This window comes from Streptomyces sp. NPDC034084 (assembly GCF_055575535.1).
The window spans coordinates 347,716-404,749 of the sequence record NZ_JBVISK010000001.1 but is presented as its reverse complement, the minus strand read 5'-3'; the positions used below and the strand labels follow the sequence as shown (position 1 = coordinate 404,749).

General features: G+C 71.7%; 52 protein-coding genes and 1 riboswitch (2 of these 53 running past the window's edge). Of the genes, 34 read left to right on the top strand and 18 right to left on the bottom strand.

Annotated elements, in window-relative coordinates:
• The 3 genes from ACZ51I_RS01850 to ACZ51I_RS01840 form a co-directional block, all read right to left on the bottom strand.
• Positions 1-278: the 5' portion of a S1C family serine protease gene (locus tag ACZ51I_RS01850; RefSeq protein WP_468870845.1), read on the bottom strand. The gene continues 793 nt to the left of window position 1, outside the view; only the first 278 of its 1,071 coding nucleotides appear in the window; it begins with the start codon at positions 276-278; the stop codon falls past the left edge of the window.
• Positions 279-363: 85 nt separating this feature from the next.
• Positions 364-1,140, bottom strand: a complete 777-nt coding sequence (locus ACZ51I_RS01845) for a class I SAM-dependent methyltransferase (RefSeq protein ID WP_468870844.1) — start codon at positions 1,138-1,140, stop codon at positions 364-366.
• Between the two features lie 65 nt (positions 1,141-1,205).
• Positions 1,206-1,811: a DUF3043 domain-containing protein gene (locus ACZ51I_RS01840; protein WP_468870843.1), complete on the bottom strand. Its 606-nt coding sequence runs from the start codon at positions 1,809-1,811 to the stop codon at positions 1,206-1,208.
• A gap of 272 nt (positions 1,812-2,083) precedes the next feature.
• Here ACZ51I_RS01840 and ACZ51I_RS01835 point away from each other — a divergent pair, with 272 nt between their 5' ends.
• The 5 genes from ACZ51I_RS01835 (at position 2,084) to ACZ51I_RS01815 (ending at position 9,040) form a co-directional block, all read left to right on the top strand.
• The gene (locus tag ACZ51I_RS01835; protein WP_468870842.1) at positions 2,084-2,878 is read left to right on the top strand and encodes a PspA/IM30 family protein; all 795 of its coding nucleotides are present in this window, start codon (positions 2,084-2,086) and stop codon (positions 2,876-2,878) included.
• A 19-nt stretch (positions 2,879-2,897) separates the two neighbouring features.
• Positions 2,898-3,176: a PspA-associated protein PspAA gene (gene pspAA, locus ACZ51I_RS01830; protein WP_468870841.1), complete on the top strand. Its 279-nt coding sequence runs from the start codon at positions 2,898-2,900 to the stop codon at positions 3,174-3,176.
• A 595-nt stretch (positions 3,177-3,771) separates the two neighbouring features.
• Positions 3,772-5,046 (top strand): sensor histidine kinase, encoded by a 1,275-nt coding sequence (locus ACZ51I_RS01825; protein ID WP_468870840.1) that lies wholly within the window; start codon positions 3,772-3,774, stop codon positions 5,044-5,046.
• Positions 5,043-5,732 carry a response regulator gene (locus ACZ51I_RS01820; protein WP_468870838.1) on the top strand — a complete coding sequence of 230 codons (690 nt, stop codon included), beginning with the start codon at positions 5,043-5,045 and terminating at the stop codon, positions 5,730-5,732. Before ACZ51I_RS01825 ends, ACZ51I_RS01820 begins: the two co-directional genes overlap by 4 nt.
• Positions 5,733-5,908: 176 nt before the next feature.
• Positions 5,909-9,040, top strand: coding sequence for an efflux RND transporter permease subunit (locus tag ACZ51I_RS01815; protein ID WP_468870837.1), 3,132 nt, complete (start codon positions 5,909-5,911; stop codon positions 9,038-9,040).
• Positions 9,041-9,113: 73 nt separating this feature from the next.
• On the opposite strand, the gene nadA is transcribed toward ACZ51I_RS01815, so the two are convergent.
• On the bottom strand, positions 9,114-10,292 hold the full coding sequence (nadA, locus tag ACZ51I_RS01810; RefSeq protein ID WP_468870836.1) for a quinolinate synthase NadA: 1,179 nt from the start codon (positions 10,290-10,292) through the stop codon (positions 9,114-9,116).
• A gap of 236 nt (positions 10,293-10,528) precedes the next feature.
• Between nadA and ACZ51I_RS01805 the strand changes: the two genes are divergently transcribed.
• A complete protein-coding gene (locus ACZ51I_RS01805) occupies positions 10,529-10,885 on the top strand; it encodes a HesB/IscA family protein (protein ID WP_015033024.1) in 357 nt (118 codons plus the stop codon).
• A gap of 73 nt (positions 10,886-10,958) precedes the next feature.
• Here ACZ51I_RS01805 and ACZ51I_RS01800 read toward each other — a convergent pair whose 3' ends face one another.
• Positions 10,959-12,404, bottom strand: a complete 1,446-nt coding sequence (locus ACZ51I_RS01800; RefSeq protein WP_468870835.1) for a hypothetical protein — start codon at positions 12,402-12,404, stop codon at positions 10,959-10,961.
• Positions 12,405-12,471: 67 nt separating this feature from the next.
• Positions 12,472-12,678: a hypothetical protein gene (locus tag ACZ51I_RS01795; RefSeq protein WP_468870834.1), complete on the bottom strand. Its 207-nt coding sequence runs from the start codon at positions 12,676-12,678 to the stop codon at positions 12,472-12,474.
• Between the two features lie 177 nt (positions 12,679-12,855).
• On the opposite strand from ACZ51I_RS01795, the gene ACZ51I_RS01790 reads away from it, so the two are divergent.
• Positions 12,856-13,830 (top strand): carbohydrate kinase family protein, encoded by a 975-nt coding sequence (locus ACZ51I_RS01790; protein ID WP_468870833.1) that lies wholly within the window; start codon positions 12,856-12,858, stop codon positions 13,828-13,830.
• A 436-nt stretch (positions 13,831-14,266) separates the two neighbouring features.
• Here the strand turns inward: ACZ51I_RS01790 and ACZ51I_RS01785 are convergent, their stop codons facing one another.
• A complete protein-coding gene (locus tag ACZ51I_RS01785) occupies positions 14,267-15,652 on the bottom strand; it encodes an aminotransferase class V-fold PLP-dependent enzyme (protein WP_468870832.1) in 1,386 nt (461 codons plus the stop codon).
• Between the two features lie 313 nt (positions 15,653-15,965).
• Here ACZ51I_RS01785 and ctaC point away from each other — a divergent pair, with 313 nt between their 5' ends.
• The 4 genes from ctaC to ACZ51I_RS01765 all read left to right on the top strand — a co-directional run bounded on the left by ctaC (position 15,966) and on the right by ACZ51I_RS01765 (position 20,436).
• Complete coding sequence (ctaC, locus tag ACZ51I_RS01780; protein ID WP_468870831.1) at positions 15,966-16,931, top strand: aa3-type cytochrome oxidase subunit II; 966 nt, start codon at positions 15,966-15,968, stop codon at positions 16,929-16,931.
• Entirely contained in the window at positions 16,928-18,664 is a 1,737-nt protein-coding gene (ctaD, locus tag ACZ51I_RS01775) for an aa3-type cytochrome oxidase subunit I (RefSeq protein WP_468870830.1), read from the top strand. The genes ctaC and ctaD overlap by 4 nt, the downstream gene beginning before the upstream one ends.
• Positions 18,661-19,059 (top strand): cytochrome c oxidase subunit 4, encoded by a 399-nt coding sequence (locus ACZ51I_RS01770; protein WP_367827832.1) that lies wholly within the window; start codon positions 18,661-18,663, stop codon positions 19,057-19,059. The genes ctaD and ACZ51I_RS01770 overlap by 4 nt, the downstream gene beginning before the upstream one ends.
• 123 nt (positions 19,060-19,182) lie before the next feature.
• On the top strand, positions 19,183-20,436 hold the full coding sequence (locus tag ACZ51I_RS01765; RefSeq protein ID WP_468870827.1) for a L,D-transpeptidase: 1,254 nt from the start codon (positions 19,183-19,185) through the stop codon (positions 20,434-20,436).
• A 23-nt stretch (positions 20,437-20,459) separates the two neighbouring features.
• Here the strand turns inward: ACZ51I_RS01765 and ACZ51I_RS01760 are convergent, their stop codons facing one another.
• The gene (locus ACZ51I_RS01760) at positions 20,460-20,861 is read right to left on the bottom strand and encodes a DNA-binding transcriptional response regulator (protein WP_351180481.1); all 402 of its coding nucleotides are present in this window, start codon (positions 20,859-20,861) and stop codon (positions 20,460-20,462) included.
• 202 nt (positions 20,862-21,063) lie between these two features.
• On the opposite strand from ACZ51I_RS01760, the gene ctaE reads away from it, so the two are divergent.
• From ctaE to ACZ51I_RS01730, 6 genes are all read left to right on the top strand, one after another.
• Positions 21,064-21,684 carry an aa3-type cytochrome oxidase subunit III gene (ctaE, locus tag ACZ51I_RS01755; protein ID WP_468870825.1) on the top strand — a complete coding sequence of 207 codons (621 nt, stop codon included), beginning with the start codon at positions 21,064-21,066 and terminating at the stop codon, positions 21,682-21,684.
• 74 nt (positions 21,685-21,758) lie between these two features.
• Positions 21,759-22,568 carry a cytochrome bc1 complex diheme cytochrome c subunit gene (gene qcrC, locus ACZ51I_RS01750; protein ID WP_468870824.1) on the top strand — a complete coding sequence of 270 codons (810 nt, stop codon included), beginning with the start codon at positions 21,759-21,761 and terminating at the stop codon, positions 22,566-22,568.
• Positions 22,565-23,617, top strand: a complete 1,053-nt coding sequence (gene qcrA / locus ACZ51I_RS01745; protein ID WP_468870823.1) for a cytochrome bc1 complex Rieske iron-sulfur subunit — start codon at positions 22,565-22,567, stop codon at positions 23,615-23,617. The genes qcrC and qcrA overlap by 4 nt, the downstream gene beginning before the upstream one ends.
• Complete coding sequence (gene qcrB, locus ACZ51I_RS01740) at positions 23,614-25,239, top strand: cytochrome bc1 complex cytochrome b subunit (protein ID WP_468870822.1); 1,626 nt, start codon at positions 23,614-23,616, stop codon at positions 25,237-25,239. Before qcrA ends, qcrB begins: the two co-directional genes overlap by 4 nt.
• A 135-nt stretch (positions 25,240-25,374) precedes the next feature.
• Positions 25,375-26,439, top strand: a complete 1,065-nt coding sequence (trpD, locus tag ACZ51I_RS01735) for an anthranilate phosphoribosyltransferase (protein WP_468870820.1) — start codon at positions 25,375-25,377, stop codon at positions 26,437-26,439.
• A 79-nt stretch (positions 26,440-26,518) separates the two neighbouring features.
• A riboswitch (SAM riboswitch) is annotated at positions 26,519-26,635 on the top strand.
• Positions 26,636-26,843: 208 nt separating this feature from the next.
• Positions 26,844-28,268: an aminotransferase class V-fold PLP-dependent enzyme gene (locus ACZ51I_RS01730; protein WP_468870819.1), complete on the top strand. Its 1,425-nt coding sequence runs from the start codon at positions 26,844-26,846 to the stop codon at positions 28,266-28,268.
• A gap of 71 nt (positions 28,269-28,339) precedes the next feature.
• Here the strand turns inward: ACZ51I_RS01730 and ACZ51I_RS01725 are convergent, their stop codons facing one another.
• Positions 28,340-28,621 carry an Lrp/AsnC family transcriptional regulator gene (locus ACZ51I_RS01725; protein WP_017238849.1) on the bottom strand — a complete coding sequence of 94 codons (282 nt, stop codon included), beginning with the start codon at positions 28,619-28,621 and terminating at the stop codon, positions 28,340-28,342.
• Complete coding sequence (locus tag ACZ51I_RS01720; protein ID WP_468870818.1) at positions 28,618-29,352, bottom strand: rhomboid family intramembrane serine protease; 735 nt, start codon at positions 29,350-29,352, stop codon at positions 28,618-28,620. The genes ACZ51I_RS01725 and ACZ51I_RS01720 overlap by 4 nt, the downstream gene beginning before the upstream one ends.
• A gap of 159 nt (positions 29,353-29,511) precedes the next feature.
• Between ACZ51I_RS01720 and ACZ51I_RS01715 the strand changes: the two genes are divergently transcribed.
• The 5 genes from ACZ51I_RS01715 to ACZ51I_RS01695 all read left to right on the top strand — a co-directional run bounded on the left by ACZ51I_RS01715 (position 29,512) and on the right by ACZ51I_RS01695 (position 34,919).
• The gene (locus ACZ51I_RS01715) at positions 29,512-29,754 is read left to right on the top strand and encodes a hypothetical protein (protein WP_468870816.1); all 243 of its coding nucleotides are present in this window, start codon (positions 29,512-29,514) and stop codon (positions 29,752-29,754) included.
• Positions 29,755-29,787: 33 nt separating this feature from the next.
• Positions 29,788-31,152, top strand: a complete 1,365-nt coding sequence (locus ACZ51I_RS01710) for an NYN domain-containing protein (protein ID WP_468870815.1) — start codon at positions 29,788-29,790, stop codon at positions 31,150-31,152.
• A gap of 256 nt (positions 31,153-31,408) precedes the next feature.
• Positions 31,409-32,443, top strand: a complete 1,035-nt coding sequence (locus ACZ51I_RS01705) for a C40 family peptidase (RefSeq protein WP_468870813.1) — start codon at positions 31,409-31,411, stop codon at positions 32,441-32,443.
• Positions 32,444-32,636: 193 nt separating this feature from the next.
• The gene (locus tag ACZ51I_RS01700; RefSeq protein ID WP_468870812.1) at positions 32,637-33,668 is read left to right on the top strand and encodes a C40 family peptidase; all 1,032 of its coding nucleotides are present in this window, start codon (positions 32,637-32,639) and stop codon (positions 33,666-33,668) included.
• A gap of 36 nt (positions 33,669-33,704) precedes the next feature.
• Positions 33,705-34,919, top strand: a complete 1,215-nt coding sequence (locus ACZ51I_RS01695; protein ID WP_468870811.1) for a hypothetical protein — start codon at positions 33,705-33,707, stop codon at positions 34,917-34,919.
• 42 nt (positions 34,920-34,961) lie between these two features.
• Here the strand turns inward: ACZ51I_RS01695 and ACZ51I_RS01690 are convergent, their stop codons facing one another.
• Positions 34,962-35,498 carry a PadR family transcriptional regulator gene (locus tag ACZ51I_RS01690; protein WP_468870810.1) on the bottom strand — a complete coding sequence of 179 codons (537 nt, stop codon included), beginning with the start codon at positions 35,496-35,498 and terminating at the stop codon, positions 34,962-34,964.
• 101 nt (positions 35,499-35,599) lie between these two features.
• Here ACZ51I_RS01690 and ACZ51I_RS01685 point away from each other — a divergent pair, with 101 nt between their 5' ends.
• On the top strand, positions 35,600-36,937 hold the full coding sequence (locus ACZ51I_RS01685) for an MATE family efflux transporter (RefSeq protein ID WP_468870809.1): 1,338 nt from the start codon (positions 35,600-35,602) through the stop codon (positions 36,935-36,937).
• Here the strand turns inward: ACZ51I_RS01685 and ACZ51I_RS01680 are convergent.
• Positions 36,898-38,175: a glycosyltransferase 87 family protein gene (locus tag ACZ51I_RS01680; RefSeq protein WP_468870808.1), complete on the bottom strand. Its 1,278-nt coding sequence runs from the start codon at positions 38,173-38,175 to the stop codon at positions 36,898-36,900. The two genes, ACZ51I_RS01685 and ACZ51I_RS01680, sit on opposite strands and share 40 nt — an antisense overlap.
• Positions 38,176-38,260: 85 nt before the next feature.
• Here ACZ51I_RS01680 and ACZ51I_RS01675 point away from each other — a divergent pair, with 85 nt between their 5' ends.
• Positions 38,261-39,403 carry a glycosyltransferase family 4 protein gene (locus ACZ51I_RS01675; RefSeq protein WP_468870807.1) on the top strand — a complete coding sequence of 381 codons (1,143 nt, stop codon included), beginning with the start codon at positions 38,261-38,263 and terminating at the stop codon, positions 39,401-39,403.
• A 67-nt stretch (positions 39,404-39,470) separates the two neighbouring features.
• Here the strand turns inward: ACZ51I_RS01675 and ACZ51I_RS01670 are convergent, their stop codons facing one another.
• Positions 39,471-41,267: an AMP-dependent synthetase/ligase gene (locus tag ACZ51I_RS01670; protein ID WP_468870806.1), complete on the bottom strand. Its 1,797-nt coding sequence runs from the start codon at positions 41,265-41,267 to the stop codon at positions 39,471-39,473.
• 255 nt (positions 41,268-41,522) lie between these two features.
• On the opposite strand from ACZ51I_RS01670, the gene ACZ51I_RS01665 reads away from it, so the two are divergent.
• The 6 genes from ACZ51I_RS01665 (at position 41,523) to ACZ51I_RS01640 (ending at position 46,374) form a co-directional block, all read left to right on the top strand.
• Positions 41,523-42,290 (top strand): metallophosphoesterase family protein, encoded by a 768-nt coding sequence (locus tag ACZ51I_RS01665; protein WP_468870804.1) that lies wholly within the window; start codon positions 41,523-41,525, stop codon positions 42,288-42,290.
• 87 nt (positions 42,291-42,377) lie between these two features.
• Entirely contained in the window at positions 42,378-42,821 is a 444-nt protein-coding gene (locus tag ACZ51I_RS01660) for an SRPBCC family protein (RefSeq protein WP_468870803.1), read from the top strand.
• Between the two features lie 66 nt (positions 42,822-42,887).
• Positions 42,888-44,030, top strand: a complete 1,143-nt coding sequence (locus tag ACZ51I_RS01655) for an ArsA family ATPase (protein ID WP_468870801.1) — start codon at positions 42,888-42,890, stop codon at positions 44,028-44,030.
• A 43-nt stretch (positions 44,031-44,073) separates the two neighbouring features.
• Complete coding sequence (locus tag ACZ51I_RS01650; protein ID WP_468870800.1) at positions 44,074-44,547, top strand: DUF5304 domain-containing protein; 474 nt, start codon at positions 44,074-44,076, stop codon at positions 44,545-44,547.
• A gap of 66 nt (positions 44,548-44,613) precedes the next feature.
• Entirely contained in the window at positions 44,614-45,555 is a 942-nt protein-coding gene (locus ACZ51I_RS01645; protein ID WP_468870799.1) for an ROK family glucokinase, read from the top strand.
• Positions 45,556-45,630: 75 nt separating this feature from the next.
• Positions 45,631-46,374, top strand: a complete 744-nt coding sequence (locus ACZ51I_RS01640; protein WP_468870798.1) for an endonuclease/exonuclease/phosphatase family protein — start codon at positions 45,631-45,633, stop codon at positions 46,372-46,374.
• A gap of 6 nt (positions 46,375-46,380) precedes the next feature.
• On the opposite strand, the gene ACZ51I_RS01635 is transcribed toward ACZ51I_RS01640, so the two are convergent.
• Both ACZ51I_RS01635 and ACZ51I_RS01630 read right to left on the bottom strand, forming a co-directional pair.
• Complete coding sequence (locus ACZ51I_RS01635; protein WP_468870797.1) at positions 46,381-47,046, bottom strand: hypothetical protein; 666 nt, start codon at positions 47,044-47,046, stop codon at positions 46,381-46,383.
• Positions 47,039-47,821: an alpha/beta hydrolase gene (locus ACZ51I_RS01630; RefSeq protein ID WP_468870796.1), complete on the bottom strand. Its 783-nt coding sequence runs from the start codon at positions 47,819-47,821 to the stop codon at positions 47,039-47,041. Before ACZ51I_RS01630 ends, ACZ51I_RS01635 begins: the two co-directional genes overlap by 8 nt.
• Positions 47,822-47,998: 177 nt before the next feature.
• On the opposite strand from ACZ51I_RS01630, the gene ACZ51I_RS01625 reads away from it, so the two are divergent.
• From ACZ51I_RS01625 to ACZ51I_RS01615, 3 genes are read left to right on the top strand one after another with little or no spacing between them, the layout of a single operon-like run.
• Positions 47,999-48,745 carry a lysophospholipid acyltransferase family protein gene (locus ACZ51I_RS01625; RefSeq protein WP_468870795.1) on the top strand — a complete coding sequence of 249 codons (747 nt, stop codon included), beginning with the start codon at positions 47,999-48,001 and terminating at the stop codon, positions 48,743-48,745.
• 29 nt (positions 48,746-48,774) lie between these two features.
• Positions 48,775-49,995, top strand: a complete 1,221-nt coding sequence (gene macS / locus ACZ51I_RS01620) for a MacS family sensor histidine kinase (protein WP_468870793.1) — start codon at positions 48,775-48,777, stop codon at positions 49,993-49,995.
• Between the two features lie 20 nt (positions 49,996-50,015).
• A complete protein-coding gene (locus ACZ51I_RS01615) occupies positions 50,016-50,663 on the top strand; it encodes a response regulator (RefSeq protein ID WP_468871669.1) in 648 nt (215 codons plus the stop codon).
• Between the two features lie 72 nt (positions 50,664-50,735).
• On the opposite strand, the gene ACZ51I_RS01610 is transcribed toward ACZ51I_RS01615, so the two are convergent.
• From ACZ51I_RS01610 to ACZ51I_RS01600, 3 genes are all read right to left on the bottom strand, one after another.
• On the bottom strand, positions 50,736-52,604 hold the full coding sequence (locus ACZ51I_RS01610) for an anthranilate synthase family protein (protein WP_468870792.1): 1,869 nt from the start codon (positions 52,602-52,604) through the stop codon (positions 50,736-50,738).
• A gap of 104 nt (positions 52,605-52,708) precedes the next feature.
• A complete protein-coding gene (locus ACZ51I_RS01605) occupies positions 52,709-52,768 on the bottom strand; it encodes a trp operon leader peptide (protein ID WP_361695931.1) in 60 nt (19 codons plus the stop codon).
• Positions 52,769-52,858: 90 nt separating this feature from the next.
• The gene (locus ACZ51I_RS01600; RefSeq protein WP_468870790.1) at positions 52,859-55,648 is read right to left on the bottom strand and encodes an N-acetylmuramoyl-L-alanine amidase; all 2,790 of its coding nucleotides are present in this window, start codon (positions 55,646-55,648) and stop codon (positions 52,859-52,861) included.
• A gap of 152 nt (positions 55,649-55,800) precedes the next feature.
• On the opposite strand from ACZ51I_RS01600, the gene ACZ51I_RS01595 reads away from it, so the two are divergent.
• A protein-coding gene (locus ACZ51I_RS01595; RefSeq protein WP_468870788.1) for a class II 3-deoxy-7-phosphoheptulonate synthase crosses the window boundary here: on the top strand, positions 55,801-57,034 show its 5' portion. Its footprint extends 119 nt past the window's final position; only the first 1,234 of its 1,353 coding nucleotides appear in the window; the start codon lies at positions 55,801-55,803; the stop codon falls past the right edge of the window.

The window sequence follows — 57,034 nt, the reverse complement described above, 5'->3', positions numbered from 1 at the left end:
GCGTTGGTGACGATGTGCCCCTTGCCGTCGTAGACGACCCCGGAGCCGAGGCTGTCGGCCGCGTCGATCTGCACGACCGACGGCAGGACGTTCTTGATGACGGCCCGGTAGTCGTCCTGGAGCTCGTGCGGCGCGAGCGCCGCCGCCTGCGTGGAGCGCTCCGGGGCGGACGCGTCCCCGTCGGAGGGGGAGGAGCAGGCGCCGGCAAGGGCGATGCCGCAGGCCCCGGTGGTGAGGGAGAGAAGGAGACGACGGGCACGGGCAGGGGAGACGTCCATGCCCGGAGTATCCGATTCCGCCTCGTCCGGGGCCCGGCGAGCGCACCCGATCAGGGGTGCCGGGCCCCGTACCGGAGAAGCCCGGCTAGCCCCGTACCCCGCAGAGGTGCAGCAGCGCCGCGATCCGCCGGTACGGCTCCGTGCGACCCGCCCGGTCCTCGGCGGCGAGCAGCCGGTCCAGTTCCTCGGCGGCCGGCAGGCCCGCGTCGGCGGGGACGTCGTCCGTGAAGACCCGCACCCCGTACCAGGCGTGCAACGGCGCCGCGATGCCCGCGAGCGTCGAGGTGAGCGCGTCCAGCCGGTCGGCCCGCACCTTCACACCGTTGTCGTCCGTGTAGACGTCCGAGTCGAAGGCCGCGAGCGCCCCCGACCAGTCCCCGGCGAGCCCCGGCCGCATGGACAGGGCTTCCGCGTTCCGTACCACCAGGGACAGCAGGCCGCCGGGGGCCAGCATCCGGGCGAGGCCCGCGAGCAGCGCGTCGGGCTCGTCCGCGTACATGAGCACGCCGTGGCACAGGACCACGTCGAAGCTGCCGGGCAGGAAATGGACGCCGGTCTCGCGCCCGTCGCCCTCGACCAGCCGGACCCGCTCGCGGATCCCGGCCGGTTCCGTCGCCAGCGACTCACGGGCCGCCTTGAGGAGCTCAGGATCGGCCTCCAGGCCGGTCACGGTGTGTCCGGCGCGGGCGAGGCGCAGGGCCTGGGTGCCCTGTCCCATGCCCGCGTCGAGGATCCGCAGCCGCTGTCCGACCGGGTAGCGGCTGGTTATCTGCTCGTCGAGCTGACGGGCGACGATCTCCTGCCGGATGGTGTCGCGTAGCCCCCCGTGAGCGGAGGGCCAGTGGGCGACGACGGGCAGCACGGGTCCGCCCGACTCCGATACGGCCTCGTCGAACGCGCGCCCTTCGAGCTCCGAGCTGTCGGCGCTCAGGGCCGCTCCCCGCGCTTGACCTGCGGCTTCGGCAGACGCAGTCGGCGCATCTGCAGGGTGCGCATCAGGCCGTAGGCGATGGCACCGCGCTTCGGCTCGTTCGGGAATCGCTCGTTCAGCTGCTTCCGCAGGCGGATCCAGATACCGATCGAGTCGAGGACGATCAGGATGATCACGCCCAGCCAGAGCAGCAGGGAGATGTTCTGCAGCCCCCGGTTGGCGTTGCCGAACAGCGACAGCACGAGGATCACCACGGCCATCGGCAGGAAGAACTCGGCGATCGCGAACCGCGAGTCGACGAAGTCACGCACGAAGCGGCGGACCGGACCCTTGTCGCGGACGGGCAGATAACGCTCGTCGCCGTTGGCCAGCGCCTCGCGCTGCCGGGCCAGGTCCGAGCGGCGTGCCTCGCGCTGGCGCTTGGCGGCCTCCTTGCGGTCGGTCGGCACCGTCACGGCGCGCCGGCGCTGGGTCTGCGCCTCGCTCCGCTTCGGAGTCGGGCGGCCCTTGGGGGCCTGGGGGTCGCGGGGCTGCTTGGTGGAGAGGTCCGCCGTCACCTTGTCGGTGGGGGCCTTCTCGTCCTTCGAACGGCTACGGAACACAAAACCCAAGGGTACGGGGTGGTGGGCATGAACCCGATGCCGGGCGGGAACGATCCGCTAACGGACTGCGTCTTGAGGCGTACGTACGCAGGACGGCCGCGGTTTCCCCGAGATCCATCTACTCCCTGCGCGGGAGGGAACACCGCACGCAGTCGTCCTTGGGGAGGAGCGCATCCCGCTCCGAACAGTGCGGTAATGGAGACAGGGCCCGTACTGTGGATCCTGTTGAAGAGCTGGAGCCGAAGTCCGTCAGAAGGGGGCGCGCGAAGCCCATGAGCGGTGTCATGAAGCGTATGGGGATGATCTTCCGCGCGAAGGCGAACAAGGCCCTTGACCGGGCCGAGGATCCGCGCGAGACGCTCGATTACTCCTACCAGAAGCAGCTGGAGCTGCTGCAGAAGGTGCGGCGCGGCGTCGCCGACGTCGCCACCTCCCGCAAGCGGCTCGAACTCCAGCTGAACCAGCTGCAGGGCCAGTCCGCCAAGCTGGAGGACCAGGGCCGCAAGGCGCTGGCGCTCGGCCGCGAGGACCTGGCGCGCGAGGCGCTGTCCCGGCGGGCCGCGCTCCAGCAGCAGGTCAGTGACCTGGAGGTGCAGCACCAGACGCTGCAGGGCGAGGAGGAGAAGCTCACCCTCGCCGCCCAGCGGCTCCAGGCCAAGGTGGACGCCTTCCGCACCAAGAAGGAGACCATCAAGGCCACGTACACGGCGGCCCAGGCACAGACCCGGATCGCCGAGTCCTTCTCCGGCATCTCGGAGGAGATGAGCGACGTCGGCCTGGCGATCCAGCGGGCCGAGGACAAGACCGCCCAGCTCCAGGCGCGCGCCGGCGCGATCGACGAGCTGCTCGCCTCGGGCGCCCTGGACGACCAGTCCGGGCTCGCGAAGGACGACATCCAGGCGGAGCTGGACCGGCTCTCCGGCGGCACGGACGTCGAGCTGGAGCTCCAGCGGATGAAGGCCGAACTGGCCGGCGGCCCCTCGGCGCAGCAGCAGGCCATCGAGGGCGGTGGCGCGGCGGCGCCGCAGGACCGCGCTCAGCAGTCCCACCCGCGCTTCGAGAAGTAGGCGACAGACAGGACGCGTCATGATCGTACGGATCATGGGGGAGGGCCAGTGGAAGCTGGCCGACAGCCACTTCGTCGAGCTGAACAGGCTGGACGACGAGCTGCTCGCGGAGCTGGAGTCGGGGGACGAGGACGGGTTCCGGCGCACGCTCGGCGCCCTCCTCGACGCCGTCAGGCGCCTGGGCGAGCCGCTGGCGGACGCCACGCTCGAACCCTCGGAGCTGATCCTGCCGGCGTCGGGGGCGAGCCTTGACGAGGTCCGCGCCATGCTCTCCGACGACGGCCTCATCCCCGGCTGACCCCCGCCGCCCGCGCGGCCCGCACCCGCCGTGGCGGCCGCGCCCGCACCCGCCAGGGCCACCGCCCGTGGACCGCTGGGCCTGGGCCGGCGCCCCGTGTCGGCCCGCGCCCGCAGACCGGTGGCCCGCCCGCGCCCGTGCCGGGCTGCGCCTGCCAGGGCGTCGCCCCCGGCCCCCGCGCGTGCGGCACGTGCCCGCGAGGTGCCCCGTCCACCCCCGTGTGGGCAGGCGTCCCGCAGCGCGGGACGGGTGGGCACACGGGACGGCGCCCCTTGCCGGGCCCAGGCTTCCGGACCTGGACCCGCACCCGGCGTGCGGCGCGCCGCTGTGGGTTGTGCCCACCCTCCCCCGAGCTCTCGGCTTCGCTCGAGCAGGGGACCCCCATCCCCGTGCGGAACGCCTGCCCACACCCCGGTCCGGCGATCGAGGGCGCACGCCAGCACCGGGCGGAGCCGCACAACCCGGCCCGGCGAAGGCCCACCCCGCCACCGGACGCAGCCCCACGACCGGGCCCGGCCGAGGGCGCACCCCCCACCGGCCCGAGGACCACCGGGCCCTGCCGCGCCCCCCGCGACGGCACGTACCGTTGTCCCTCGTGACCCCCACCGGCGCCGCCCCCGGCACCCCCACCGGCCCCGCCCCCGGCACCCCCTACTCCCGCCTGCGCCACTGGTTCCGCGCCCACCCCCTCGCCTTCGACGCGACGATCGCCGCCGGCGCGCTCGTCTGCATGGTCGCCGGGTCGTTCACCGACCCGCACGGCAGCCCCGACGGGCCGACCTTCGGGGACCACGTGCCCGACGTGTGGAGCGTGTTGATCATGATCGCGGGGGCCGTCGCCCTCGTGCCGCGCCGCCGCCACCCCTTCGCCGTGCTCGCGTTCACCGTGACGATCAGCCTCGTCGAACTGATCGACGACGACCGCCCCGCCCCGATCGCGATGGCCGCCGTCGTCGCGCTCTACACGGTCGCCTCCCGCACCGACCGCCCCACCACCTGGCGCGTCGGCCTCGCCACGATGGCGGTGCTCACCGCCGCGGCCATGGCCTTCGGGCCGACCCCCTGGTACGCGCAGGAGAACCTGGGCGTCTTCGCCTGGACCGGGATGGCGGCGGCCGCCGGGGACGCCGTCCGCAGCCGCCGGGCCTTCGTCGACGCCATCCGGGAGCGGGCCGAGCGCGCCGAGCGGACCCGGGAGGAGGAGGCCGGGCGGCGGGTCGCCGAGGAGCGGCTGCGGATCGCCCGCGACCTCCACGACGTCGTCGCCCACCACATCGCCCTCGTGAACGTGCAGGCCGGGGTCGCCGCCCACGTCATGGACAAGCGCCCCGACCAGGCCAAGGAGGCCCTCGCGCACGTCCGCGAGGCCAGCCGCTCCGCCCTGGACGAGCTGCGCGCCACCGTCGGCCTGCTGCGCCAGTCGGGCGACCCCGAGGCCCCCACCGAGCCGGCCCCGGGCCTCGCCGTCCTGGACGGGCTGCTCGACAGCTTCCGCAAGGCCGGGCTCCCCGTCGCCCTGGCCCGCCCCGACGAGGGCCTGACGCTTCCCGCGACCGTCGACCTCGCCGCGTACCGGATCGTGCAGGAGGCGCTGACCAACGTCCGCAAGCACGCGGGACCGGACGCGAAGGCCGAGGTGAGCGTCGTCCGGGTGGGCCGTACGGTCGAGATCACCGTCCTCGACGACGGCACCCCGCAGATCCCCCCGCCCGACGCGTCCGGCGGCCACGGACTGCTCGGCATGCGCGAGCGGGTCGGCGCGCTCGGCGGAACCCTCACCGCCGCCCCCCGCTACGGTGGCGGCTTCCGCGTACAGGCGATACTGCCGGTGACGTCCCGCACGGGGAGGGACGGGGAGGGCACCACATGACGATCCGGGTACTGCTCGCCGACGACCAGGCCCTGCTCCGCAGTGCCTTCAAGGTCCTGGTGGACTCCGAACCCGACATGGAGGTCGTCGGGGAGGCGCCGGACGGCGAGGGCGCGGTCGCGCTCGCCCGCTCCACGCGGCCCGACGTCGTCCTCATGGACATCCGCATGCCGGGCACCGACGGTCTCGCCGCCACCCGGATGATCACGGCCGATCCCGAACTCGCCGACGTACGGATCGTCATGCTGACGACCTTCGAGGTCGACGAGTACGTCGTGCAGTCGCTGCGCGCCGGCGCCTCCGGTTTCCTCGGCAAGGGGGCCGAACCGGAGGAGCTCCTCGGCGCGATCCGGATCGCCCACGCCGGGGAGGCGCTGCTCTCCCCGGCCGCCACCAAAGGGCTGATCGCCACCTTCCTCGCCCAGGGCCCCGGCGCGGACCCGGCGGGCTCGGCAGGCGGCGCCCGCACCGAGCGGCTCACCGCGCTCACCGCCCGGGAACGCGAGGTGCTCGTCCTCGTCGCGGGCGGCCTGTCCAACGACGAGATCGCCGAACGGCTCGACGTCAGCCCGCTCACCGTGAAGACGCACGTCAACCGGACCATGGCCAAGCTCGGCGCCCGCGACCGGGCCCAGCTGGTGGTCACGGCGTACGAGTCCGGTCTCGTACGCCCCCGGGTGGAGTGAGCGCGTACTCCAGACGCGGTATGCGCGGGATAAGGATCTGGACCCGGGGGCCGAGGACTTCCGGCCCCGGATGGCGGATCGTATGGACGGGGGCACCTCCGGCGGACCCAGCGGGTCCCGGCCGGGGACTCGGCTGCTCCCGCCTGTCGACGAGTACGCCACAGAAGAGAGACCCCATGTCCTGGCTGTCCAGATTCAGCCTCGCGCAACGGGCCCTGATCGGGCTGATGTCCATCATCGCGATCGTGTTCGGGGCGATCGCGATCCCGCAGCTGAAGCAGCAGCTGCTGCCCTCGATCGAGCTCCCCATGGTCTCGGTCCTCGCCCCGTACCAGGGCGCCTCTCCCGATGTGGTCGAGAAGCAGGTCGTCGAGCCGCTGGAGGACAACCTCAAGGCCGTCGACGGCCTCAAGTCGGTCACCTCCACGGCCTCCGAGGGCATGGCAGTCGTCATGGCCTCGTTCGACTACGGCGACGAGTCGACGAAGCAGCTCGTCGCGGACGTCCAGCAGGCCGTGAACCGCGCCCGCGCCCAACTGCCCGACACGGTCGACCCGCAGGTGATCGCCGGTTCGACGGACGACATGCCGACCGTCGTCCTCGCCGCCGCGTCGGACAAGGACCCGCAGGCGCTGGCCGACCAGCTGCAGCGGACCGTCGTGCCCGCCCTCGAGGACATCGCGGGCGTCGGCCAGGTCTCCGTCAGCGGCGTCCAGGACCTCCAGGTCTCCGTCACCCCGGACCAGCGCAAGCTCGCCGCGGCCGGCCTCAGCACCATGAAGCTCGCCGAGGCCCTGCGCTCCGGTGGCGCCACGATGCCGGCCGGCGCCTTCTCGGAGGCCGGCAAGAACCGCACGATCCAGGTCGGTGGCGGCTACACCTCCCTGCGGCAGATCGAGGACCTGCGCATCCCGGCGGCCGTCCCCGGCAAGGGCAAGGCGGTCCGCCTCGGCGATGTCGCCACCGTGAGGCAGGAGGAGTCGCCGCGCACCTCCCTCACCCGTACGAACGGCAAGCCCAGCCTCGCCGTCTTCGCCACCATGGACAAGGACGGCAGCGCCGTCGCGATCTCCGACGCCGTCGAGGAGAAGCTGCCCGAGCTGCGCCGCGACCTCGGCGCCGGCGCCGAGCTGACCGTGGTCTCCGACCAGGGCCCGGCCGTCGCCAAGGCCGTCTCGGGCCTGACCACGGAGGGCGCGCTCGGCCTCGTCATGGCCGTCCTGGTGATCCTGGTCTTCCTCGCGTCGCTCCGCTCGACCCTGGTGACCGCGGTCTCCATCCCGCTCTCGGTCGTCCTCGCCCTCATCGTGCTGTGGACCCGTGACCTCTCGCTCAACATGCTGACGCTCGGCGCGCTCACCATCGCCATCGGCCGGGTCGTCGACGACTCGATCGTGGTCCTGGAGAACATCAAGCGGCACCTGGGCTACGGCGAGGAGCGCCAGACCGCGATCCTCACCGCGGTCCGCGAGGTGGCGGGCGCCGTCACCTCCTCGACGCTCACGACCGTCGCCGTGTTCCTGCCGATCGGTCTGGTCGGCGGCATCGTCGGCGAGATGTTCGGCTCCTTCTCGCTGACGGTGACGGCGGCCCTGCTCGCCTCGCTGCTGGTCTCCCTGACCGTGGTCCCCGTCCTGTCGTACTGGTTCCTGCGCGCCCCCAAGGGCACCTCGCAGGACCCGGACGAGGCCCGCCGCCTCGCGGAGGAGAAGGAGGAGAAGAGCCGTCTGCAGCGTCTGTACGTACCGGTCCTCCGGTTCGCGACCCGGCGCCGGTTCACCAGCCTCGGCATCGCCCTCGTCGTCCTGGCCGGCACCGTCGGCATGGGCGGGCTCCTGAAGACGAACTTCTTCGACCCGGGCGACCAGGAGGTCCTCAGCATCCAGCAGGAGCTGGCGCCCGGCACCAGCCTGGACGCCTCCGACAAGGCCGCGAAGAAGATCGAGAAAGTCCTCGCGGAGACCGAGGGCGTCAAGGACTACCAGGTCACCGTCGGCTCCTCCGGCTTCATGGCCGCCTTCGGCGGCGGCACCGGCTCCCACCAGGCCTCGTACAAGGTGAGCCTGGACGACTCCGCCTCGTACGAGAAGACCCGCGACGCCATCGAGAAGGGCCTCGGCGCACTCGACGGGGTCGGCGACACCACCATCGCCGCGGGCGACGGCTTCGGCTCCCAGGACCTGAGCGTGGTCGTCAAGGCCGCCGACGCCGAGGTCCTCGAGAAGGCCTCCGAGCAGGTCCGGACCGCCGTCGCCGGGCTCAAGGACGTCACCGACGTCCAGAGCGACCTCTCGCAGTCCGTCCCGCGGATCTCCGTGAAGGCGAAGGCCAAGGCCGCCGACGCCGGCTTCGACACCACCTCGCTCGGCGCGGTCGTCGCCCAGGCCGTCCGGGGCACCCCGGCCGCCAAGGCGATCCTCGACGACAGCGAGCGGGACGTCCTGATCACCTCGGCCCACCCGGCCACCACCCTGGCGGAGCTCAGGGCGCTGCCGCTCGGCCCGGTGAAGCTGGGCGACATCGCCACCGTCGAGCTGGTCCCGGGGCCGGTCTCGATGACCCGGATCGACGGCGCGCGCGCCGCGACGATCACGGCGAAGCCCGTCGGTGACAACACCGGTGCGGTGGGCGCCGCCCTCCAGTCGAAGCTCAAGGGCCTCGACCTGCCGGAGGGCGCCACCGCCACGGTCGGCGGCGTCACGGCGGACCAGTCCGACGCCTTCCTCAACCTGTTCCTGGCGATGCTCGCGGCCGTCGCGATCGTCTTCATGCTCCTGGTGGCGACCTTCCGGTCGCTGATCCAGCCGCTGATCCTGCTGGTCTCGATCCCGTTCGCGGCGACCGGCGCGATCGGTCTGCTCGTGATCACCGGCACGGCGATGGGCGTCCCGGCGATGATCGGCATGCTGATGCTCATCGGCATCGTCGTCACCAACGCGATCGTCCTGATCGACCTGATCAACCAGTACCGGGCACAGGGCCTGGGCGTGGTCGAAGCGGTGGTCGAGGGCGGCCGGCACCGGCTCCGCCCCATCCTGATGACCGCCCTGGCGACGATCTTCGCGCTGCTGCCGATGGCCCTCGGCATCACCGGCGAGGGCGGCTTCATCGCCCAGCCGCTGGCCGTGGTGGTGATCGGCGGTCTGATCACCTCGACGCTGCTGACCCTGCTCCTCGTCCCGACGCTGTACGCGATGGTGGAGCTCCGCAAGGAGCGCCGCGCGCGGAAGAAGGCGGCGAAGAAGGCGGCGAAGGCCGGCGGCCGGGCGGAGGTCCCGTCGCAGGCCAAGGAGCCGACCACGGTCTGATCCGTACGGCATGCGGAAGGGGCGCCCCATGAGCTCATGGGGCGCCCCTTCCGGCGTACGAACGGGAGAACCGTTACGGCAGCGCCAGCATCCGCTCCAGGGCGAGCTTGGCGAAGCTCTCGGTCTCCTTGTCGACCTGGATCTGGTTGACGAGGTTGCCCTCGGCCAGGGACTCCAGGGTCCACACGAGGTGGGGGAGGTCGATGCGGTTCATCGTCGAGCAGAAGCAGACCGTCTTGTCGAGGAAGACGATCTCCTTGCCCTGGTCGGCGAATCGGTTCGCCAGCCGCCGGACGAGGTTCAGCTCCGTGCCGATGGCCCACTTGGAACCGGCCGGGGCCGCCTCCAGGGTGTTGATGATGTACTCCGTCGAGCCCGCGTAGTCCGCGGCGGCGACGACCTCGTGCCGGCACTCGGGGTGGACGAGCACGTTCACGCCCGGGATGCGCTCGCGCACGTCGTTCACCGAGTCGAGCGAGAAGCGGCCGTGCACGGAGCAGTGGCCCCGCCAGAGGATCATCTTGGCGGCGCGCAGCTCCTCGACGGTGAGACCGCCGTTGGGCTTGTGCGGGTTGTAGAGCACGCAGTCGTCCAGGGACATGCCCATGTCGCGGACGGCCGTGTTCCGGCCCAGGTGCTGGTCCGGCAGGAACAGCACCTTCTCACCCTGCTCGAAGGCCCAGTTCAGGGCCCGCTCGGCGTTGGACGAGGTGCAGATCGTGCCCCCGTGCTTGCCGGTGAAGGCCTTGATGTCGGCCGAGGAGTTCATGTACGAGACGGGCACGACCTGCTCGGCGATGCCGGCCTCGGTCAGCACGTCCCAGCACTCGGCGACCTGCTCGGCGGTGGCCATGTCGGCCATCGAGCAGCCGGCCGCGAGGTCGGGCAGGACGACCTTCTGGTCGTCGCCGGTGAGGATGTCGGCGGACTCCGCCATGAAGTGCACACCGCAGAAGACGATGTACTCGGCCTCCGGCTTGGCGGCGGCGTCGCGCGCGAGCTTGAAGGAGTCACCGGTCACGTCGGCGAACTGGATCACCTCGTCGCGCTGGTAGTGGTGGCCGAGCACGAAGACCTTGTCCCCGAGCTTCTCCTTCGCGGCGCGGGCACGCTCCACGAGGTCCGGGTCGGAGGGCGACGGCAGATCGCCAGGACACTCCACGCCGCGCTCGCTCTTCGGGTCGGCCTCGCGACCGAGCAGCAGCAGGGCGAGTGGCGTCGGCTGGACGTCGAGGGGCTGGGCGGTGGTCACGACACGCACCCTTTCTTCGGAGAACCTTTTCGTCGAAATGACGCTATCTATCATAACCGCTTCACGTCACGTTGACGATGTCCATAGTGTCGATGTGACGAATTCGCCGTCCGCGCTCCTGGACAGGGTGTGCGAGCATGAAAGAGGGAAGACCCCACTCGGCCCGGAATGAATCCGGGGCACCGTCGGTTGCAACCGTCGGCAAGCAGTCTCCGTACACACCGGGAGAGAAGCAGATGTCCGTATCGGACGAGAAGACCACTGTCAGCGACGGCATCCTCCTGTCCGACGCCGCCGCGGCCAAGGTCAAGGCCCTCCTCGACCAGGAAGGCCGCGAGGACCTGGCTCTGCGCGTCGCCGTTCAGCCCGGTGGCTGCTCCGGCCTGCGTTACCAGCTGTTCTTCGACGAGCGCTCGCTCGACGGCGACGTCGTGAAGGACTTCGACGGCGTCAAGGTCGTCACCGACCGCATGAGCGCCCCGTACCTGGGCGGCGCGTCGATCGACTTCGTCGACACGATCGAGAAGCAGGGCTTCACCATCGACAACCCCAACGCCACGGGCTCCTGCGCCTGCGGCGACTCGTTCAGCTAAGTCTGTACGTAGGTGAGGGCGGCGGCTCCGGGACTGTTCCGGGGCCGCCGCCCTCACGCGTACCGTCCCCGCCTCAGCGGCGCGGCACGTCCTGACCGCTCGCCGCGTCCACCACGGGCCGGTCGCCCAGCGGGGCCTCCAGGGTCACCGGGAGCGTGATCTCCTTGGCGATCATGATGCAGGCCCGGCCCGGGTCGGACTTCTCGTCGATCCGCACGGTCACCTTCTCCGGGGTCTCCACGGCCTTGGCGGTGTACGTGCTGCACGCCCCGCCCCAGAAGGTGACCGTCAGCTTCCGGCCGTCCTCGGCCGACCGGTACGACTCGATCTGGCGCGCCGGCGCCGTGCCCGCGTCCGGAGGCGAGGGCTTCGCCGGGGGAGCCAGGTACTCGGGGGCCACCGCCGTCTCGACCACCGTGTACGGAGCCGCGTCCACCGGGTCCGCCGTGAACAGCCAGGCGGGTACGAGCAGCCGCTCACCGGCCACGTCCTGGGCGGCCAGGCCGAACACCGCGCCCGTCACCGGGACCTCGGCCGACGCAGCCGCGTCCGCGGTGGACCGGCAGGGCGCCGCCGGCTCGTCCTTGCCGTTCCCGTCGACTCCCGCTTTGGCCGGCGGGTCGGTCGCGCAGCCGCCGATGCCGACCGGGCCCGTGCCCTTCGCGCCCTCGTTCAGCTCCGCGAGCGCCTTCTCCGCCCCGACCACCGGGTACGTGTCGCCCTTCACCGTGTTCTTGAGCATCCCGCTCCCGCCGACCGCCCGGCCGTCCGGACCGATGTGCAGCCCCGTGGACCAGCCGTAGGTCGGCAGCCCGCCCACCACCGGATCGGCGTTGACCACCCGCACCGAACCGTCCATCACCTGGGTGGCGGTCACCTTGGCGTCGTCCTGGCCGAGCGCCTTCAGGACGGGGGCGGCCGCCGCCTTCGCCGCGGCCTCGCTCAGCGGCGTACGGCCCCCCGTCGGGGGCTTCGCCTCGCCCGGCGGCGGGCACGCCGACCCCTTGAGGCAGCTGTCTCCGACCGGGCCGCCGTCGTACCAGGAGTACGTCCAGTTCCCGGGCGCCTTCCGGGCCACGTCCAGGCGCGGCCCGCGGCCGTCCTTCTCGGGCCCGATCGTCCAGACCTCGCCGACCAGCGCGGGCCTGCCCTCGATCCCGAGCGCTTCGGCCAGCCTGGTCACCTCCGTCGAGGTGACCAGGCCCTCGGGCCGGTGGACCGCGGCCGAGGAGGGCCCTTGGGGGAGTGGGCCCTTGGCTTTGTAGACCGTCCCGCCCGGGTCCGGTTCACCGGGCGCGATCCCGTTGCCGCCTCCCGTACCGCCGCTGCCGTCTTCCAGGCGCAGGGGCGGAGGCGTCCCGGCCGCGTCGGCGGCCTTGCCGGCCACCGTCGCGGGCGTGGCGTCACCGGACGCCGTGGCGGCCAGATACACGCCACCGCCTCCGGCGAGCACCACACCCGCCGCCACCGCGGCCGCCAGGACGTTCCGTCGCTTCCGTACGTTCTCCGTACCGCTCACCGTCAACGCTCCCTCGTCTCGACCGGACGCCGATGGGACGGAGCGGACGCGCGGACGGTTCCGTCCGTCAGCCGCCGTACTCGGCCGTGGCGTCGATCAGCCGGGCCGAGGCCGCCGGGACGACGACCCCGTGGATCGACGCGGGGGAGACCGGCAGGGGGTCCGGGCCGGCCGGAGTCACCCAGTGAGGGGCCATCCGGGCGCCGTCCCCGCGCAGCTGGGCGAGGCTCAACTCGGACTCGTGTCGCTCGCGAGGAGCGGGATACGTGGTCATGGGCGCACCGTATGCACCGCACGGCTCCGGGGAAAAGACCTACTCTGGGGTAGTTTCCACTGGTCGGCAGGACACCCCCCACCCGGTAGCGTGAACTGTCGCCCGCCCGTCTCCCACCACCACCCTTCGTTCGAGCGCCTCGCGCGCCCCCACCGCATTCCGCAGGAGCACCCCGCCGTGCGTATCGCAGTCACCGGCTCCATCGCCACCGACCACCTCATGACCTTCCCCGGCCGGTTCGCCGACCAGCTGGTGGCCGACCAGCTCCACACGGTGTCCCTCTCCTTCCTCGTCGACAACCTCGACGTGCGCCGGGGAGGCGTGGCCGCCAACATCTGCTTCGGCATGGGACAGCTCGGCAGCCGTCCCGTCCTGGTCGGCGCGGCCGGCTTCGACTTCGACGAGTACCGCGCCTGGCTCGACCGGCACGGCGTCGACACCGACTCGGTGCGCATCTCGGAGGTCCTGCACACCGCCCGCTTCGTCTGCACCACGGACAAGGACCACAACCAGATCGGCTCGTTCTACACGGGTGCGATGAGCGAGGCCCGGCTGATCGAGCTCAAGGCCGTCGCCGACCGTGTGGGCGGCCTCGACCTGGTCCTCATCGGCGCCGACGACCCCGAGGCGATGCTCCGCCACACGGAGGAGTGCCGGAGCCGGTCCATCCCCTTCGCCGCCGACTTCTCGCAGCAGATCGCGCGCATGGACGGCGAGGAGATCCGTACGCTCCTCGACGGCGCGACCTACCTCTTCTCGAACGAGTACGAGAAGGGCCTCATCGAGTCCAAGACCGGCTGGACCGAGGCGGAGATCCTCTCCCGCGTCGGCCACCGCGTCACGACGCTCGGCTCGCGCGGCGTCCGCATCGAGCGGGTCGGCGACACGCCCATCGAGGTCGGCTGCCCCGAGGAGACGGCCAAGGTCGACCCGACCGGCGTCGGCGACGCCTTCCGCGCGGGGTTCCTCACGGGCCTGTCCTGGGGCGTCGGGCTGGAGCGGGCCGCACAGGTCGGGTGCATGCTGGCGACGCTGGTGATCGAGACGCTGGGGACGCAGGAGTACACGCTGCGGCGGGCGAACTTCATGGAGCGCTTCACGAAGGCGTACGGCGACGAGGCCGCCACGGAGGTCCAGTCCCACCTCCGCTGAGCCCCTCCCCGCGGGGCCTCCGTCGTGGGCCTGCGCCCCGCCGTCGTGGGCGGTCGTCCCGCTGGGGCGCTGCCCGCCCGCCCGGGACGGTGCCCACCCCCGTTGTGGGCAGGCGTTCCGCAGGGGCGGAACGGGTGGGCACAACGGAACGATGCCCCTTGCCGGGCCCAGGCTCCCGCGCCCCCTGCCCCGCACCGCAGCGGCGGCGCACCGGGGGTGCGGGTCCGGGCGTGGAAGGCGGAGGCGCCGCCCTGGGCGCCGTCCCGTGTGCCCACCCGTCCCGCCCTGCGGGACGATTGCCCACACGGGCGGGTGGGCGCCGCCCAGCACAGGCACGGGCCTCACCCGCGCGCGACGCGGCCCCACACGAGGGGGCGCGGGCGCTACCAGGGGCGGGGGCGTCGCCCCGCACGGCGGGCGGGATACGGGGTGTGGCCTACGACACCCGGCGCACCACGTACGCCGTGCCGCCTCCCGCCGACCGCTCCGCCCCCACGTACTCCTGCCCCCGCATCTCGCACCACGCCGGGATGTCCAGGCGCGCCGCCTCGTCGTCCGACAGGACCGTCACCGTGCCGCCCACCGGGACGGAGTCGAAGACCTTCGCCAGTTCGATGACCGGGATCGGGCAGCGCTTGCCCAGGGAGTCCACGACGAGGGAGCCCGAGGGCGCCGGGGCGGACGGTACGGCTCCGGGGGCCCCGAGCCGCTCACGTACCCCCGCCACCACCCCCGGCAGCAGGGCGAGGAAGCGGTCCACGTCCTCCTCCGAGGTGCCCGTGGGCAGGGACACCCGGACGTTCCCCTCGCTCAGGACCCCCATCGCCCGCAGCACATGGCTGGGCGTCAGCGTCGAACTCGTACACGACGAACCGGACGAAACGGAGAAACCCTCCCGGTCCAGCTCCGCCAGCAGCGTCTCGCCGTCGACGTACAGGCAGGAGAAGGTGACGAGGTGGGGGAGCCGGCGCACCGGGTCGCCCACCACCTCCACGTCCGGCACCAGCTCCGGCACCCGCGCCCGGATCCGGTCCACCAGGGCCCGCAGCCGGGCCCCTTCGGCGGCCGCCTCCGCGCGGACCGCCCGCAGCGAGGCCGCCGCCGCCACGATCGCCGGCAGGTTCTCGAAGCCCGGCGCCCGGCCCGACTCCCGCTCGTCGGCGGGGCCTTGCGGCGCGAACCGGACCCCCTTCCGTACGGCGAGCAGCCCGACCCCCGCCGAACCTCCCCACTTGTGCGCGCTCGCCGCGAGCAGCGACCAGCCGCCGTCCACCGGCCCCCAGGCGAGGGACTGGGCCGCGTCCACCAGGAGCGGCACCCCGGCATCCCGGCACGCCTCCGCCACCTCGGCCACCGGCTGCACCGTGCCCACCTCGTGGTTGGCCGACTGGAGGCACGCCAGGGCCGTGTCGGAGGCGAGGGCCGCCGCGAAGGCGTCCGCGTCCACCGCCCCCGAGCGGTCCACCGGCACCTCGGCCACCGTGCCGCCGGCCGCCGCGTGCGCCTCGCCCGCGTGCAGGACGGAGGAGTGTTCGACCGCGGAGACCACCAGCCCGTTCCCGACACGCCGACGCCCCGCGAGCGCTCCGTAGATTCCGGCGTGAACCGCGCGTGTCCCCGAAGGAGTGAACACCAGCTCGTCCGGGCGGCACCCCACGGCCTCCGCGGCGGCCTCCCGGGCGGCGTCGAGCAGCAGCCGGGCCCGCCGCCCCTCCCGGTACAGCCGGGCCGGGTCGGCCCAGCCCTCGTCCAGGGAGGCGAGCAGCGCCTGACGGGCGACGGGGTGCAGCGGAGCGGCGGACGCGGCGTCGAAGTACGGCATCCGCCCACGGTAGAGCCTGGGCCGGGGACGTTCTCCGCACGCCCGCGATGAGCCCTCGTCAGAAGCGGGTCCCGGCAGGCCGTCAGACGGCCGAACGGGCGTGCCGTACCCCCCTGCGGAACCCCGGAGTCCACCCCTTCGGGGACTCGGACGGCGCGTTGGGCACCCTCCCCGCGCGACCCCAAATAGCGTCCAGTAGGGTTTGGTCCGCATAAACATCCAAACCCCTGCCCGCGGCCGGGGCGGCGACCGACCAGCGAGACGGACGGCCGTGGCCGACCACTGCGGGCCGAGACTCTCGGGAAGGCGCTACGTGAGTCCCAACGGCTCCGACCGCTCGTCGCGGCGCCCGATGCGGCGGAAGCTGCCGCAGGTGCTGACTGCGGGCCTGATCCTGGCGACAGCCACGGGCTGCTCGTACAACTGGGAAGACTTCCCTCGCCTTGGCATGCCCACCCCCGTCACGGAAGAGGCGCCTCGGGTCCTCTCCCTGTGGCAGGGCTCCTGGGCCGCCGCGCTGGCCACGGGTATTTTGGTGTGGGGCCTGATCCTCTGGGCCACCATCTTCCACCGGCGCAGCCGGACCAAGGTCGAGGTACCTCCGCAGACCCGTTACAACATGCCCATCGAGGCGCTGTACACGGTCACCCCGCTCATCATCGTCTCGGTGCTCTTCTACTTCACCGCGCGTGACGAGTCCAAGCTCCTCGAGCTCACTCCGAAGCCCGCCCACACCATCAACGTGGTCGGCTACCAGTGGAGCTGGGGCTTCAACTACATCGAGAACGTGCCCGGGGTGACGGGCGACGCGAAGAAGGACAAGAACCTCGCGACGCTTCCGGACCGGTACAAGGTCCAGCTGCCGGACAACGCCGGCGGTGTCTACGACTACGGCATCCCGGGCACCCGGAACCCGCAGACCGGCAACCCGGGCCCGACCCTGTGGCTGCCCAAGGGTGAGAAGGTCCGGTTCGTCCTGACCTCCCGTGACGTCATCCACTCCTTCTGGGTGCTCCCCTTCCTCATGAAGCAGGACGTCATCCCGGGTCACCCGAACGCCTTCGAGGTCACTCCGACCCGTGAGGGCACGTTCCGTGGCAAGTGCGCCGAGCTCTGCGGCGTCGACCACTCCCGGATGCTCTTCAACGTCAAGGTGGTCTCTCCGGAGCGCTACCAGCAGCACCTGAAGGAGCTGGCCGAGAAGGGCCAGACCGGCTACATCCCGTCTGGCATCGAGCAGACGGACCCGGCCAGGAACGCGGAGAAGAAGCAACTGTGAGCATCCCCAACGAAACCCAGGGTGCCGCCGCAGCTGAGGACTCTTACGAGAACGAGCTGCCCGTACGGCGCAAGCAGCCCGGCAACGTGGTCATCAAGTGGCTGACCACCACTGACCACAAGACGATCGGGACGATGTACCTGGTCACGTCGTTCGCGTTCTTCTGCATCGGCGGTCTCATGGCGCTCTTCATGCGCGCCGAGCTGGCCCGTCCGGGTACGCAGATCATGTCGAACGAGCAGTTCAACCAGGCGTTCACGATGCACGGCACGATCATGCTGCTGATGTTCGCGACGCCGCTGTTCGCCGGATTCGCGAACTGGATCATGCCGCTGCAGATCGGCGCGCCCGACGTGGCGTTCCCGCGGCTGAACATGTTCGCGTACTGGCTGTACCTCTTCGGCTCGATCATCGCGGTGGCCGGCTTCCTCACCCCGCAGGGTGCGGCCGACTTCGGCTGGTTCGCCTACTCCCCGCTGTCGGACGCCGTCCGCTCGCCGGGTGTCGGCGCCGACATGTGGATCATGGGTCTGGCCTTCTCCGGCTTCGGCACGATCCTCGGTTCGGTCAACTTCATCACCACGATCATCTGCATGCGCGCCCCGGGCATGACGATGTTCCGCATGCCGATCTTCACCTGGAACGTGCTGCTGACCGGTGTCCTGGTCCTGCTCGCCTTCCCGGTCCTGGCGGCCGCGCTGTTCGCCCTGGAGGCGGACCGCAAGTTCGGTGCCCACGTCTTCGACGCGGCCAACGGCGGAGCACTGCTCTGGCAGCACCTCTTCTGGTTCTTCGGACACCCAGAGGTGTACATCATCGCCTTGCCCTTCTTCGGCATCATCTCCGAGGTCATCCCGGTCTTCAGCCGTAAGCCGATGTTCGGCTACATCGGTCTGGTGGCCGCGACCATCGCGATCGCCGGTCTGTCCGTGACCGTGTGGGCGCACCACATGTACGTCACCGGTGGCGTGCTCCTCCCGTTCTTCTCCTTCATGACGTTCCTCATCGCCGTACCGACCGGCGTGAAGTTCTTCAACTGGATCGGAACGATGTGGAAGGGCTCGCTGTCCTTCGAGACCCCGATGCTCTGGGCCGTCGGCTTCCTGATCACCTTCACCTTCGGTGGTCTGACCGGCGTCATCCTGGCCTCGCCCCCGATGGACTTCCACATCTCCGACTCGTACTTCGTGGTGGCGCACTTCCACTACGTCGTCTTCGGCACCGTGGTCTTCGCGATGTTCTCCGGCTTCCACTTCTGGTGGCCGAAGTTCACCGGCAAGATGCTCGACGAGCGCCTCGGCAAGATCACGTTCTGGACGCTGTTCATCGGCTTCCACGGCACGTTCCTGGTGCAGCACTGGCTCGGTGCCGAGGGCATGCCGCGTCGTTACGCGGACTACCTCGAAGCCGACGGCTTCACCGCCCTGAACACGATCTCGACGATCTCCTCGTTCCTGCTCGGTCTGTCGATCCTGCCGTTCCTCTACAACGTCTGGAAGACCGCCAAGTACGGCAAGAAGATCGAGGTCGACGACCCGTGGGGCTACGGCCGTTCGCTCGAGTGGGCGACGTCCTGCCCGCCGCCGCGGCACAACTTCCTCACCCTGCCGCGGATCCGTTCGGAATCCCCGGCGTTCGACCTGCACCACCCTGAGATCGCCGCTCTCGACCAGCTCGAGAACAAGCCGCACGAGGCCGCGGCCCTCACGGGCAGCAAGGAGGCCGGCAAGTGAAGATCCAGGGCAAGATGTTCATCTGGCTGAGCGTCTTCATCCTTGCCATGGCGATCCTGTACGGCGTCTGGTCCAAGGAGCCGGTCGGTACGACGGCGCTCTTCCTGGCCTTCGGTCTGTCCATCATGATCGGCTACTACCTGGCCTTCACGGCCAAGCGTGTCGACGCGATGGCGCAGGACGACAAGGAGGCCGACGTCGCGGACGAGGCCGGTGAGGTGGGCTTCTTCGCCCCCCACAGCTGGCAGCCGCTCTCGCTGGCCGTCGGTGGCGCGCTCGCCTTCCTCGGCGTCGCGATGGGCTGGTGGATCCTGTACTTCTCCGCCCCGCTGATCCTCGTCGGCCTGTTCGGCTGGGTCTTCGAGTTCTACCGCGGCGAGAACCAGAACCAGTAGAGGTACCCCGCTCCGCACCGGAGCACACCGAGGGGCCCGGACACTTCGTCACCGAAGTGCCCGGGCCCCTCTTTTGCAGCACTCGGCGCGCTGGGCGCGAGGATTGTCCTTAGCGTGAAGTCCATGAACGACACGCCGCGCATTCGGACTGTTCTGAGCTGCACTCTTCTGGTCGTCACCGTCACCGCGGGCGCCACCGCGTGCTCGGGCTCCGAGGGCCACCCGCTGTCGGAGAGGGCCTACGACGCGGCGGACCAGCTCGCGGTCAGCGCCCCCGCCGACGGCGCCAAGGCGGACCCCGAGAAGCCGCTGGAGATCACCTCCAAGGACGAGGACGGCCGGATCACCGACGTCACCGCCACCGATGCCTCGGGGCACCACCTCGCTGGCGAACTCACCGCGGACGGCCGACGCTGGCGCTCCACGGCCTCCCTGGCCGCCGGCGCCCGCTACACGGTCCGGGTGGCCACCGAGGACGAGGACGGCGCTCCAGGCGCCCGTACGTTCACTTTCGAGACGGCTCCGGCCAAACGGGCCCTCACCGCCACCTTCGGGCCGGAGGCGGGCACGTACGGCGTCGGACAGCCCATCACGGCGGAGCTCAGCCTCCCCGTCAAGGACCGCAAGGCCCGCGCCGTCGTGGAACGGGCCCTCAAGGTCCGCTCGACACCCGCCGTCGAGGGCGCCTGGTACTGGGTGGACGACAAGAAACTGCACTTCCGTCCGAAGGAGTACTGGCCCGCCGGGGCGCTCGTCACGGTCACCGGCCACCTGGACGGCCTCAAGGTCGGCGACAAGCTCTACGGCGGCGCGTCCAAGCCGCTGAAGCTCACCATCGGCGACCGGATCGAGGCCGTCGCGGACGCCGGGTCGCACTACATGACGGTGAAGCGCAACGGAGAAGTGATCAACACCATTCCGGTGACCACCGGCAAGCCCGGCTTCTCCACCCGCAACGGCATCAAGGTCGTGCTCGGCAAGGAGTACTACGTCCGGATGCGGGGCACCAGCATCGGCATCGCGGAGGGCAGCTCCGACTCGTACGACCTGCCCGTGTACTACGCCACCCGCGTCACCTGGAGCGGCGAGTACGTGCACGCGGCGCCCTGGTCCGTGGGCTCGCAGGGCGTCGAGAACGTCAGCCACGGCTGTGTCGGCATGTCGACGGGGAACGCGGCCTGGTTCTACGAGACCGTCCGCCCCGGAGACGTCGTCCGTGTCGTCAACAGCTCGGGCGACACGATGGACACCTTCGGCAACGGCTTCGGCGACTGGAACATGCCGTGGGACAAGTGGCGTACGGGCAGCGCGCTGGTGGAGACCGCCGGAAACCCGGTGGCCCCCACCGAGAAGGCCCGTCTGAGGCCCTCGATCTGACCAGGGCGCGCGCCCTGACCGGCTCAGGCGTCGATCGAGAGGCGCGAGCGCAGCAGGGCCGCCAGGGACGCCGCGAACTCCACCGGTTCCACCGGGAGGGTGACCGCGGCGTCCGCGCGGCTCCAGGTGGCCAGCCAGGCGTCCTGCGGGCGCCCGATCAGCAGCAGCACCGGCGGGCAGCGGAAGACCTCGTCCTTGATCTGCCGGCAGACACCCATGCCGCCGGCGGGCACCGCCTCGCCGTCGAGCACGCACACGTCGATCCCGCCCTCGTCCAAGCGCTTCAGGACCGCGGGCAGCGTCGCGCACTCCACGAACTCGACCGGGGGAACGTCGGTCGCGGGCCTGCGCCCCGCCGCGAGCCGCACCTGCGCGCGGGTGTTCGCGTCGTCGCTGTAGACCAGGACCGTGGCACTCGACTGCATCGTTCCTCCGTGGGGAAGTCCGTGGGAAGGTCGTCGATCGATGCGCCGGATGCTACTCCGGTCCACACCCCGTCAACACCCGTCCGGCACCTGTTCGAACGGCGCTCAGAGGCCCCGGCACTGGGCCGTTCGGGCTGGACACACCCCCCTGACACTCCGAACGGCACCCCCCGGAGTGAGGGCGGGATAAGCGACCGACATAATGTCGGTCGTGGCGACAGTAACGACAGTAGAAACAGGGCACGCGCACCCGTCGGTCAATCGACCGAACCTCACCAGCGTCGGAACCATCATCTGGTTGAGCTCCGAGCTGATGTTCTTCGCGGCCCTCTTCGCGATGTACTTCACCCTGCGATCGGTGACGGGTGCCGAGTTCTGGGCAGAAAAGGCCTCGGCCCTGAACTTCCCGTTCTCGGCGACCAACACCACGATCCTGGTGCTCTCCTCACTCACCTGCCAGCTCGGCGTCTTCGCCGCGGAGCGGGGCGATGTGAAGAAGCTCCGGACGTGGTTCATCATCACGTTCGTGATGGGTGCGATCTTCATCGGCGGCCAGGTCTTCGAGTACACCCAGCTGGTCAAGGAGGACGGCCTCTCGCTGTCCTCGGACCCGTACGGCTCGGTGTTCTACCTGACCACCGGCTTCCACGGCCTGCACGTGACAGGCGGTCTCATCGCCTTCCTGCTGGTCCTCGGCCGGACGTACGCCGCCAAGAGGTTCACCCACGAGCAGGCAACCGCCGCCATCGTCGTGTCCTACTACTGGCACTTCGTCGATGTCGTCTGGATCGGCCTCTTCGCCACGATCTACATGATCAAGTAATCGGCGCCGCCTCCACGGCGGACCGAGACATCCAGCAAGCATCGACGCAGAAGATCCTGACACCGGGGTAATCCGTGAAAAAGCTCTCCGCACGACGACGCCATCCGCTGGCGGCGGTCGTCGTCCTACTTCTCGCGCTGGCGGCCACGGGGGGGCTGTACGCCGCGTTCGCGCCCGCGGGCACGGCGAAGGCCGATGAAACCGCCCAGTCCCTCGCCATCGAGGAGGGCAAGAAGCTCTACTCCGTCGGCTGCGCCAGCTGCCACGGAACCGGCGGTCAGGGCACCACTGACGGCCCGTCCCTCGTGGGCGTCGGTTCGGCCGCGGTCGACTTCCAGGTCGGCACGGGCCGCATGCCGGCCCAGCAGCCGGGCGCCCAGGTCCCGAAGAAGAAGGTCATCTACTCGCAGGCTGAGATCGATCAGCTCGCGGCCTACGTGGCCTCTCTCGGTGCCGGCGCGATCACGCCGACCGAGGGCCAGTACAGCCCCGACGGTGCCGACGTCGCCAAGGGTGGCGAGCTGTTCCGCACCAACTGTGCCCAGTGCCACAACTTCACCGGTGAGGGCGGCGCGCTGACCTACGGCAAGTACGCCCCGAGCCTCGAAGGCGTGAGCCCGAAGCACCTCTACGAGGCCATGCAGACCGGCCCGCAGAACATGCCCTCCTTCCCGGACACGACCATGCCGGAGAAGGAGAAGAAGGACATCATCGCGTACGTCCAGGCCGTCAACAGCGACAAGGCCGACAATCCGGGCGGTTTCAAGCTCGGTGGCCTCGGCCCCGTCAGCGAGGGCCTGTTCGCCTGGGTCTTCGGTCTGGGTGCGCTGATCGCAGTTGCCATCTGGGTCGCGGCCCACACCGCTAAGGCCAAGAAGTCATGAGTAGCCAAGAGATTCCAGAAGAGACCCTGCCGGCAGGGCAGGACACCGCGCACGGCGCGGTGAAGGTCGCCGACGACCCGTTCGCCGACCCGGGCCTCCCGCCCCACAAGCCCCGCATCCAGGACATCGACGAGCGGGCCGCCCGTCGGTCCGAGCGCGCGGTCGCCTTCATGTTCACGCTGTCGATGCTGGCGACCGTCGCCTTCATCGCCTCGTACGTGATCTTCCCGGTCGACGAGATCGTGTACATCTGGCCCTTCGGCCGGGTGTCCGCGCTCAACTTCGCCCTGGGTCTGACCCTCGGTGCCGCCCTCTTCTTCATCGGCGCGGGCGCGGTCCACTGGGCCCGCACCCTGATGTCCGACGTCGAGGTCGCCGACGAGCGTCACCCGATGGCGGCGTCGCCCGAGGTCAAGGCGAAGGTCATGGCGGACTTCGCGGCCGGTGCCGCGGAGTCGGGCATGGGCCGCCGCAAGCTCATCCGCAACACGATGTTCGGCGCGCTGTCGCTCGTACCGCTCTCCGGCATCGTCCTGCTGCGTGACATGGGCCCGCTGCCCGAGAAGAAGCTCCGGACCACCATGTGGGCCAAGGGGCTCCAGCTCATCAACATGAACACGCACGAGCCGCTGCGTCCCGAGGACGTCGCGGTCGGCTCGCTGACCTTCGCGATGCCCGAGGGCCTCTCGGAGCACGACGAGCACTTCCAGACCCAGATCGCCAAGGCCGCCCTGATGATCGTCCGGATCCAGCCGGAGGACATCAAGGACAAGCGCGAGCTCGAGTGGTCGCACGAGGGCATCGTCGCGTTCTCGAAGATCTGCACCCACGTCGGTTGTCCGATCTCCCTGTACGAGCAGCAGACGCACCACGTGCTCTGCCCGTGCCACCAGTCCACCTTCGATCTGTCCGACGGCGCCCGCGTCATCTTCGGCCCGGCCGGCCACGCCCTCCCGCAGCTGCGGATCGGCGTGAACGACAAGGGCTACCTGGAGGCGCTCGGCGACTTCGACGAGCCCGTCGGCCCGGCATTCTGGGAGCGCGGATGAGCACCGTGACCAACACGCAGAAGAAGGCGCCCGCCGGTGAGCGGGTCGCCGACTGGGCCGACGGTCGCCTGGGGATCTACTCGCTGGCCAAGGCCAACATGCGGAAGATCTTCCCGGACCACTGGTCCTTCATGCTGGGCGAGGTCTGCCTCTACAGCTTCCTCATCATCATCCTGACGGGCGTCTATCTGACGATGTTCTTCCACCCGTCGATGAACGAGGTGGAGTACGTCGGACCGTACGTCCCGCTCCAGGGACAGCTGATGTCCGAGGCGTTCAACTCGACCATGCACATCTCGTTCGAGGTGCGCGGTGGTCTGCTCATCCGGCAGATCCACCACTGGGCGGCGCTGATCTTCCTCGCCGGCATGTTCGTGCACATGATGCGCGTGTTCTTCACCGGCGCGTTCCGCAAGCCGCGTGAGATCAACTGGCTGTTCGGCTTCCTGCTGTTCTTCCTGGGCATGTTCACCGGCTTCACCGGTTACTCGCTCCCGGACGACCTGCTCTCCGGCACCGGTGTCCGCTTCATGCAGGGCGCGATCCTGTCCGTGCCGGTCCTCGGCACGTACCTGTCGATGTTCCTGTTCGGCGGCGAGTTCCCCGGCGGCGACTTCGTCGCCCGGTTCTACTCGGCGCACGTGCTGCTGCTCCCCGGCATCATGCTGGGTCTCGTGGTCGCCCACCTCATCCTGGTGTTCGTCCACAAGCACACCCAGTTCGCCGGCCCCGGCCGCACGAACAACAACGTCGTCGGCATGCCGCTGCTGCCCGTGTACATGGCGAAGGCCGGAGGCTTCTTCTTCCTGGTCTTCGGTGTCATCGCGGTCATCGCGGCGATCGCCTCGATCAACCCGATCTGGGCCATGGGCCCGTACCGCCCGGACCAGGTGTCCACCGGCGCCCAGCCCGACTGGTACATGGGCTTCGCCGAGGGTCTGATCCGTGTCATGCCGGGCTGGGAGATCAACCTGTGGGGCCACACGCTGGTCCTCGGCGTGATGATCCCGCTGGCGATCTTCCCGGCGGTCCTCGCGGCCATCGCGGTCTACCCGTTCATCGAGTCCTGGATCACCGGCGACAAGCGCGAGCACCACATCGCGCAGCGCCCGCGCAACGCTCCGACGCGCACCGCCTTCGGTGTCGCCTGGATCACCGCGTACATGATCATGCTGGTGGGTGGTGGAAACGACCTCTGGGCGACCCACTTCCACCTGTCGCTGAACTCGATCACCTGGTTCGTGCGGATCTTCTTCTTCGTCGGCCCGGTCATCGCCTTCGTCGCCACCAAGCGGATCTGCCTCGGCCTCCAGCGCCGCGACAAGGACAAGGTGCTGCACGGCCGCGAGTCCGGCATCATCAAGCGCCTGCCGCACGGTGAGTTCGTCGAGGTCCACGAGCCGCTCAGCCAGGGCGAGCTGCACCGCCTCACGGCGCACGAGCAGTACGAGGCCGCGGCGCTTCCGCCGGCCGTCGACGAGAACGGCGTGGAGCGGAAGATCGGCCGCATGGAGAAGCTCCGGGTCAAGCTCAACAAGGGCTACTACGGCGCCGACAGCCAGATCGCCAAGCCCACGGTCGAGGAGTACAAGGAGATCCAGAGCGGCCACGGCCACCACTGATCACCCTCACCTCCTGACCTGACCGTGTAGGTCGCCACGGCGAGAGCCCCGTCCATTCGATGGACGGGGCTCTTTGCCGTCCCCGGAGGTCGATAGGGTGAGACCGTATCCGTCACGTGATCACCAGGAGCTGCCATGAGCGCTGCGACCCCCGCTGGAGGACCTACCACGGCGGGCCGCTCGTGGCCCGTCCTGCTGAACGGTCTGCTCGACGGCAAGGACCTCTCCGCCGACGACACGGCCTGGGCGATGGACCTGATCATGAGCGGCGAGGCCACCGACGCGCAGATCGCCGGCTTCATGGTGGCGCTGCGGGCCAAGGGCGAGACCGTGCAGGAGATCACCGGCCTCGTGCGCACCATGTACGCGCACGCCAACGTGATCGAGGTGCCCGGCCCGGCCGTCGACATCGTCGGCACCGGCGGTGACGGCGCCAAGACGGTGAACATCTCCACGATGGCGTCGATCGTGGTCGCCGGTACGGGCGCGAAGGTCGTCAAGCACGGCAACCGCGCCGCCTCCTCCGCCTCCGGCTCCTCCGACGTCCTGGAGAAGCTCGGCATCAATCTGAACCTGACCCCGGCGCGGGTCGTCGAGGTCGCCGAGGAAGCCGGCATCACCATCTGCTTCGCGGTGAAGTTCCACCCCTCGCTGCGGCACGTCGCCGCGGCTCGCGGCCAGCTGGGCATCCGGACGACCTTCAACGTCCTCGGCCCGCTGACCAACCCGGCACAGGTGCGGGCCCAGGCCGTCGGGGTCGCCGACCCGCGCATGGCGCCGATCGTCGCCGGGGTCCTCGCCGAGCGCGGCAACTCCGCGCTGGTCTTCCGCGGCGACGACGGCCTGGACGAGCTGACGACCACGTCCACCTCGCGGATCTGGGTGGTCCGGGACGGCGGCGTCACCGAGGAGCGCTTCGACCCGCGCGACGTCGGCATCGACCTCGTCCCGCTGGAAGCCCTGCGCGGCGCCGACGCCTCGTACAACGCCGACGTGGCCCGCCGGCTGCTCGCGGGGGAGACCGGTCCGGTACGGGACGCGGTGCTGCTCAACGCGGCGGCGGCGCTCACCGCGCTGGAACCCGGCACGGGCACCCTCGCGGAGCAGCTGAGCGCGGGCATCGCGAAGGCGGCCGAGTCGATCGACTCCGGCGCTGCCCTCAGGTCCCTGGAGCGGTGGATCGCCGCGAGCAACGCGTAACCCGTCCGTCGTACGGCCCCGGTCCACCATGCGGACCGGGGTCTTGCGCTTCGGCGATCATGTGGCAGGATGCTCTACAGGTCACGAGTGACAGCGTTTTGGCCCCGGCTTGCTGTCCGGCAACCCTCCTTCCGTGGCGGGGTGCCCCGGGTGATGACCAGGCCGTAGGCAGCGAGGTCTGCGGCAAGCGCGGATCCCTCGAGCACCAGGGGTCCTGGTCAGTCGAGGAGCGTTTTCCGTGAGCCAGCGAATGCGATAGGGCGAGTCCGCCCCTTCTTCACCCTCGGAACAGGGTCCCTTCCGCGTACCCCCATGTCCTCCGAGGCATCACCCGTACCCCGCCGTATCCGGCCGCGTACGGGATCACCGAAGCCATTCCGCACCGCCCGCCGGGAGATACCGCCATGTCCGCATACCCGAACGCCGCCGCCCCCGCCGAGACCGCCCCCGCCGAGACCACCGTCGCGACCCTCTCCGCCGAGTCCGCCGACCCCTGCTGCGACGCCCCGCTGCCGGTCCTCGGCCGGGACGTGACGGTCCCGCTCGTCACCGGCGGCGAGGTGACCTACGCGGCGCTCGACTACGCGGCCAGCGCCCCCGCCCTCCAGCGGGTCTGGGACGACGTCGCCGCGTACGCCCCCTACTACGGCAGCGTCCACCGCGGCGCCGGCTACCTCTCCCAGCTCTCCACCGACCTCTTCGAGAACAGCCGCGCCACCGTCGCCGAGTTCCTCGACTGCCGCCCCGGCGACCAGGTCGTCTTCACCCGCTCCACCACCGACTCGCTCAACCTGCTCGCCGCCGCCGTCCCCGCCGACTGCCAGGTCTTCGTCTTCGAGACCGAGCACCACGCCTCCCTGCTGCCGTGGAAGGACGCCCGGGTCACCTACCTGAACGCGCCCCGCACCCCGGAGCAGGCCGTCGAGACCCTGGAGCGCGCCCTCGCCGACCGCGACCCCTACGGCCCGGCCCTCGTCTGCGTCACCGGCGCCTCCAACGTCACCGGTGAGCTCTGGCCGGTGAAGGAGCTGGCCGCCGCAGCGCACGCGCACGGTGCCCGGATCGTGCTCGACGCCGCCCAGCTCGCCCCCCACCACCCGGTCTCCGTGCGGGAGTTGGGCGTGGACTGGGTCGCCTTCTCCGGGCACAAGCTGTACGCGCCCTTCGGCTCCGGCGTCCTCGCCGGCCGTGCCGACTGGCTCCAGGGCGCCGAGCCCTACCTCGCGGGCGGCGGCGCCTCCCGCAAGGTGGCCCGCCGGGCCGACGGTGGTGTGGACGTGGAGTGGCACACCACCGCGGCCCGGCACGAGGCCGGTTCGCCGAACGTCATCGGCGTCTACTCCATCGCCTCCGCCTGCAAGGCGCTGACCGAGGCCGGCTTCGACTCCCTCGTCGCCCGCGAGCAGCACCTGATCGCCACGGTCCGCGAGGGCCTGGCCGAGGTGCCCGAGGTGCGCGTGCTCTCGCTCTTCGGCGACGACGCGCCCCGCGTGGGCGTCATCTCCTTCGTGGTGGACGGCTGGAACAGCTCCCACTTCGCCGCGGCGCTCTCCGCCGAGTACGGCATCGGCGTCCGCGACGGCCTCTTCTGCGCCCACCCGCTGGTCCGCACCCTGCTCGGCAGCGACCCGCAGGACCCGGGCGAGTGCGGCGCCCCCGAGGCGCAGCCGGGGGAGCGGTCCCTCAACGCCATCCGGGTGAGCTTCGGCGCCGGTACGCCGGACGAGCACGTGGAGCGGTTCGTCGGCGCCGTGAAGGAGCTCGTCCGGGACGGCGCCCAGTGGAAGTACCGCACCGAGGACGGCCGCTGCGTCCCGGACCGCGGCTGATCAGTCACTCGTACGGGTGAAGGGGGCCTCCCGGTCGGGAGGCCCCCTTCGGTCGTGCCGCGCGCGGGGGGTCAGGACTCCAGGCCGATGGCGAAGGCCGCCTCCAGGTCGTGCTGGGAGTACGTCCGGAAGGCGACGTGCGTGTCCGTGGCCTCGACGCCCGGGATCTTGCTGATACGGCCGGGGATCACGTCCGCCAGGTCGTCGTGGCGCGGCACCCGGACCATGGCGATCAGGTCGTACGTACCGGTGACCGAGAAGACCTCGCTGACGCTGTCGAGCGCGGCGATCGACTCGGCGATCTCGGGGATGCGGTCCACGCTGGTCTTGATGAGCACGATCGCGGTGATCACGGCTGGCTTTCTCCCTCGGTCGCCGCGGCTGGGGCTTTCACTCTATCCCCACCGCGGAAGCGCCCCCAGGCGTAGAGGAAGCCGACGGAGAAGCCCACGACATGGGCCAGATAGGCGACACCCGGCCCCGCGCCCGCCGCCCTCGCGGCGACCCACTGCAGCGTGAACCAGAAGATCAGCACGATCCAGGCGGGGAAGCGCAGCGGCAGGAAGAACAGGAAGGGGAAGAGGCTGGTGACCCGGGAGCGCGGGAAGAGGAAGAGGAAGGCCCCGAGCACCGCCGAGATCGCCCCGGACGCCCCGACCAGGGTCTGCTCGCTCTCCGCGTGCGCCACCGCGTACCCGAGCAGGGCGACGTAGCCGGTCCCCAGGTAGAAGAGGCAGTACTCGACGGCCCCCATGCGCTCCTCGGCCATCGCCCCGAAGACGTACAGGAAGAGCATGTTTCCCAGCAGATGGAGCCAGCTGCCGTGGACGAAGAGCGCGGTCAGCGGGGTGAGCAGGGCGCGCGGATCGCCGCGCATGAGCTCGGCGGGGATCACCCCCCAGCGGCGGAAGCAGGCGCCCTGGGCGGCCAGGAGCTCGTCGCCCGTGCCGTACACCGGGTTGAGGCCGGAGACCGGACTGATGACGAAGAGGAGGCAGCAGGCGGCGATCAGCCCGTACGTCACCGTGGGGCCGTTGCGGGTGCCCCGCCAGGCACCGAGGACCGCGCCTCGCCAGTCGATCATGGACAGATCATGGCGTACCGGGGCCGAAGTGGACAGAGTGCCTCGCCGTGCCCCGCCCTCCCTGCGAGGCCGTAGGGTTACGGGCACCACCGACCGCAGTTCGACGGCGCACCGCGGATCCGCACCTGGCACCCCGCAACAGGAAGAAGGACGGCACCGATGACGACGGTTCCCCTGCCGACCGGCGAGACCCGCTGGCGCTGCACGCTCTGCGGCAATCTGACCCGCTTCGACGTGACCCGCTCCTCCAAGGTCGTGGAGTACGTCCATCTGGACCTCGCGGGAGACCCGACGGTCGAGGAGCGGCAGGTGGTCAGTGAGACGATCGAGTCGGTCCGCTGCCGCTGGTGCAACGCGGTGGACCAGATCGAACTGGTGGACAGGCCGGGCGCCGCCTCCTGAGGGACGGCGCGGACGACATAGGGGTGACGGATCGTGGAGCAGCCCGCGCACGGTGGTGAGCCGGCCGGCGCGGCAGGTGACGCTGCCGAGACGCTCGACCACCCATTGCCGGAAGGTGTACGGCGGCGGGTCGTCGCGCTGGTCGCGGACGCCTTCGGCGGCCTCACCGTCGCGGAGCTGCCCGCGCCCCTGCGGCAGTACGCCCGCTTCACCGCGAGCCGGCGGGCCAAGTTCGCCGGCAACGCGATGGCGGCGGCGCTGGAGGGCGACCCGCTCTTCCGGCAGCGGATCGGTGAGCGGTTCAAGCAGGGCCAGCCGGAGCTGGCCGGAGCCGTGGAGACCGGCACCCCGCCCGCGGCCGCCGATCCCGTCGACGTCGCGGCGGCCGCCTATGTGCTGCGCCCGCCCGGCTGGGTCAAGCTCGTCGCCGCCGCCGGCGAGGAGGCGCTGCGCGCCGACGCCGAGCGGGCCGACGAGGCCGCCCGGCGCGAGCTGGAGCAGCTGCGTGAGGAACTCGCCGCCGCCCGGGACCGCTCCCGGGGCGAGACGGAGCAGCTCCGGCACGATCTGGACGCCGCCCGCAAGGAAGCGGAATCGCTTCAGCGCAAGCTGCGCAGCGCCCAGAGCGACGTCAAGCGCGGCGAGGCGGCGCTGCGCAAGGCCCAGGGCGAGATCGAGGCCGTGCGGGCCGAGTCGGCGGCCCGGGTGTCGGCCGCCGAGAGCGAGACGCGGCGGCTCCGGGCCCGGCTCGGCGAGGTCGAGGCGGCCCTGGAGGCGAGCCGCAGGACCGCCCGCGAGGGCCGCTCGGTGGAGGACATGCGGCTGCGGCTGCTGCTCGACACCGTTCTCGACGCGGCCCAGGGGCTGCGCCGCGAACTCGCGCTGCCGCCCGTCTCGGTACACCCGGCGGACACCGTGGACGCGGTGGAGCCGGGGCGGATGTCCCCGAAGGACATCGCCGCGCGGGCGCTCTCCGAGACGGACCCGGCGCTGCTCGACCAGCTGCTCGCGCTGCCCCAGGCGCATCTGGTCGTCGACGGCTACAACGTCACCAAGACCGGCTATCCGACGATGCCGCTGGAGAAGCAGCGGCTGCGGCTGCTCGGCAGTCTCTCGGCCCTGGCGGCCCGCTCGGGCGCCGAGGTGACCTGTGTCTTCGACGGGGCGGAACTGGCGGCCCCGGTGCTGCTCGCGCCGCCGCGCGGGGTGCGGGTGCTGTTCTCCAAGCCCGGTGTCACGGCGGACGAGTTGATCCGGCAGCTGGTACGGGCGGAGCCGCCGGGGCGGCCGGTCGTGGTGGTCTCCACCGACCGTGAGGTGGCCGACGGCGTCGCGAAGGCGGGAGCGCGGCCGGTGGCGTCCGCCTTGTTGCTGAAGCGGCTTTCGCGCCTCTCGTGACGCATCGCAACTCCTGGGCGATATGCCCGAATTCTGGATGGCGCACCGTCAAGTGGCCATCACTGGCCGTGCGATGTATGTAAATAAAGTGGTGCGTGAGCGAGATTTTTGCCAGCGGGATTTGAACTGATCACAACTTGGTCACTAGGGTCGGGCTTCGAACCTTCGCGCGGTTGATCACCCATCCGGGGTGACGGCGGAGGAACCGCCTGCCGCTGACCGGTTGGGCGGCTCGAGGAAGAAGGAGCTCGCCTTCGTGGCGTCCCACCGTCGACCCAAGCAGCCGAGCCGGACCCGCGTGACCGTGCTCACCGCGGCAGCGGCCGCCGCCGTAGCGCTCTCCGCCCAGTCCGGCGCGCAGGCGGCCCCCGCCAAGCCCAAGATCGACGAGGTCAAGTCGAAGGTCGACCAGCTGAACCACGAGGCCGAGGAGGCCACGGAGCAGTACAACCTCGCCGAGGAGCGGCGCGGCAAGCTGCAGAAGGAGATCAGCAACCTTCAGGACAAGGTGGCCCGCGGTCAGCAGGAGCTCAACACCCTGCGCGACCAGATCGGTTCGGTCGCCAGCGCCCAGTACCGCTCGGGCGGCATCGACCCGGCGCTCCAGCTCTTCCTCTCCGCCGACCCGGACACCTACCTCGACAAGGCGTCCGCGATCGACCAGCTGAGCGCCCAGCAGGCCGACGTGCTCACCTCGATCCAGGCCAAGCAGCGCACGCTCGCCCAGGAGCGGGCCGAGGCCACCACGAAGCTGGCCGACCTCGAGGACGTCCGCAAGACCCTCGGTGAGAAGAAGAAGAAGTACCAGGGCAAGCTGGCCGAGGCCCGTCAGCTCCTCAACACCCTCACCGCCGAGGAGCGCGCCAGGCTGCAGCAGAAGGAGCAGCGCGCCAGCCGCGCCGCCGGCGAGCGCGTGAACCTGGGCAACGAGGTCCCGGCCTCGCAGCGCGGCGCCGCCGCCCTCGCCGCCGCGGCCACCCAGATCGGCAAGCCGTACTCCTCGGGCATGGAAGGCCCCAACGCGTACGACTGCTCGGGTCTGACCATGTGGGCCTACGCCCAGGCCGGCGTCAACCTCACCCGCACCACCTACACCCAGCAGAACGACGGCGTGAAGATCGGCCGCAGCCAGCTCAAGCCGGGCGACCTGGTCTTCTTCAACGGCCTGTCGCACGTGGGCCTGTACGCGGGCAACAACACGGTTCTGCACGCCCCCTACACGGGTGCCTACGTCCGCTACGAGTCCATGAACACCCTGGGCTCGTTCATGTTCGGCGTCCGCGTCGGCTGAGACCGCGAACCGCTGCGGCACACCGCCCAATCGGGTGGTTCGCCGCGACGCGCACTGACCTGACGCCCCGCCGGTGACCTGTGTTCTCCGGCGGGGCGTCACTTTGTGTGCCCATCGCCTTCGTTGGACGAGGACTGATCAGCGGCTACTGTCTGCCGCGCCAGTCTGCGTCGAGCCGAACGGAGCGCGATTCGTGGCGTCCCACCGCCGACCCGCCCGGGTCACCGTCCTCACCGCCGCCGCCGCGGCCACCGCGGCCGCGTCCCTCGGGGCCGTCCCCGCGAGCGCCGACCCCGGGGCCACCCCCGCGGCCACCCGCGCCACGGTGGACCGTCTCTTCGAGGAGGCCGAGAAGGCCACCGAGGGCTACAACCGGGCGGACGAGAAGGCGGACGCCCTGCGCCGGACGGTCTCCCAGGCGCAGGACGGCCTCGCCCGAGGCCAGGAGCGCATCAACCGCATGCGTGGCGCGCTCGGTTCGGTCGCCGGGGCCCAGTACCGCTCCGGCGGCATCGACCCCGCCCTCGCCCTGCTGCTCTCCTCCGACCCGGACAGCTACCTGGACCGCGCCTCCGCCCTCGACCGGGTCACCGCCCGCCAGGGCGCCGCGCTCGGCGAGCTCCGGCGCGAGCAGCGCCGGCTCGGCCAGAAGCGGAGCGAGGCCCGCGCGGCGCTCGCCGAACTGGAGCTCAGCCGGGCCGAGGTCGCCCGCCACAAGCGCACGGTCGAGCGGAAGCTCGCCGAGGCCCGCCGGGTGCTCGCCTCCCTCACCGTCGAGCAGCGCGCCGACTACGCCCGCGCCTCCCGCACCGGTGAGCGCGCCGGCGAGCCGGCCGGGAGGCCCGCGGAGGAGCTGCCGCCGCTCGCCGGTCTCGGCCCCTCGCGGGCCGCCGCCGCGGTGATCGCCGCCCGCAGCGCGATCGGCAAGCCGTATGTGTGGGGGGCGACCGGCCCCTCGGCCTTCGACTGCTCGGGCCTGATGGTCTGGTCGTACCGGCAGGCCGGGATCAGCCTGCCGCGCACCTCCTCGGCGCAGCGGTACGCGGGCCGGCAGGTGCCGCTCTCGCAGGCGCAGCCGGGCGACCTCGTCACGTACCGCGGCGACGCCAGCCATGTGGCGATCTACGCCGGGAACGGCCAGGTCATCCACGCCCCCTACCCGGGCGCGCGGGTGCGCTACGACCCGGTGAACATGATGTCCCACGTGACGGTGACCCGGGTCTGAGGCCGCCCCCTTCCCCGTCTGCGTACGATCGGGGGCGTGGCGGGCCGGCGGAGTGGAGCGGTGCGCGGCGCGGCGGCGGGGCTGCTGGCCGCGGTGCTCGCCCTCGGCGGATGCGCGGCGCCCGCGCCGGCCGGGCCGGCGACGGGAGAGATACAGAGCCTGCTCGACGGGCACGCGCGGGCGCTGCTCGACCGGGACGAGGCCGGCTATCTCGCGGCCCTCGACCCCGCGCTCGCGCCGGCCGCGCGCACCGAGTTCGACCGGCTCGCGAAGATCCCGCTGGGCGGCTGGAGCTACCGGGTCACCGACGTCGACCGGACCGGCGAGGGCCGGGTCACCGCCCGGGCCGAGCTCGGCTACCGCATCGAGGGCTACGACTCCGGGGCCGCCACCACCGAGCGGGTCCTCGACCTCGCCGAGCGGGACGGCCGCTGGTACGTGACCGGTGACCGCGCTGCCGAGGGCGCCCCGCAGCAGCTGTGGCAGCAGGGCGAGGTCACGACGGTGACCGGTCGGCGCAGTCTCGTCCTGGGGGTGGGGCAGACCGGGGAGCGGCTGCGGGAGATCGCGGCGGCGGCGGACCGGGCGGTGCCCGCCGTCGGGGACGCCTGGCAGGGGAGCTGGGCGGCCCGGGTCGTGGTCCTCGTCCCGGCGTCGATCGAGGCGATGGGCCGGCTCCTCGGCGGGCCGGCCGCCTCCTACCGGGGCATCGCGGCCGTCACGACCGGCCGGGCGGGCGGTGGTCCGACGGCGCCCGCGGACCGGGTCATCGTGAACCCGGACGCGTACCCGGTGCTCGGCGCGTTCGGGCGGCAGCTGGTCCTCACCCACGAGACCACCCATGTCGCGACCCGCGTCCAGACCACCGGGGCCACGCCGGTCTGGCTCTCCGAGGGCTTCGCCGACTGGGTCGCCTACCGGGGGACCGGTCGCACCGCCGCCCAGGCCGCCCCCGAGCTGCGCCGCGCGGTCGGGGCCGGCGAGCTCCCGGCGGAGCTCCCCGACGACGAGGCCTTCGCCTTCGGCGGCGACGCGGACGCCCTGGCCCGCGCCTACGAGGGCGGATGGCTCGCCTGCGCGCTGATCGCGGACCGCTGGGGCGAGGAGAGGCTGACCGCCTTCTACCGGGCGGTGGGCGCCCACCCGGGCCGGGACGGCGCGGTGGAGAAGGCGCTCCGCGAGGTCCTGGACACCACCCCGGAGGATTTCACCGCCGACTGGCGCGCGTACCTGGGGGAGCGGCTCGGCTAGGGGGTGTCGTGCCGCGAGCCCGGCATGATCGACGAGACACCCCTAGGGGGTGTCCCGGCTCTCCAGCCGCTCGATGGTCTCCGCCAGCCAGGCCTTCTCCGCGGTGCCCGTCGCGCGGGCGATCCGCAGCATCCCCTGGCGGAAGAGGTCGGGCTCCCGCTCGGCGCTGACCGGGGTTCCGCCCTCGTAGAAGAAGCTGGCCGGGGTGTCGAGGAACTCCTGGCGGCGGCGGAGCACGGCGACCTGGTCCGCGCGGTCGGGAAGGTGCCCCAGAAAGGCGAGCAGGGTGAAGAAGCGCTGGCCGTCGGTGATCTCGGCGTCCTTGGGGGTGCGCAGCCGGGCGAGGAGCTCCTGGCGGCCCTCGGGCGTGAGCGAGAGGGTGCGGCGCGGGGCGGCGCTCGCGCCCGGCTCCGTACGGATGTCGACCAGGCCGTTCTTCTCCAGGCGGGTGATGGCCGGGTAGAGGGCGCCGTCGCTGACCGGGCGGACGTGGCCGCTCAGGCCCTGGATGCGTTCCTTCAGCTCGTAGCCGTGCAGCGGCTTCTCGTACAGGAAGCCCAGGATCGACAGTTCCAGCACCGGGGACCTCTTCTTCGCGCTTGTCGGGGAGCCGCCCGCCATGCTACCTCTTTTCGCGGTGCCTCTCTTCGAGGTACATCGGAAAGAGGGAGTTCTCGCGCATGTCCTCGCACCGCCGCACGCTCGTCCGGCTCGCCCGCCCGGTCTACTTCGAACTCCTCGCCGGAGTCGCCGCCGGCATCATCAACATGGTCTGGGTCGCTCGCCTCGGCGGGGACGCCGTCGCCGCCGTCGCCCTCGCGTCGAACGTCGAGAACCTCCTCCTCGGCGTCGTCCTCATGGCAGGCTCCGGCACCACCGTCCTCGTCGCCCGCGCCCGCGGCGCCGACGACCCCGGCGCCGTCCGCGCCGCAGTCCGGGGCGGCACCGCCCTCTGCGCCCTCCTCGTGCCCCCCGTCGCCCTCGGCGGCTACCTGCTGCGCGAACCGCTCGCCGCCCTTCTGCTCGGCGGCTCCGGCCATCCCGCCCACGCCCTGACCACCGCCTACTTCGCCATCTCGCTCCCCGGCACGGCCGTCTTCTTCGCCACGAACGTCCTCGACGGAATCCTCAAGGGCGCCGGCGACACCCGCACCCCCATGCGGCTCGCCTTCCTCGCCAACGGGCTGATCCTCGTCCTCGACCCGCTGCTCATCCACGCGTACGGGGTGCCGGGCGCCGCCCTCGCCACCGTCACCGGCCGGAGCGTCGCCCTCGCCGCGGGCCTCCTCGCCCTGCGCCGCGACCCGCTCCTCAAGGCCGCGCGGGCGGCCAGGGCCGCCTTTCCCACGGCCACCGCGCTGCGCCGCACCGCCGCCACCGGACTGCCCATGTCCGTCGACTTCGCCGTCCGGATGGCCGGAGCCCTCGCGCTCGTCTCCGTCGTCGCCCGGCTCGGCGTCACCGAGACCGCCGCCTACGGCATCGCCACCAGGGCCATGTACGTGGCGACCATGTCCTTCTACGCCGTCCGGCAGGCCGCCGCCATCCACAGCGCCCACCTCCTCGGCGCCGGCCTGGACGAGCGCCGGGCCGTCGGCCGGCAGGCACTCCTCCTGGGGGGCGCCCTCGGCGCGAGCGCCGCCGGGCTGCTGCTCCTCGGCGCCGGACCCGTCATGCGGGCCTTCGGCGCCGAACCCGCCGTGACGGAGGCGGGTGCGCTCTTCCTGCGCTGCCTCGGCCCCTACCTGCTGCTCATGGCGGGGTACATCGCGCTCGCCGGGGTCTTCGAGGGCTCCGGGGCGAGCCCGCACCTCGCCCGGATCACCGTCGCCGGCGTCCTGGTCCAGCTCCCGCTCGCGTACGCCCTCTCAGGCGCCGGCCTCGGCGGGATCTGCCTGGCCATGGCGCTCGCCATGGGAGCCCAGTGCGCGGCGCTCGGCCTGCTGCACCGCCGGACGCTCGCCGCACCCCGGGAGGTTCAGGCCGAGCCGGACAGGGCCTTCTCGCGCTCCGGCTGAGCCGCCTGCGCGGGGATCCTCGCGGTCGCGGCGAGACGCGGCTCCGTCACCGTGTGGCGCCACAGGATCCGGCAGGCGATGACCGTGGCGGCGATCAGCAGACCGTTCCGCGTGAACAGCACCGCAACGCCCAGCGGATCGCTCCGCGTCACGTGCGAGAACCACACCGGGAACTCGAACTGCGTCACCGCCGTCGCCCAGAGCACCAGGTGCGCGGGCTTCCGCATCCGGCTCGACCGGTAGGCGAGACACACCGCGGCCAGGCCGACCAGCCACAGCATGTACTGCGGGGAGAGCACCCGGCTCGTCGTCGTGAACAGCAGCACCGCCACGAAGGCCGCGTCCGCGACCGTCGACGAGACGAAGTGCCGTGCCCTGACCCGCCACACGAGCAGCCAGCCGAAGGCGGCGACCGTGAGCACCATCGCGGCCGTCGAGACCGTCGACACGTACGGGCCGAGGAACTCGATCGAGCCGTAGTTCATCCGCGCCTCGCCCTCCCAGCCGACGTGCCGGACGACGTGGAAGACCATCGAGCCCAGCGACTCGACCTCCGTGCCCCGGTCACGCTGGAAGGTGAGGAAGGCCAGCGCCCCCGGCATCCACACCCCGCAGAACACCAGGACCGCGGCCGCCGCGCCCACCGCCGCCGGCCAGGAGCGGAAGGTCGCCCGCCCCTTCGGGGTGCCCGCGAGCAGCAGCACCGGCCACACCTTCAGGACCGCGCCGAAACCGGCCAGGGCGCCGAGCACGCGCGGACTGCGGCCCGCCGCGAGCAGCCCCGCCACCGCGACGGCGGTGACCATCACGTCGTACCGGGCGTACGCCGTCGGGCCGAGCAGCGGGACGCCCGCGAGCCAGAACCAGGCACCCCGGAGCGAGCGGCCGGCGCGGCGGCCCGTGTGCAGGAGCAGCCCGAAGACCAGCGCGTCACAGAGGAAGGCGAGGACGAAGAAGGCGGAGGCGTAACCGAGGAAGGGCAACAGGCCGGGGGCGAGGATCGCGAAGGCGGCGGCCGGCGGGTACTGCCAGGTGACGTCGTCCAGCGGGTACGTGCCCGTCCGCAGGACCTCGTACCAGCCCTGGTAGATGTCCGAGACGTCGAAGGTGATGTCCGGCCCGGGGACGACGACGACCTTGAAGACGCAGAGCAGCAGCAGGACCCGGCTGAGACCCCAGAGGCCGAGCGGAAGCCGCAGGCTCGTGCGTGACCCGTTCCCCACCGCACCCGTCGTCACTGTCGCGTCCTTGTCCTGTCGGCCCGCGGTAGCGGGGGCGGTCGTGTTGCCGGGCGGTGGAGGCGATCGCGTACTGTCGGCCACGATGCACAAGACCCTGATCGTAACCAACGACTTCCCGCCGCGTCCCGGCGGAATCCAGGCCTTCCTGCACAACATGGCGCTCCGCCTGGACCCCGACCGGATCGTGGTCTACGCCTCCACGTGGAAGCGCGGCCGTGAAGGGATCGAGGCCACGGCCGCGTTCGACGCCGAACAGCCTTTCACGGTCGTACGGGATCGCACCACCATGCTGCTGCCCACTCCCCGGGTCACCGCCCGCGCCACCGCGCTCCTGCGCGAGCACGGCTGCGAGTCCGTGTGGTTCGGCGCCGCCGCGCCCCTCGGTCTGATGGCCCCCGCGCTGCGCCGGGCCGGCGCGAAGCGGCTCGTCGCCACCACCCACGGGCACGAGGCGGGCTGGGCCCAGCTCCCCGCCGCCCGGCAGCTCCTGCGCCGCATCGGCGAGGGCACGGACACGATCACCTACCTCGGCGAGTACACGCGCTCCCGGATCGCGACCGCCCTCACCCCGGCCGCCGCCGACCGCATGGTCCAGCTCCCGCCCGGCGTCGACGAGAAGACCTTCCACCCCGGCTCGGGCGGCGCCGAGGTCCGCGCCCGGCTCGGGCTGAGCGACCGTCCCGTCGTCGTCTGCGTCTCCCGCCTCGTCCCCCGCAAGGGCCAGGACACCCTGATCCGGGCGATGCCCGCGATCCTCCGCCGGGTCCCGGACGCCGTCCTCCTGATCGTCGGCGGCGGACCGTACGAGAAGGACCTGCGCCGCCTCGCCGCCGAGACCGGCGTGGCCGGATCCGTACGCTTCACCGGCGCCGTCCCCTGGTCGGAGCTGCCCGCCCACTACGGGGCCGGCGACGTCTTCGCCATGCCCTGCCGCACCCGGCGCGGCGGCCTCGACGTCGAGGGCCTCGGCATCGTCTACCTGGAGGCCTCCGCCACCGGTCTCCCCGTCGTCGCCGGCGACTCCGGCGGCGCCCCCGACGCCGTCCTCGACGGCGAGACCGGCTGGGTCGTCCGCGGCGAGTCCGCCGAGGAGACCGCCGACCGCGTCACCACCCTCCTCCTCGACCCCGAGCTCCGCGCCCGCATGGGCGAGCGCGGCCGGGCCTGGGTGGAGCAGAAGTGGCGCTGGGACCTGCTGGCGGAGCGGCTGCGCGAGCTGCTCTGAAGGACGGCGTACGAAGGGGCCCGAGGCGATCCACTCGCCTCGGGCCCCTTCGTACACCGCTCACGGCTCACGCCGCGTAGATCGCCTCGATCTCGTGGGCGAAGTCCTTCGCCACCACGTTCCGCTTCAGCTTCAGCGACGGGGTGATGTGGCCCGCCTCCTCCGTGAACTGGGCCGGGAGGATACGGAACTTGCGCACCGACTCCGCCTTGGACACCGCCGCGTTGCCGTCGTCGATCGCCCGCTGGACCTCAGCGAGGAGCTCCGCGTCGTCCCGGAGGGAAGCCGCCGTCGAACCGGCCGGCTTGCCGTGCTCGCTCGCCCAGCGGCCGAGGAACTCCTCGTCGATCGTGACCAGCGCGCCCACGAAGGGCCGCCCGTCGCCGACCACCATGCACTCCGCGACCAGCGCGTGCGCCCGGATCCGGTCCTCGATGACCGCCGGCGCGACGTTCTTGCCGCCCGCCGTCACCAGGATCTCCTTCTTGCGGCCGGTGATCGCGAGGTAGCCGTCCTCGTCGAGCGTGCCGATGTCGCCCGTGTGGAACCAGCCGTCCGCCAGCGCCTCGGCCGTCGCCGCCGGGTTGTTCCAGTACTCCGTGAAGATGTGCTCGCCGTGCAGCAGCACCTCGCCGTCGTCGGCGATCCGCACCACCGAGCCCGGCAGCGGCTGGCCGACCGTGCCGATCTTCTGCCGGTCCCACGGGTTGAACGCGGTCGCCGCGCACGACTCCGTCAGGCCGTAGCCCTCCAGGACCGTGAAGCCGATGCCCCGGAAGAAGTGACCGAGCCGCTCGCCCAGCGGCGCGCCGCCCGAGATCGCGTACTCGCCCCGGCCGCCCAGCACCGCCCGCAGCTTGCTGAAGACCAGCTTGTCGAAGACCTTGTGCTTCAGCTTCAGCCCGAAGGACGGCCCCTGCGGGGTGCCGAGGGCCCGGCTGTACGCGATGGCCGTGTGCGCGGCCTTGTCGAAGATCTTGCCCTTGCCGTCGGCCTGCGCCTTCGCCCGCGCCGAGTTGTAGACCTTCTCGAAGACGCGCGGCACGCCCAGGATCAGCGTCGGCCGGAACGAGGCCAGCTCGTCCGTGAGGTTCTTGATGTCCGGGACGCAGCCCAGCCGGATCGGCGCCATCACGGAGGCGACCTCGACCAGCCGCCCGAAGACGTGCGCGGCCGGCAGGAACAGCAGCACCGAGCACTCGCCCGTACGGAAGAGGGGCTTGAGCCGCTCCACCACGTTGCCGCACTCGGCGAAGAAGGCCCGGTGGGTGAGGACACAGCCCTTGGGGCGGCCCGTCGTGCCCGAGGTGTAGACGATCGTCGCCGGGTCGTCGGCGTGCGCCGCCGACATGCGCGCGTCGAGCAGCTCGTCGGACACGTCGGCGCCGGCGGCGGTGAGCCGGGCGACCGCGTCGTCCTCGATCTGCCAGACGCCCTTGAGCTCCGGGAGGTGGTCCCGTACGGCCTCCACCGACGCCTGGTGCGCCGCGCTCTCGGCGAGCACCAGGGTCGCGCCCGAGTCGCCGAGGATCCACTGGATCTGCTCCGGCGAGCTCGTCTCGTAGACCGGCACGGTCACCGCGCCCGCGCTCCAGATCGCGAAGTCGAGGAGCACCCACTCGTAGCGCGTCCGCGAGAGCAGCGCGACCCGGTCGCCCGGCTCCACGCCGGCGGCGATCAGCCCCTTGGCGGCCCCGCGGACCTCGGCGAGGAACTGCGTGGCCGTGACGTCCGTCCAGACGCCGTCGACCTTGCGCCCCATCACGGCGACATCTGGGTGCTGGGAGGCGTTGCGGCGGATGAGATCCGTCAGGTTGCCGTCCGTGGGGACCTCGTACAGGGCCGGAAGGCTGAACTCGCGCAAGACTGCTGCTCCTCATCGGGCGCCGGCGCCACGGCTCTGTGTGATGCACCGGTGAAGTCCATGATCGGGCAGGTGCTCAGTGGGGATGAGCACGACTGGACCGCTCGGACGTTACCCACCAGTACGTGGTTCCCGATAGGGGGTCCCGGCCAGATGTTCCGTGCGTCACACATGCGTGACGGTGCTCTGCGCACAGTAATCCACAGCTTTCACGACTCCCAAGTAACCGCAGGTGACACCCCCTAAGGTGGGCTCATGCGAGTCCATGTGGTCAGTGACGTGCACGGCAACGCCGGCGACCTCGCCAAGGCGGGAGAGGGCGCCGACGCCCTGATATGCCTCGGCGACCTCGTCCTCTTCCTCGACTACGCCGACCACAGCCGGGGCATCTTCCCCGACCTCTTCGGCGCCGAGAACGCCGACCGGATCGTCGAGCTCCGCACCGCCCGCCGCTTCGACGAGGCCCGCGACCTGGGCCGACGCCTCTGGGCCGAACTCGACGTCGATCGCGAGACCGCCGTCGAGGCCGCCGTGCGCCGCCAGTACGCCGAACTCTTCGCCGCCTTCCCCGCCCCCACGTACGCCACCTACGGGAACGTGGACCTCCCCCGGCTCTGGCCCGAGTACGCCCGCCCCGGCACCACCGTCCTCGACGGCGACCGGATCGAGCTCGGCGGCCTCGTCTTCGGCTTCGTCGGCGGCGGCCTGCGCACCCCCATGCGCACGCCCTACGAGATCTCGGACGAGGAGTACGCGGCGAAGGTCGAGGCCCTCGGCGACGTCGACGTCCTGTGCTCCCACATCCCGCCCGACGTGCCGGAGCTGACCTACGACACGGTGGCCCGCCGCTTCGAGCGCGGCAGCCGGGCCCTGCTCGACGCCATCCACCGCGTCCGCCCCCGGTACGCCTTTTTCGGCCACGTCCACCAGCCGCTCGCCCGGCGGATGCGGATCGCCACCACCGAGTGCGTGAACGTCGGCCATTTCGCGTCGACCGGCAGACCCTTCGCCCTGGAGTGGTGACGGGCCCGGAGTCACGGCGCGATAGCCTTCCGTCGGCACGCCTGTGCCCTTGACTTCCGCCGGACCGCACAGTGGAGGAGCCACCCGATGGCCGAACACACCAGCTCGAGCATCACCATCGAGGCGGCGCCGGCCGACGTCATGGGCGTGATCGCCGACTTCGCCCGCTACCCCGAGTGGACGGGCGAGGTGAAGGAGGCCGAGGTCCTGGAGGCCGACGCCGCCGGCCGCGCGGAGAAGGTGCGGCTGCTGCTCGACGCGGGCGCGATCAGGGACGACCACACCCTCGCGTACACCTGGACCGGGAACAACGAGGTCAGCTGGACCCTGGTCCGCTCCCAGATGCTCCGCTCCCTCGACGGCTCCTACCTCCTGAAGCCGGTCGGGGCCGGCGACCGCACGGAGGTCACGTACCAGCTGACCGTCGACGTCAAGATCCCCATGCTCGGCATGATCAAGCGCAAGGCCGAGAAGGTCATCATCGACCGAGCCCTGGCGGGCCTCAAGCAGCGGGTGGAATCGGGCGCGTAGCGCTCCGGGGGCCCCGTGCGGCCGCGCGGCCAGTGGCCGCGATCGCGGCCGGTAACGTTCCCCCGCATGCGGATCATTCTTGTCACCGGCCCCGGCGGCGCCGGGCGCTCCACCCTCGCCGCCGCCACCGCCCTCGCCGAGGCGCGGGCGCGGGCCGGCCGTCGGGTCCTGCTCGTCTCCGAGGAGGGTGACGCCGGCCCGCTCCCGGGCGTTCGGGTGCTGCGCCCCCGGCCCGGCGCCGACTTCCGCCGGGAGTTCCTCGCCCTCCAGGCCCGTTCCTCCGCCGCCCTCGACCTCCTCGGCGCCGCCCCCTTCGAGGACGCCGAGCTCACCGAACTCCCCGGGAGCCGGCAGTTCGCCCTGCTGCGGGCCCTGCGCGACGCCTCCGAGGGCGAGCACGACGTCGCCGTCGTCGACCTGCCCCCGCTTCCCGAGGCCCTCGCCCTCCTCGCCCTCCCCGGCCAGCTCCGCCGCTACCTGCGCCGCCTCCTGCCCCCCGAACGCCAGGCCGCCCGCGCCCTGCGTCCGATGCTCGCCCAGCTCGCCGGCGTCCCCATGCCCGCGCAGTGGCTGTACGAGACCACCGCCCGCTGGGAGGCCGAGCTCGCCGCCGTCCAGGGCGTCGTCGAGGCCCCCGCCACCACCGTCCGCCTCGTCCTCGAACCCGGCCCCGGCGCCGCCCGCGCCCTGCGCACCGCCCGGCTCGGCCTCGCCGTCCAGCGCCTCGCGCTCGACGCCGTCGTCGCCAACCGGATCCTGCCCGCGGCCTCCGAGGACCCCTGGCTCGCCGGACTCACCGCCGAACAGCACCGGCACCTCGCGGAGCTCCGTACCGCCGGCGAGGAGCCGTACGAGCTGTACGAGCTCCCGCACCTCGGCCGCGCCCCGCGCGGGGCCGAGGACCTGGCCCTCCTCGCGGCCGTCCGGCCCGACGCGGTGCCCACCCCCGTACCGGAGTGGGCCGTCGAGGACCGGCGCGAGGAGGACGGTGTCCTCGTCTGGCACATCCCGCTGCCGGGCGCCGTCAAGGAGGAGCTCTCGCTCGTCCGGCGCGGTGACGAACTGCTCCTGACCGTCGGCCCGTTCCGCAGCGGCGTCCCCCTGCCCGGCGCCCTGCGGCGCTGCACCGTCACCGGCGCGGGGCTCGTCGACGGGGACCTCCGGGTCCGCTTCACCCCCGACCCGGGACTCTGGCCCCGTACCCCCTGAACCGGCGTGTACCGTCGAAGTAGCAGCCATTGAGGAGTACGCCATGAGCGATTCGGACGCCTGGGCCAAGGCCTGTGCCGAGGACCTGGAGGCGGAGAAGGCCCGCCGCCGCGCGCAGCGCGAGGCCGAGCCCGGCTCGCCCGCGGAGGAGTTCCGCAAGCTCTTCGAGGCCGTGGCCGACAAGGTCTCCGGCGGCCTCGGGAACCCGCTCCTCGGCGGCCAGGCCGCGCAGACCGTGCAGCACCTCGTCAACCAGGCGAAGGCCGTCGTCGAGCCCGTCATCGAGCGCAACCCGCAGGTCTTCGACCACCTCGCCGCCGCCGGCAGCGAACTGCTCGCCGCCTACCGCTCCGCCGTCGAGGGCCACGAGAGCCGCTGGACCCGCGGCGGCGCCGTCCCCGACGCCGACGACCCGCGCTGGGACGCGGACCCGGACGCGTCCCACGAGGACGATCACCAGGGCGACCGCAAGGACGACGAGGGGCCCGGAACCGGCCAGCACATCGACCTCGACTGACCGGTGGGCCCTTTCCCCTCGGGTACGGTGGGCCTTAGCGGGGCTCGACCGAAAACTGAGGGACACATGGGACTCACCATCGGCGTCGACATCGGCGGCACGAAGATCGCGGCCGGCGTGGTCGACGAGGAGGGCAACATCCTCGACACGCACACCGTGCCCACCCCGCCGACCCCCGAAGGCATCGTCGACGCCATCTGCGCCGCGGTCTCCGAGGCCGGCAAGGGGTACCAGATCGAGGCCGTCGGCATCGGAGCCGCCGGCTACGTCGACGACAAGCGTGCCACCGTCCTCTTCGCGCCGAACATCGACTGGCGGCACGAGCCGCTCAAGGACAAGGTCGAGCAGCGGGTCGGCCTGCCCGTGGTAGTGGAGAACGACGCCAACGCGGCGGCCTGGGGCGAGTACCGCTTCGGCGCCGGCCAGGGCCACGAGGACGTCATCTGCATCACCCTCGGCACCGGCCTCGGCGGCGGCATCATCATCGGCAACAAGCTGCGGCGCGGACGCTTCGGCGTGGCCGCCGAGTTCGGCCACATCCGGGTCGTCCCGGACGGCCTGCTGTGCGGCTGCGGAAGCCAGGGCTGCTGGGAGCAGTACGCCTCCGGGCGCGCCCTCGTCCGGTACGCCCGGCAGCGCGCCAACGCCACCCCGGAGCGCGCGCAGATCCTCCTCGGTCTCGGCGACGGCACCCCGGACGGCATCGAGGGCAAGCACGTCAGCGAGGCCGCCCGCGCGGGCGACCCGGTGGCCATCGACTCCTTCCGCGAGCTGGCCCGCTGGGCGGGTGCCGGTCTCGCCGACCTGGCCTCGCTCTTCGACCCGTCGGCGTTCATCGTCGGCGGCGGCGTCTCGGACGAGGGCGACCTCGTCCTCGACCCGATCCGCAAGTCCTTCCGGCGCTGGCTGATCGGCGGCCAGTGGCGCCCGCACGCGCAGGTCCTCGCGGCCCAGCTCGGCGGCAAGGCCGGCCTGGTCGGCGCCGCGGACCTCGCCCGCCAGGGCTGACTTCCGTACCGGCATACGACGACCGCCCGCCGCGTCCTCCAGGACCCGGCGGGCGGTCGTCGTATGTTGACCGTCATGGCGATCAGTGAGCTGCCCAACTCCCGCACCGAGAGCGACGGTTCGGCCGTCCTCCGGGTCCTGAGCTACAACGTCCGCTCGATGCGCGACGACGAGGACGCCCTCGCCAGGGTGATCCGCGCCTGCGCCCCCGACCTCGTCTTCGTCCAGGAGGCCCCCCGCTTCTTCCGCTGGCGCAAACACGCCGCCCGGCTCGCCGCCAAGAGCGAGCTCGTCATGCTGTCCGGCGGCGCCACCGCGGCCGGACCGCTCCTGCTCTGCTCCCTGCGGGCCACCGTGGAGCGCACCGAGGACGTCCTGCTGCCACTCACACCCGGTCTGCACCGGCGCGGGCTCGCGACCGCCGTCGTCCGCTTCGGCGGAGCCCGGGTCGGCCTGGTCAGCTGCCACCTCAGCCTGCGGAAGGAGGAGCGGTACGCCCAGGCCGGGATGGTCCTCGACCAGGTCGCCGCGCTCGGCACCCCGTACGCCCTCGTCGCCGGCGACCTGAACGAACGCCCCGACGGCCCTGCCTTCACCCGCCTCACGAAGGAGCTCCAGGACGGCTGGGCGGTCAGCCCCTGGGGCGGCGAACACACCTCGACCCCCGCCGACCCGCACCAGCGCATCGACGCGATCCTGGCGACCGCGGGCGTCGAGTTCCTCGGCTGCGGCGTCCCGACGGACCTCGACCCGGCGGACCTGCGGGCCGCCACCGATCACCTGCCGGTGCTGGCGGCGGTCCGGGTACCCGCCGGGTAGAACCTCCTACACGACCGCCCCGCGCCCCGGGTCGTCGAAGCCGTCGTCATCGTCGTCGTGCTTCATACGGCCCACCAGGGTCGCGAAGCCGCCCAGGAAGCCGCCCACGCAGAGCGTCGTCAGCCACCAGGTCATGTCCCACTGGAGGAGGACGGCGACCAGCATCAGGACCGGGCCGCCGACGACCGCGAGCCAGGCGAACTTGGTCGTCGCGTCCGCCTCGGGCAGCGGGGGCGGTTCCGGCGGGACGAAACCCTCGTCGGAGCCGTCCACCGCGTCGTCCGGTTCGGCCGGCGAGTAGTCCCGGGGGCCACCGGCCCGCACCCCGGGCGCGAACACGATCGAGCTGCCGAGTGCGGGCCGCTCCGGCCCCGCCTCCGGCTCCTCGTCCGCCTCGGCGCCTTCCCCGGCCCCCGGCGCGGTCTCCGCGGGCTTCGGCCGGGGCTTCCAGGCCGCGCCCTTCACGGGCCGGACCTCCCCGGCGGCGCCGCCACCGTCCGCCGGGTCCTCGTCCTCGGGTTCCGGCAGCGACAGGTTCTCGACGGTACGGAACGGCCTCGCCCCCGGAGGATCCGCGGGCTCCTCGCCGTAACCGGCGACGATCGCGGCCCAGGCCGCCTCCTCGTCGATGGGCTGCGGCTCCCGCTCTCCGCCGTCCTGCTGCTCAGCCACCGCTCCTGCTCCCCTTCCCGTCGACCAGATCCGGGGCCAGACGCTCGATGAAGGCCAGGCTCTCGTCGAAGATCCGCTCCGCGTCATGGTCCAACGTCGCCACGTGGTAGCTCTGTTCCAGCAGGACCTCCCGGACGTCCGTCGAGGAGATCCGGGAGAGGATCCGGGCCGAGTCGGCGGGCGGCACGACATGGTCCTGGGGGCTGTGGAGCAGTACCACCGGCTGGGTGACCTGCGGGAGCTCCGCGTCCACGATCCGGAAGAACCGGCGCATGGTGTGCGCGGCGTGCAGCGGCACCCGGTCGTAGCCGAGCTCGGTCACGCCCTCCTTGGCGATGTCGCTGGCGATGCCCTTCGTGGAGGGGACCAGGTGCCGGACGACGGGCAGCGCGTGCGCAGCCAGGCCGTGCACCTTGTTGGCCGGGTTGACGAGGACGATGCCCCGGACCGCGTCGCCGTGGCGTGCGGCGAGACGCAGCGTGAGGGCCCCGCCCATGGAGAGGCCGAAGACGAAGACGGTCCGGCACCGCTCCCGGAGCTCGCCCAGGGCGCGGTCCACCTCCGCGTACCAGTCGTGCCAGGTGGTGAGCTGCATGTCCTGCCAGCGGGTGCCGTGGCCCGGCAGCAGCGGCACCGACACCGACAGGCCGCGCTCGGCCAGGTACTCGGCCCACGGGCGCATCGACTGCGGGGAACCGGTGAATCCGTGACAGAGAAGGACGCCGACCTCTCCGCCTTCATGGCGGTACGGCTCGGCTCCGGGAAGGACCGGCACCGGGGTCTCCTGTTCGGTTGCGACTCCGGCGTCCGCGGGTGTGCGCGCCGGAGCGACGGAATACGGGGAAGGACCTTCACGGTACGCGACCGGACCGACACCGACCAGGGCCGTAGCGGGGGCCGTGCGCCGGTACGGGATAAAGTCATGGCGACGGCACACGGAAGGCTTGGCGAGTTGATCTACGGCGCAATGAAGTTCTCCCTCGGGGGGTCCCTGAAGCTCGCCTTCCGGCCGTGGGTGGAGGGTCTGGAGAACATCCCCGCCGAAGGGCCCGCGATCCTCGCGAGCAACCACCTGTCCTTCTCGGACTCCTTCTTCCTGCCCGCCGTCCTGGACCGCAAGGTCACCTTCATCGCCAAGGCCGAGTACTTCACCACCCCGGGCGTGAAGGGCAAGCTCACCGCCGCGTTCTTCAAGGGAGTCGGCCAGCTCCCGGTGGACCGTTCGGGTGCCCGCGGCGCGGGCGAGGCGGCCATCAAGGCCGGTATCGAGGTCATCGAGGGCGGCGGTCTCTTCGGGATCTACCCCGAGGGCACCCGCTCGCCCGACGGCCGGCTGTACCGGGGCAAGCCCGGCGGTCTGGCGCGCGTCGCCCTGGCCACCGGCGCGCCCGTGATCCCGGTCGCCATGATCGACACCGAGAAGATCCAGCCGCCCGGCAAGGTCCTCCCCAAGCTGATGCGCCCGGGGATCCGGATCGGCAAGCCGCTGGACTTCACCCGCTACCAGGGCATGGAGGGGGACCGCTTCATCCTCCGCTCGGTGACCGACGAGGTCATGTACGAGATCATGAAGCTGTCCGGCCAGGAGTACGTCGACATCTACGCCACCGCCGCCAAGCGGCAGATCGCGGAGGCGGAGAAGGCGGCCAAGGAGGCCGTCAAGGCCGAGATCGCCGCTCGGGAAGAGTCCGGCGCGTAAGCCCCCGCGGGGACTCGGGGGTGGGGGAGATGGCCAAGCGCGAGCGTGTCGTGCGCATGTCGGTCGAGCAGCCGCTGTGGCGGGCGCTGACCGGCTACCGCGTCCTGACGATGGTCTACGCGGTCCTGCTGTTCGCGTTCGGCCGCGAGGGGTTCGAGCGGCCGTGGATCGCCGTCGGCTACCTCGCGGTGCTGTGCTGCTGGACCCTCGCCACCCTCCCCAAGGTGGCGAACGCCGCCGGCTGCACCAGGCGCTTCCTCGCCGCCGACCTCACCGTCGCTCTCGTCGGCATCCTCCTCACCCCGCTCGCCGACGCCCAGGCCCAGTCGTCCGACGGCCCCACCCTGCCGTCGATATGGACCGCCGGCTCCGTCCTCGCGTACGCCATCAAGGGCGGCTGGCGCTGGGCCGGCGTCGCCTCCTCCCTCGTCGCCGTCGCCAACATCGTCGAGCGCGGCCACCCCAGCCGGGACACCTTCCACAACGTGCTCCTCGTCTGGGTCGCCTCCATCGCCATCGGCTACGTCGTCGAGGTCGCCCGCGCCTCCGAGCGCACCCTCGCCCGCGCCCTGGAGATCGAGGCCGCGACCCGGGAACGGGAGCGGCTCGCCCGCGACATCCACGACAGCGTCCTCCAGGTCCTCGCGATGGTGCAGCGGCGCGGCACGGCGCTCGGCGGCGAGGCGGCCGAACTCGGCCGGATGGCGGGGGAGCAGGAGGTGGCCCTGCGCACCCTCGTCGCGGGCGGCCTCACCCGGCCGAGCCTGGTCTCCGAGGACGAGTCCGAGGGCGCCGTCGTCCGGGTCGTCGAGGTGGACGACGAACCGCCTTACGGCGCGGGCGACTCGCCCACCGACCTCCGGGTCCTGCTCGCCCCGCGCGCCGGGACCCGGGTCACCCTCTCCGAGCCGGGCGCCCCGGTCCTGCTGCCGCCGCCCGCCGCGCGCGAGCTGGCCGCCGCGGTCGGCGCCGCCCTGGACAACGTCCGGGTGCACGCCGGGGAGGACGCGCACGCGTGGATCCTGGTCGAGGACTGGCCGGACGAGGTGATCGTCACCGTCCGGGACGACGGCCCCGGCATCCCGGAGGGCCGCCTCGCCGAGGCGGAGGGCGAGGGCCGGATGGGCGTCGCCCTGTCCATCCGGGGGAGACTGCGGGATCTGGGCGGCACGGCCGAGCTGATCTCGGTCCCCGGCCAGGGCACGGAAGTCGAGTTGAAGGTTCCACGGGGGAAGGCAGGGGAGAAGTGAGCGAGCAGCGGATCAAGGTGATGGTCGTCGACGACCATCCGATGTGGCGGGACGCGGTGGCCCGCGACCTGGCCGAGGAGGGCTTCGACGTGGTCGCCACCGCCGGCGACGGGGAGCAGGCCGTGCGCCGCGCCCTCGCGGCCGGTCCCGACGTCCTCGTCCTGGACCTGAACCTGCCGGTCAAGCCGGGCGTCCAGGTCTGCAAGGAGCTCGTCGGCGGCAGGCCCGAGCTGCGGGTCCTCGTCCTCTCGGCGAGCGGCGAGCACGCGGACGTCCTGGAGGCGGTCAAGTCCGGCGCCACCGGCTACCTCCTCAAGTCGGCCAGTACGGAGGAGCTGATCGACGCGGTCCGCCGGACGGCCGTCGGCGACCCCGTCTTCACGCCGGGGCTGGCCGGACTGGTTCTCGGCGAGTACCGCAGGCTCGCCTCCGAGCCGGCCCCGGCGGCCGGCGCCGGCGAGCCGAAGGCCCCGCAGCTGACCGAGCGCGAGACGGAGGTCCTCCGGCTCGTCGCGAAGGGCCTCAGCTACAAGCAGATCGCCGAGCGCCTGGTCATCTCGCACCGCACGGTGCAGAACCACGTCCAGAACACCCTGGGCAAGCTCCAGCTGCACAACCGGGTGGAGCTCGTCCGGTACGCCATCGAGCGCGGCCTCGACGACGCCTGAGCGCCTCGGTCCCACCGTCGCCCGGGTCTTCTCGCCGCGCCCCGGGGCGTGGCGAGAACATCCCGAGGACTCCTACACGAGGACGCCCGCGAGCAGGGAGGCGGTGAGCGCCGCCCCGTCCAGCGTGAGCACCGACTCCGGGTGGAACTGCACCCCGGCGAAGCCCGGCCCGCGCAGGGCGTGCACCTCACCGGTCTCCGCGTCCCGGCTCACCTCGATGCGGTGCAGCGCGAGCTCCGTCGCCGTCCGGTCGTCGCAGCGGGCGGTGAAGCTGTTGTAGAAGCCGACCGTCCGCTCCTGCCCGAAGAGGTCGATCCGCAGCTGGGCCCCCTGGAACGGGGTCCGCTTGCGGACGATGTCCAGGCCCAGTTCGGCCGCGATCAGCTCGTGTCCGAGGCAGACGCCCAGGAGACCGTGACGGTGCCCCCGTACGAGCTCCGCCGTCAGGCCGCGCAGGAAGCGCATCTTCGGGTCGGCGGCGTCCGAGGGGTTCCCCGGGCCGGGCCCCAGGACGACCGGACCCTCGTGGGCGAGCGCCAGCTCCCGCAGCCCCGGCTCGTCGTAGCGGAGCACCGACACCTCGAGGCCCGAGGAGCGCAGCACGTGCGCCAGCATCGCCGTGAAGGTGTCCTCGGCGTCGACCACGAGCGCGTGCCCGGCCAGCTCCGCCGACCGGACCTGCATCTTCAGCCAGAACGGCGCGAGGTCCGCGCGGCGCGCGTCGAGCGCAGCCCGCACCCGGGGGTCGTCGCCGAGCCGGGGCGCGGCCGGGCCCTCGTCGCGCGCCCGGCCCTCCCGTACCCCCAGAGCCGTCAGCACGCCCGCCGCCTTCGCGTGCGTCTCGGCGACCTCGCCCGCGGGGTCCGAGTGCCGCACGAGCGTCGCGCCCACCGGCACCCGCAGCCGGCCGTCGGCGGAGATGTCGGCGGTACGGATCAGAATGGGGGAGTCCAGGGTCTGCGCCCCGCTCTCGTCCGTGCCGAGCAGGGCCAGCGCGCCCGCGTAGTAGCCGCGCCCGCCGCTCTCGTGACGCTCGATCACCCGGCAGGCGTTCTGCACGGGCGACCCGGTCACGGTCGCCGCGAACATCGTCTCCCGCAGCACCTCCCGCACGTCCAGCGAGGACCGGCCGCGCAACTCGTACTCCGTGTGCGCGAGATGGGCCATCTCCTTCAGCCGCGGCCCGACCACCACCCCGCCCATGTCGCCGACCGTGCACATCATCTTCAGCTCCTCGTCCACCACCATGGAGAGCTCCTCGGTCTCCTTCCGGTCGGCGAGGAAGGCGAGCAGGTCCTCGGCGGTCGGCGCGGCACCGGCCGGGTAGCGGTACGTGCCGCTGATCGGGTTCATCACGACCGTCCCGCCCGACATCCGGACGTGCACCTCGGGGCTCGCCCCGACGAGCGTCCGGTCCCCGGTGTGCACGACGAACGTCCAGTACGCGCCCCGCTCGCCCGCCAGCAGCCGCCGGAACAGGGCGAGCGCGTCGGCGCGCCCGAAGCCCGGGATCTCACCGGTGTAGGTGCGCCGGATCACGAAGTTCGCGCCCTCGCCGGAGCCGATCTCCTCGTCGATGACCCGCCGCACGGTCTGCGCGTACGCCTCGTCGGAAATGTCGAACCCGCCGCCCTCCACCCGCACGTCATGGGCGGGCAGCTGCGCCAGGGCCCGGGCGAGCGGCAGTTCGTACGACTCGTCGGCGACGAGCACGGAGAGCGGGGTGCCGTCGTCCCGCACGTCGAATCCGCGCTCCCGGATCTGGCGGAACGGCACGAGCGCGAGCGCCGGCCGCGGCCCCACGGGCAGCTCCGCGAGGCGCTCGGCCTCGTGGACCCGGCCGATCAGCACCTCGACGGTGTCGTGGTCGCGGCCGGGGGTGCGCCGGCGCAGCAGGGCGAAGGGAGGGCAGGACTCGTCGAGGAGACGGGAGAGGTCCATGGGGCGTGTCGTTCCTTCCGGGGGTACGGAGAGGAGGAACGGCCCCGGGTACGAGAAAGGCCGCCCCTCGGGCGGCCTTCGCGTGTCAGTCGGTGTACGCGAGATCAGTGGGCCGCCGGATGAGCGGTCCACCACCAGTTCTGGATCTGCGACGCGTACAACATGCGAGCACTGTAACCCAGCCGGACACGGCAACGGGGCCCGGTCCGCACCATGGACGGCGCGAGCCGGGCCCCGAGGCCGGAGCATGCGGATCAGACGATCAGGTTGTAGCCCTGCCAGCCGCCGCCGACCTGCACCCGGGGGGCGTACGGGTTCGGGTAGCCGTTCGTGTTCTTGTAGAACCAGAGCACGCCGGAGCCGTCCCGGGCGATCAGGTCCGGCTGCCCGTCCTTGTCCAGGTCGCTCGGTCCGACCATGACGTTGTAGACGCCCCAGCCGCCGCCGACCTTGGCACGGGTGGCGTACGGGTTCGGGGAGCCGCCCGTGTTCTTGTACAGCCACAGCACGCCGGCCGTGTCGCGCGCGATCAGGTCCGGCTTGCCGTCACCGGTCATGTCGCCGGTGCTGATGAGCTCGTTGTAGACGTTCCAGCCGCCGCCGACCTTGACCCGGGTCGCGAAGGGGTTCGGGGAGGCGCCCGTGTTCGTGTACAGCCAGAGGACGCCCGAGGCGTCGCGGGCGATCAGGTCCGGCCTGCCATCGGCGTTCATGTCCCGCGCGCCGAGGAGCTTGTTGTAGACGTTCCAGCCGGCTCCGACCCGGAGGCGGGCCTTGAACGGCGTGCTCGGGTTGCCGCTGCCCTGGTAGTACCAGAGCACGCCGTCCTTGTCCCGGGCGACCATGTCCCCGGTCCCGTCGGCCCGCAGGGCGGTCATCGGCGTGATGGCGTTGTAGACCTGCCACCCGGGCCCGACCCGGTACTTGGCCAGGAAGGGAGCGGTGCCGGAACCGGTGCCCTGGTACTGCCAGAGGACGCCGGAGCCGTCACGGGCGAGCAGGTTGTAGCGGTTGGTCGCGGTGACCGGGGCGGCGCCCGACGCCTCCACGATGTCGCTCTGCTTCACCCAGACGATCTTGTGGTGGAAGCGGATGGGCACGAAGAGCGTGGAGCCGACGACGTTCTTCTGGGCGGACCCGAACCAGTCGTCGCCGTTCACCGCCGGACCGGCCTTCACATAGGCCTGGCCGGAGGCGAAGGTGAACTTCGACAGCGGGTCGTTCTCGTCGCCCGGCGCGGACAGTCCGGCCGCGGTGTAGGCGGCGGTCTCCGGGAAGGAACGGCCGAAGACCTTGGTCGAGGCGAGGCCCGACTTCAGCTTCACCGTCGTGGCGCCGGTCACCGGCGCGGTGTACTGACCGCCCGGGTTGTAGAACCAGGCCTTCTCGCCCGCGTACCAGATCGCCGTCCAGTCGGTGCGGGCCTCGGCGACGACGTACAGGCCGCCGGCGCGGACCTTGTTGCCGTAGTTCGACCCCTCGGACCAGAGCGAGGTGTAGTACGGGTCCTTCAGCGTCGTCGCGCTGGTCGAAGGCGACGTGTAGAGGTAGCCGAAGTTCGACGGGCGTGCCGGGACGGCCGTGCCGCCGGTGCTCAGCTGCGGCTGGTTCGCCGTGGTGAACGGCGGGACCACCCGGACCACCTGACCGGCCTGGAGGAGGCCGCCGGCGCCCTTGTCGCCCTGCGGGGCGCCGAGGAGGGACATGTAGTAGTTCCAGTCCCAGTACGGACCCGCGTCCCAGTGGAGGCTGGCGACGTCGCCGTCCGTCTGGAGCGCCACCTCGTCGTGGCCGATGATGTGCTCACGGTCGATGGGCACGCCGTACTTGGTCGCCAGGTACTTCACCAGCGCCGCGGAGGAGCGGTACTGCGGCTCGGTGTACCAGCTTCCCTCCTTGATGGCGAAGCCCTCGTGCTCGACGCCGATGGCGTGCATGTTGTGCGTCCAGTTGCCCGCGTGCCACGCCAGGTTCTTGTTCTCGAGCATCTGGGTGACCAGGCCGTCCGAGGCGCGGATCAGGTAGTGCGCGCTGCCCGGGACGTTCGGGTTGGTCAGAGCGTCGAGGGAACCGTCGTATCCGCCCTCGGTGTCGTGGATGACGATCTGGCGGATGCCCACGCCCTGGTTGGGGCGGTCACCGAGGGTGTAGTTGCGCTTGTTGGGGTTCGCGGGGTCCGTGCGGACCGGCACGAAGTTGCAGTTCAGACCCGAGGGGCAATCGACGGTCGGCGTGGCCGTGGTGCTCGCGAAGGTCGCGGCCAGCGGCACGTTCGCCGGCTTGACCGGCTCGACCGTGGGGTCGGCCGGCAGGGCGACCTGCTCGCCGTCGAGGGTGAGCGCCCGCTCACCGGTCCTGATCGAGTCGAAGACGCGCTTCGCGAAGAGGTCGGCGCCCTTCTTCTCGGGGGACTGGCTGTAGCGCGCCACCGCCGGGTACCAGTCGCCCGGGTCCTCCGACGGCTCGGCCCCCGCCTGCTTCTGGTACTCGGCCAGAAGGGCGGCGCCGGCGCGGATGGACGCGGCGGTGTCGTTCTGGACGCTCTCGGCGGAGCTGTCGATCAGCTCGGCGGCCTTGTCCAGGGTGTGGAGCCGGGGATCGTCGGTGTCGACGGCCGCCTTCTGCAGGATGCTCCGGACCTTCTCGCGGTCGAAGGTCTTCTCGATCTCCGGCCGGCCGGAGCCGTTGAAGTGCTCGATCTGCTCGTCGGTGACCTTCTGGTTGACGTCCTCCGGGTCGACCTTCGTCAGACCCATGACGTTGTACGCGCCGGTCGTGCTCGGCTCGCCGTCGTGCGACTCCCACCGGGTCTGCTGGTACGACACCGCCATCAGCACGCTCTGCGGCACATCGAACTCGCGCGCCGCGTTTGCGAACTGCGTCTGGAGGGAAGCGTCATCCCCGGGCCCGCCGTCGCCCGCCGCCCCGAGGAGGCTCGGGGAGGCGACCGCGAGGGTGCCGATGGTGGCGGTGGCGACGACCGCTGCCGCCGCTCCGTACAAGAGTCTCTTCTTCTTGCGATCCCTGCGGTGCCTCTGGGTCACGCCCACCCCTACCAACTCGACTTTGCTCTTGTTAAACGGGCCAGAGGGTAACACCACTCGGCGGGGAAGATCGGCGGCGGGCACTTCGGGCGCGCGTCTCAGCCACTGGGCAGTGGGACAGGACCGGACGAAGAACCCGTAATGTTGTGCAGGTGACCGTGAACGCTGATTCCCACGCCGTCGCCAAGGCGACCTGGCGAGACCTGCCCGCGGCGCAGCAGCCCGAGTACCCCGATGCCGAGGCTCTGCGCGATGTGATCGCGGACCTCGAGTCGTATCCTCCGCTCGTCTTCGCCGGCGAGTGCGACCAGCTGCGCGCCCGGATGGGAGCCGTCGCCCGTGGCGAGGCGTTCCTGCTCCAGGGCGGCGACTGCGCCGAGGCCTTCGACGGCGTGTCCGCCGATCACATCAGGGCCAAGCTCAAGACGCTGCTCCAGATGAGCGCCGTCCTCACCTACGCGGCCTCCGTGCCCGTCGTGAAGGTCGGCCGGATCGCCGGCCAGTACTCGAAGCCCCGCTCCAAGGGGACCGAGACCCGGGACGGCGTGACCCTGCCGACCTACCGCGGCGACTCGGTCAACGGCTTCGACTTCAACGAGAAGGCCCGTATCCCGGACCCCGAGCGGCTGAAGCGGATGTACAACGCCTCCGCCTCCACGCTCAACCTGGTCCGCGCCTTCACCACCGGTGGCTACGCCGACCTGCGCCAGGTGCACGCCTGGAACCAGGACTTCGTGAAGTCGTCCCCCTCGGGCCAGCGCTACGAGGCGCTCGCCCGCGAGATCGACAACGCCCTGAACTTCATGAAGGCCTGCGGCACCGACCCGGCCGAGTTCAAGGCCGTCGAGTTCTACGCCTCCCACGAGGCGCTGCTGCTCGACTACGAGGGCGCCCTGACCCGTACGGACTCGCGCACCGGCAAGCTGTACGACACCTCCGGCCACATGGTCTGGATCGGTGAGCGCACCCGCCAGCTCGACCACGCCCACATCGAGTTCGCCTCGCGGATCGCGAACCCGATCGGCATCAAGCTGGGCCCGACCACCTCGGTGGACGAGGCGCTCACCTACATCGACCGTCTCGACCCCGAGCGCGAGCCGGGCCGGCTGACCTTCATCGTCCGCATGGGCGCCGACAAGGTCCGCGACAAGCTCCCCGAGCTGGTCGAGAAGGTCACCGCCTCCGGCGCGGTCGTCGCCTGGGTCACCGACCCGATGCACGGCAACACCTTCGAGGCCGCCTCCGGCCACAAGACCCGCCGCTTCGACGACGTGCTCGACGAGGTCAAGGGCTTCTTCGAGGTCCACAAGGAGCTCGGCACCCACCCGGGCGGCATCCACGTCGAGCTCACCGGTGACGACGTCACCGAGTGCGTGGGCGGCGGCG

Coding starts and splice junctions, on each gene's coding strand:
- ACZ51I_RS01835 (WP_468870842.1), top strand. CDS start 2,084: ATGAGCGGTGTCATGAAGCGTATGGGGATGATCTTCCGCGCGAAGGCG.
- pspAA (WP_468870841.1), top strand. CDS start 2,898: ATGATCGTACGGATCATGGGGGAGGGCCAGTGGAAGCTGGCCGACAGC.
- ACZ51I_RS01820 (WP_468870838.1), top strand. CDS start 5,043: ATGACGATCCGGGTACTGCTCGCCGACGACCAGGCCCTGCTCCGCAGT.
- ACZ51I_RS01815 (WP_468870837.1), top strand. CDS start 5,909: ATGTCCTGGCTGTCCAGATTCAGCCTCGCGCAACGGGCCCTGATCGGG.
- ACZ51I_RS01805 (WP_015033024.1), top strand. CDS start 10,529: ATGTCCGTATCGGACGAGAAGACCACTGTCAGCGACGGCATCCTCCTG.
- ACZ51I_RS01795 (WP_468870834.1), bottom strand. CDS start 12,678: ATGACCACGTATCCCGCTCCTCGCGAGCGACACGAGTCCGAGTTGAGC.
- ACZ51I_RS01785 (WP_468870832.1), bottom strand. CDS start 15,652: ATGCCGTACTTCGACGCCGCGTCCGCCGCTCCGCTGCACCCCGTCGCC.
- ACZ51I_RS01765 (WP_468870827.1), top strand. CDS start 19,183: ATGAACGACACGCCGCGCATTCGGACTGTTCTGAGCTGCACTCTTCTG.
- ACZ51I_RS01760 (WP_351180481.1), bottom strand. CDS start 20,861: ATGCAGTCGAGTGCCACGGTCCTGGTCTACAGCGACGACGCGAACACC.
- ctaE (WP_468870825.1), top strand. CDS start 21,064: ATGTCGGTCGTGGCGACAGTAACGACAGTAGAAACAGGGCACGCGCAC.
- qcrA (WP_468870823.1), top strand. CDS start 22,565: ATGAGTAGCCAAGAGATTCCAGAAGAGACCCTGCCGGCAGGGCAGGAC.
- qcrB (WP_468870822.1), top strand. CDS start 23,614: ATGAGCACCGTGACCAACACGCAGAAGAAGGCGCCCGCCGGTGAGCGG.
- trpD (WP_468870820.1), top strand. CDS start 25,375: ATGAGCGCTGCGACCCCCGCTGGAGGACCTACCACGGCGGGCCGCTCG.
- ACZ51I_RS01730 (WP_468870819.1), top strand. CDS start 26,844: ATGTCCGCATACCCGAACGCCGCCGCCCCCGCCGAGACCGCCCCCGCC.
- ACZ51I_RS01720 (WP_468870818.1), bottom strand. CDS start 29,352: ATGATCGACTGGCGAGGCGCGGTCCTCGGTGCCTGGCGGGGCACCCGC.
- ACZ51I_RS01715 (WP_468870816.1), top strand. CDS start 29,512: ATGACGACGGTTCCCCTGCCGACCGGCGAGACCCGCTGGCGCTGCACG.
- ACZ51I_RS01685 (WP_468870809.1), top strand. CDS start 35,600: ATGTCCTCGCACCGCCGCACGCTCGTCCGGCTCGCCCGCCCGGTCTAC.
- ACZ51I_RS01675 (WP_468870807.1), top strand. CDS start 38,261: ATGCACAAGACCCTGATCGTAACCAACGACTTCCCGCCGCGTCCCGGC.
- ACZ51I_RS01665 (WP_468870804.1), top strand. CDS start 41,523: ATGCGAGTCCATGTGGTCAGTGACGTGCACGGCAACGCCGGCGACCTC.
- ACZ51I_RS01660 (WP_468870803.1), top strand. CDS start 42,378: ATGGCCGAACACACCAGCTCGAGCATCACCATCGAGGCGGCGCCGGCC.
- ACZ51I_RS01655 (WP_468870801.1), top strand. CDS start 42,888: ATGCGGATCATTCTTGTCACCGGCCCCGGCGGCGCCGGGCGCTCCACC.
- ACZ51I_RS01650 (WP_468870800.1), top strand. CDS start 44,074: ATGAGCGATTCGGACGCCTGGGCCAAGGCCTGTGCCGAGGACCTGGAG.
- ACZ51I_RS01645 (WP_468870799.1), top strand. CDS start 44,614: ATGGGACTCACCATCGGCGTCGACATCGGCGGCACGAAGATCGCGGCC.
- ACZ51I_RS01640 (WP_468870798.1), top strand. CDS start 45,631: ATGGCGATCAGTGAGCTGCCCAACTCCCGCACCGAGAGCGACGGTTCG.
- macS (WP_468870793.1), top strand. CDS start 48,775: ATGGCCAAGCGCGAGCGTGTCGTGCGCATGTCGGTCGAGCAGCCGCTG.
- ACZ51I_RS01615 (WP_468871669.1), top strand. CDS start 50,016: ATGGTCGTCGACGACCATCCGATGTGGCGGGACGCGGTGGCCCGCGAC.
- ACZ51I_RS01610 (WP_468870792.1), bottom strand. CDS start 52,604: ATGGACCTCTCCCGTCTCCTCGACGAGTCCTGCCCTCCCTTCGCCCTG.